At 70.0% G+C, this 52,697-nt stretch carries 49 protein-coding genes, 1 tRNA gene and 2 pseudogenes (1 of these 52 running past the window's edge); 37 read left to right on the top strand and 15 right to left on the bottom strand.

All coding sequences use genetic code 11. The features are described 5' to 3' along the window. Positions 1–334: 334 nt before the first annotated feature. From AB0I73_RS15960 to AB0I73_RS15930, 7 genes are all read left to right on the top strand, one after another. Positions 335–856, top strand: coding sequence for a hydrogenase maturation protease (locus tag AB0I73_RS15960; RefSeq protein WP_363037679.1), 522 nt, complete (start codon positions 335–337; stop codon positions 854–856). Between the two features lie 203 nt (positions 857–1,059). Beyond that, positions 1,060–2,229, top strand: coding sequence for a 4Fe-4S dicluster domain-containing protein (locus tag AB0I73_RS15955; RefSeq protein WP_363037677.1), 1,170 nt, complete (start codon positions 1,060–1,062; stop codon positions 2,227–2,229). Continuing rightward, a complete protein-coding gene (locus AB0I73_RS15950; RefSeq protein WP_363037675.1) occupies positions 2,226–2,702 on the top strand; it encodes a cyclic nucleotide-binding domain-containing protein in 477 nt (158 codons plus the stop codon). The genes AB0I73_RS15955 and AB0I73_RS15950 overlap by 4 nt, the downstream gene beginning before the upstream one ends. Further along, on the top strand, positions 2,699–3,505 hold the full coding sequence (locus AB0I73_RS15945; RefSeq protein WP_363037673.1) for an FAD/NAD(P)-binding protein: 807 nt from the start codon (positions 2,699–2,701) through the stop codon (positions 3,503–3,505). The genes AB0I73_RS15950 and AB0I73_RS15945 overlap by 4 nt, the downstream gene beginning before the upstream one ends. A gap of 1 nt (position 3,506) precedes the next feature. After that, a complete protein-coding gene (locus AB0I73_RS15940; protein ID WP_363037671.1) occupies positions 3,507–4,298 on the top strand; it encodes an oxidoreductase in 792 nt (263 codons plus the stop codon). Beyond that, a complete protein-coding gene (locus AB0I73_RS15935; protein ID WP_363037669.1) occupies positions 4,295–5,677 on the top strand; it encodes a nickel-dependent hydrogenase large subunit in 1,383 nt (460 codons plus the stop codon). The genes AB0I73_RS15940 and AB0I73_RS15935 overlap by 4 nt, the downstream gene beginning before the upstream one ends. Before the next feature lie 114 nt (positions 5,678–5,791). Beyond that, complete coding sequence (locus tag AB0I73_RS15930; RefSeq protein WP_363037667.1) at positions 5,792–6,079, top strand: hypothetical protein; 288 nt, start codon at positions 5,792–5,794, stop codon at positions 6,077–6,079. Here the strand turns inward: AB0I73_RS15930 and AB0I73_RS15925 are convergent. The 6 genes and pseudogenes from AB0I73_RS15925 to AB0I73_RS15900 form a co-directional block, all read right to left on the bottom strand. Continuing rightward, on the bottom strand, positions 6,076–6,432 hold the full coding sequence (locus tag AB0I73_RS15925; RefSeq protein ID WP_363037665.1) for a carboxymuconolactone decarboxylase: 357 nt from the start codon (positions 6,430–6,432) through the stop codon (positions 6,076–6,078). The two genes, AB0I73_RS15930 and AB0I73_RS15925, sit on opposite strands and share 4 nt — an antisense overlap. Before the next feature lie 202 nt (positions 6,433–6,634). Beyond that, positions 6,635–7,162, bottom strand: coding sequence for a hypothetical protein (locus tag AB0I73_RS15920; protein ID WP_363037663.1), 528 nt, complete (start codon positions 7,160–7,162; stop codon positions 6,635–6,637). A 114-nt stretch (positions 7,163–7,276) separates the two neighbouring features. Then, positions 7,277–7,471, bottom strand: coding sequence for a DUF5958 family protein (locus tag AB0I73_RS15915; RefSeq protein ID WP_363037661.1), 195 nt, complete (start codon positions 7,469–7,471; stop codon positions 7,277–7,279). A gap of 53 nt (positions 7,472–7,524) precedes the next feature. Further along, positions 7,525–7,680, bottom strand: a pseudogene (locus AB0I73_RS15910) (DUF5958 family protein); the annotation flags it as partial. Between the two features lie 1,446 nt (positions 7,681–9,126). Continuing rightward, positions 9,127–10,020 carry a serine hydrolase gene (locus AB0I73_RS15905; protein WP_363037660.1) on the bottom strand — a complete coding sequence of 298 codons (894 nt, stop codon included), beginning with the start codon at positions 10,018–10,020 and terminating at the stop codon, positions 9,127–9,129. 1,152 nt (positions 10,021–11,172) lie between these two features. Then, positions 11,173–11,715 carry a hypothetical protein gene (locus tag AB0I73_RS15900; RefSeq protein ID WP_363037658.1) on the bottom strand — a complete coding sequence of 181 codons (543 nt, stop codon included), beginning with the start codon at positions 11,713–11,715 and terminating at the stop codon, positions 11,173–11,175. 222 nt (positions 11,716–11,937) lie between these two features. Here AB0I73_RS15900 and AB0I73_RS15895 point away from each other — a divergent pair, with 222 nt between their 5' ends. Continuing rightward, positions 11,938–12,513, top strand: coding sequence for a hypothetical protein (locus AB0I73_RS15895; RefSeq protein ID WP_363037656.1), 576 nt, complete (start codon positions 11,938–11,940; stop codon positions 12,511–12,513). Between the two features lie 119 nt (positions 12,514–12,632). Beyond that, positions 12,633–16,415, top strand: coding sequence for an AAA family ATPase (locus AB0I73_RS15890; RefSeq protein WP_363037654.1), 3,783 nt, complete (start codon positions 12,633–12,635; stop codon positions 16,413–16,415). Positions 16,416–16,506: 91 nt separating this feature from the next. Here the strand turns inward: AB0I73_RS15890 and AB0I73_RS15885 are convergent, their stop codons facing one another. Beyond that, positions 16,507–16,920, bottom strand: coding sequence for a PIN domain-containing protein (locus AB0I73_RS15885; protein ID WP_363037652.1), 414 nt, complete (start codon positions 16,918–16,920; stop codon positions 16,507–16,509). Next, the gene (locus AB0I73_RS15880) at positions 16,917–17,180 is read right to left on the bottom strand and encodes a CopG family transcriptional regulator (protein WP_363037650.1); all 264 of its coding nucleotides are present in this window, start codon (positions 17,178–17,180) and stop codon (positions 16,917–16,919) included. The genes AB0I73_RS15885 and AB0I73_RS15880 overlap by 4 nt, the downstream gene beginning before the upstream one ends. A 34-nt stretch (positions 17,181–17,214) precedes the next feature. Here AB0I73_RS15880 and AB0I73_RS15875 point away from each other — a divergent pair. After that, positions 17,215–17,355 (top strand): annotated as a pseudogene (locus AB0I73_RS15875) (site-specific integrase); the annotation flags it as partial. 64 nt (positions 17,356–17,419) lie between these two features. Here the strand turns inward: AB0I73_RS15875 and AB0I73_RS15870 are convergent. Together AB0I73_RS15870 and AB0I73_RS15865 are read right to left on the bottom strand one after the other, a co-directional pair. Further along, positions 17,420–18,046, bottom strand: coding sequence for a hypothetical protein (locus AB0I73_RS15870; protein WP_363037648.1), 627 nt, complete (start codon positions 18,044–18,046; stop codon positions 17,420–17,422). A 315-nt stretch (positions 18,047–18,361) separates the two neighbouring features. Continuing rightward, a tRNA-Arg gene (locus AB0I73_RS15865) sits at positions 18,362–18,433 on the bottom strand. A gap of 115 nt (positions 18,434–18,548) precedes the next feature. On the opposite strand from AB0I73_RS15865, the gene AB0I73_RS15860 reads away from it, so the two are divergent. The 26 genes from AB0I73_RS15860 (at position 18,549) to AB0I73_RS15735 (ending at position 47,055) form a co-directional block, all read left to right on the top strand. Continuing rightward, positions 18,549–19,058 (top strand): response regulator, encoded by a 510-nt coding sequence (locus AB0I73_RS15860; RefSeq protein ID WP_363037693.1) that lies wholly within the window; start codon positions 18,549–18,551, stop codon positions 19,056–19,058. A gap of 94 nt (positions 19,059–19,152) precedes the next feature. Next, the gene (gene nrtL / locus AB0I73_RS15855) at positions 19,153–20,238 is read left to right on the top strand and encodes an ArgS-related anticodon-binding protein NrtL (protein WP_363037646.1); all 1,086 of its coding nucleotides are present in this window, start codon (positions 19,153–19,155) and stop codon (positions 20,236–20,238) included. A 15-nt stretch (positions 20,239–20,253) separates the two neighbouring features. After that, complete coding sequence (lysA, locus tag AB0I73_RS15850; protein ID WP_363037644.1) at positions 20,254–21,645, top strand: diaminopimelate decarboxylase; 1,392 nt, start codon at positions 20,254–20,256, stop codon at positions 21,643–21,645. 168 nt (positions 21,646–21,813) lie between these two features. Next, entirely contained in the window at positions 21,814–23,106 is a 1,293-nt protein-coding gene (locus AB0I73_RS15845) for a homoserine dehydrogenase (RefSeq protein ID WP_363037642.1), read from the top strand. 6 nt (positions 23,107–23,112) lie between these two features. Continuing rightward, entirely contained in the window at positions 23,113–24,171 is a 1,059-nt protein-coding gene (thrC, locus tag AB0I73_RS15840; protein WP_109378034.1) for a threonine synthase, read from the top strand. Between the two features lie 419 nt (positions 24,172–24,590). Beyond that, positions 24,591–25,508 (top strand): homoserine kinase, encoded by a 918-nt coding sequence (gene thrB / locus AB0I73_RS15835; RefSeq protein WP_363037639.1) that lies wholly within the window; start codon positions 24,591–24,593, stop codon positions 25,506–25,508. 401 nt (positions 25,509–25,909) lie between these two features. Then, positions 25,910–27,943, top strand: a complete 2,034-nt coding sequence (gene rho / locus AB0I73_RS15830; RefSeq protein WP_363037637.1) for a transcription termination factor Rho — start codon at positions 25,910–25,912, stop codon at positions 27,941–27,943. Positions 27,944–28,111: 168 nt separating this feature from the next. Further along, entirely contained in the window at positions 28,112–29,926 is a 1,815-nt protein-coding gene (locus tag AB0I73_RS15825) for a trypsin-like serine protease (protein WP_363037691.1), read from the top strand. Positions 29,927–30,159: 233 nt separating this feature from the next. Continuing rightward, a complete protein-coding gene (locus tag AB0I73_RS15820) occupies positions 30,160–31,266 on the top strand; it encodes an LCP family protein (protein ID WP_363037635.1) in 1,107 nt (368 codons plus the stop codon). A 182-nt stretch (positions 31,267–31,448) separates the two neighbouring features. Continuing rightward, on the top strand, positions 31,449–31,670 hold the full coding sequence (rpmE, locus tag AB0I73_RS15815) for a 50S ribosomal protein L31 (RefSeq protein WP_363037633.1): 222 nt from the start codon (positions 31,449–31,451) through the stop codon (positions 31,668–31,670). Between the two features lie 110 nt (positions 31,671–31,780). Beyond that, positions 31,781–32,857, top strand: a complete 1,077-nt coding sequence (prfA, locus tag AB0I73_RS15810; protein WP_363037631.1) for a peptide chain release factor 1 — start codon at positions 31,781–31,783, stop codon at positions 32,855–32,857. Between the two features lie 69 nt (positions 32,858–32,926). After that, a complete protein-coding gene (gene prmC, locus AB0I73_RS15805; protein ID WP_109378027.1) occupies positions 32,927–33,766 on the top strand; it encodes a peptide chain release factor N(5)-glutamine methyltransferase in 840 nt (279 codons plus the stop codon). A 55-nt stretch (positions 33,767–33,821) separates the two neighbouring features. Next, the gene (locus tag AB0I73_RS15800) at positions 33,822–34,469 is read left to right on the top strand and encodes an L-threonylcarbamoyladenylate synthase (protein ID WP_202277425.1); all 648 of its coding nucleotides are present in this window, start codon (positions 33,822–33,824) and stop codon (positions 34,467–34,469) included. Then, positions 34,466–35,143, top strand: coding sequence for a protein-tyrosine-phosphatase (locus AB0I73_RS15795; protein ID WP_202277424.1), 678 nt, complete (start codon positions 34,466–34,468; stop codon positions 35,141–35,143). Before AB0I73_RS15800 ends, AB0I73_RS15795 begins: the two co-directional genes overlap by 4 nt. Positions 35,144–35,425: 282 nt before the next feature. Beyond that, complete coding sequence (gene glyA, locus AB0I73_RS15790; RefSeq protein WP_363037628.1) at positions 35,426–36,670, top strand: serine hydroxymethyltransferase; 1,245 nt, start codon at positions 35,426–35,428, stop codon at positions 36,668–36,670. Between the two features lie 193 nt (positions 36,671–36,863). Then, positions 36,864–38,240, top strand: coding sequence for an MraY family glycosyltransferase (locus AB0I73_RS15785; protein WP_363037626.1), 1,377 nt, complete (start codon positions 36,864–36,866; stop codon positions 38,238–38,240). 370 nt (positions 38,241–38,610) lie between these two features. Next, a complete protein-coding gene (locus AB0I73_RS15780; protein ID WP_363037624.1) occupies positions 38,611–39,060 on the top strand; it encodes a hypothetical protein in 450 nt (149 codons plus the stop codon). 225 nt (positions 39,061–39,285) lie between these two features. Further along, entirely contained in the window at positions 39,286–40,107 is an 822-nt protein-coding gene (gene atpB, locus AB0I73_RS15775) for a F0F1 ATP synthase subunit A (protein ID WP_363037622.1), read from the top strand. A gap of 70 nt (positions 40,108–40,177) precedes the next feature. Then, on the top strand, positions 40,178–40,408 hold the full coding sequence (atpE, locus tag AB0I73_RS15770) for an ATP synthase F0 subunit C (protein ID WP_363037620.1): 231 nt from the start codon (positions 40,178–40,180) through the stop codon (positions 40,406–40,408). Positions 40,409–40,452: 44 nt separating this feature from the next. After that, complete coding sequence (locus AB0I73_RS15765; RefSeq protein WP_363037618.1) at positions 40,453–40,998, top strand: F0F1 ATP synthase subunit B; 546 nt, start codon at positions 40,453–40,455, stop codon at positions 40,996–40,998. Then, complete coding sequence (locus AB0I73_RS15760; RefSeq protein ID WP_363037616.1) at positions 40,995–41,810, top strand: F0F1 ATP synthase subunit delta; 816 nt, start codon at positions 40,995–40,997, stop codon at positions 41,808–41,810. Before AB0I73_RS15765 ends, AB0I73_RS15760 begins: the two co-directional genes overlap by 4 nt. A gap of 182 nt (positions 41,811–41,992) precedes the next feature. Then, positions 41,993–43,585 (top strand): F0F1 ATP synthase subunit alpha, encoded by a 1,593-nt coding sequence (gene atpA, locus AB0I73_RS15755; protein ID WP_109378019.1) that lies wholly within the window; start codon positions 41,993–41,995, stop codon positions 43,583–43,585. Between the two features lie 23 nt (positions 43,586–43,608). After that, a complete protein-coding gene (locus AB0I73_RS15750; protein ID WP_363037614.1) occupies positions 43,609–44,526 on the top strand; it encodes a F0F1 ATP synthase subunit gamma in 918 nt (305 codons plus the stop codon). Further along, positions 44,526–45,962, top strand: coding sequence for a F0F1 ATP synthase subunit beta (gene atpD / locus AB0I73_RS15745; protein ID WP_363037612.1), 1,437 nt, complete (start codon positions 44,526–44,528; stop codon positions 45,960–45,962). The genes AB0I73_RS15750 and atpD overlap by 1 nt, the downstream gene beginning before the upstream one ends. 109 nt (positions 45,963–46,071) lie before the next feature. Beyond that, on the top strand, positions 46,072–46,446 hold the full coding sequence (locus AB0I73_RS15740; protein WP_363037610.1) for a F0F1 ATP synthase subunit epsilon: 375 nt from the start codon (positions 46,072–46,074) through the stop codon (positions 46,444–46,446). A 162-nt stretch (positions 46,447–46,608) separates the two neighbouring features. After that, the gene (locus AB0I73_RS15735) at positions 46,609–47,055 is read left to right on the top strand and encodes a DUF2550 domain-containing protein (protein WP_109378015.1); all 447 of its coding nucleotides are present in this window, start codon (positions 46,609–46,611) and stop codon (positions 47,053–47,055) included. Positions 47,056–47,194: 139 nt separating this feature from the next. Here the strand turns inward: AB0I73_RS15735 and AB0I73_RS15730 are convergent, their stop codons facing one another. The 3 genes from AB0I73_RS15730 to AB0I73_RS15720 all read right to left on the bottom strand — a co-directional run bounded on the left by AB0I73_RS15730 (position 47,195) and on the right by AB0I73_RS15720 (position 50,992). Then, positions 47,195–49,018 (bottom strand): glycoside hydrolase family 18 chitinase, encoded by a 1,824-nt coding sequence (locus AB0I73_RS15730; RefSeq protein WP_363037608.1) that lies wholly within the window; start codon positions 49,016–49,018, stop codon positions 47,195–47,197. Between the two features lie 127 nt (positions 49,019–49,145). Beyond that, positions 49,146–49,787, bottom strand: a complete 642-nt coding sequence (locus AB0I73_RS15725) for a response regulator transcription factor (protein ID WP_109378013.1) — start codon at positions 49,785–49,787, stop codon at positions 49,146–49,148. Beyond that, entirely contained in the window at positions 49,784–50,992 is a 1,209-nt protein-coding gene (locus tag AB0I73_RS15720; RefSeq protein ID WP_363037606.1) for a histidine kinase, read from the bottom strand. The genes AB0I73_RS15725 and AB0I73_RS15720 overlap by 4 nt, the downstream gene beginning before the upstream one ends. A 152-nt stretch (positions 50,993–51,144) precedes the next feature. On the opposite strand from AB0I73_RS15720, the gene AB0I73_RS15715 reads away from it, so the two are divergent. Then, the gene (locus tag AB0I73_RS15715; RefSeq protein WP_363037604.1) at positions 51,145–51,738 is read left to right on the top strand and encodes a hypothetical protein; all 594 of its coding nucleotides are present in this window, start codon (positions 51,145–51,147) and stop codon (positions 51,736–51,738) included. A 52-nt stretch (positions 51,739–51,790) separates the two neighbouring features. Here the strand turns inward: AB0I73_RS15715 and AB0I73_RS15710 are convergent, their stop codons facing one another. Together AB0I73_RS15710 and AB0I73_RS15705 are read right to left on the bottom strand one after the other, a co-directional pair. Further along, positions 51,791–52,363, bottom strand: a complete 573-nt coding sequence (locus tag AB0I73_RS15710) for a cob(I)yrinic acid a,c-diamide adenosyltransferase (RefSeq protein ID WP_363037602.1) — start codon at positions 52,361–52,363, stop codon at positions 51,791–51,793. 139 nt (positions 52,364–52,502) lie between these two features. After that, on the bottom strand, positions 52,503–52,697 hold the 3' portion of the coding sequence (locus AB0I73_RS15705; RefSeq protein ID WP_363037600.1) for a D-Ala-D-Ala carboxypeptidase family metallohydrolase. The gene runs 540 nt beyond the window's last position; 195 of the gene's 735 nt are visible here — the last part of the coding sequence; its start codon lies off the right edge, out of view — the gene reads right to left on this strand; it ends in the stop codon at positions 52,503–52,505.

Genomic DNA, 52,697 nt, shown 5'->3' with positions numbered 1-52,697 from the left:
CACCCTCAGTACAACCTCGAATGCCGGACGCCGCGACACGCGCGGACACGCACTCGAGGGGTGCCGCGTTCCGCCGTCGGCTCAGGCCGGCTTCGATCTCGCCCCGGCCCAGCGCGTGGAAGGGCCGTTCCAGGAGCTGGCCGGTGCGGTGGTGTACGGGCAGAGTCATCGCGGTTCACCTCGCGAAACGACGGTGACCGGGCCAATCTCCATGCTGGGTGCCCGCACCTCTTCCCACGGCTCGACCACCGATCCGCTGCGGCCGCAGCCCTCCGTCACCACTCCACCGCGAAGGCGACAGGTACGCCGACGCGTCGAACGAAGGAGCAGTCGAATGAAGCCGCTCGTCAGCACGGTGGTCATCGGGATCGGCAACGAGTTCCGCCGGGACGACGGGGTCGGGTGGGCCGTTGTCGCGCTGTTGAGGGATCGGGCCGCGCTGTGGCCGCTGCCCTCGGGCACCGTGCTCGCGCAGTGTGACGCGGACCCTGGCCGACTGATCGGACTCTGGGAGAACACCGGCCTCGCAGTCGTTGTCGACGCGTGTTTCCCGCCTTCGGCACACCCGGGGCGAACGCACCGGTGGTGTACGGCCTCGGACGGCGTCCTGCGTCGCACCGCACCGGCAAGGCACAGCACGCACGGGTTCGGTCTCACCGAGGCGCAGCGTCTCGCCGACAGCCTCGGGCGCAGCCCTGACCGCCTCGTCGTCTACGCGGTCGAAGGAGCGGACCGTTCGCTGGGGACGGGGCTCACTCCGGCGGTGGCCTGCGCGGTGCCGCATGTGGCCCGGTGGATCGCGGTGGATGTCGAGCGGCACCACGAGAGGTCGGTGCGCGGTCTGCGGGCCGAGTGAGCGCCGACGGATGGTTCTCGGGGCAGCCGCGTCCGGACCGGTCCATCTGACGGGACACGCCGACTCGGCTGCCTCCCGGACAGTCGCGCACCTGACACGCTGTTCGTGACCGATTGCACACTGTACGGCCCTGTGATGCGGGGACTGTGGCAAATGCCTCTGCTCCTCCCGGGGGCGAAGGGCGCGAACATCGAGGGCAGCGGATGACCGATCGTGAAGATGCAGAAGCGGCCCCCCACGACGGAGTCGAGGCGGTGTTCGACCGCGACGGCCTGGACGCGCTGGTGCGTGCCCTGCGACGCCGCGGCCGCACGGTGATCGGCCCCACCGTGCGCGACGGCGCGATCGTTCTCGACGAGCTCGACTCCGCGGAGGCGTTGCCGTACGGCTGGGGGGTCGAGCTGGAGGCGGGGCGGTACCGGGTCCGCCCGCGTGCGGACGGAGCCGCTTTCGCGCACAGCGCGGGGCCGCAGTCGTGGAAGTCGTTCCTGCACCCGGAACGTGTCCGCCAGTGGACCGCGGACCGTCACCCCGGTGGCGAACTGACCGTGCGCGAGGAGAGACCGAAGAGCGTCTCGTACGCGTTCCTCGGTGTGCGGCCCTGCGATCTGCGGGCCATCCAGATCCTGGACCGAGTGATGAGCGGCGGCCGGTACCGCGACCCCGCCTACCTCTCCCGGCGGACGGGGGCCTTCCTGATCGCGGTGGAGTGCACCGAGCCGGGTGCCACCTGCTTCTGCGTGTCGATGGGGACGGGACCGGCCGCGGACGCCGGATACGACCTCGCCCTCACCGAGGTCGTGGACGCCGCCGGCCACCGCTTCTGGTGCCGCAGCGGGAGCGCGGAGGGAGCCGCGGTGCTCGCGGAACTGCCGCACCGCGGCGCCGACGAGCCCACCCGAGCAGCCGCGGTCCACGCCGTGCGCGAGGCCGCTGAACGCATGGGCCGGTCCATGCCGCCGGTTGACCTGCGCACGCTGATGCGGGACACCCTGGAGGCAGAACGCTGGGACGACGTCACGGCCCGGTGCCTGAGCTGCGGCAACTGCACCATGGTCTGCCCCACCTGCTTCTGTACGACCACCGAGGACGTGACCGACCTGACCGGCGACCACGCCGAGCGCTGGCGCCGCTGGGACTCCTGCTACGACCTGGACTTCTCACTCCTGCACGGCGGTCCGGTCCGGGCCACCCCGCGCAGCCGCTACCGCCAGTGGCTCACCCACAAGATCGGCACATGGCACGACCAGTTCGACAGCTCCGGCTGCGTCGGCTGCGGCCGGTGCATCGTCTGGTGCCCCACCGGAATCGACCTGACCGAGGAGGCCCACGCCCTGCACCTGGAGGACCGGCGGAAGCGGACCGCACCGTGACCGCGCACCCGGGCGGGCCCGCCGACGCGAGGATGCTCGACGCCGTCCCCGCGGAACACCTCGCGCGGTTGATGCCCCTCGCCCGCGACGCCGCCTACCCCGGCGCCGCACGGATCTTCGAGGAGGGCCAGGACGCCGACCGCTTCTGGGTCATCCGCAGCGGAACGGTCGCCCTCGACGTCCAGGTGCCCGGCCGCGGGCGCGCCGTCGTGGAGACGATCGGCCCGGGCGACCTGCTCGGCTGGTCATGGCTGTGCCCGCCCCGGCAGTGGCACCTCGGCGCCGAGACCCGCGCTCCCGTCCGGGCCTGGGAGTTCGACGCCGCCGCGGTACGCGATCTCTGCGCCGAACACCCCGCGCTGGGCCTGGCGCTGGTCACCGCGGTCGCCGAGACCATCGGAGACCGGCTGAGAGCCACCCGGACCCGGCTGCTCGACCTGTACGGTCCGCGGCAGAGCAGGCCGACGCCATGACCCTCACTCCACTCCCCCACCGAGTGGTGGACCGCCGGGAGGAGACGCGCGACACGGTCACGCTCGTGCTGGAGCCGGCCGGGGAGCCCCTGCACCCCTTCGCACCAGGGCAGTTCGCGATGGTGTACGCGTTCGGCGTCGGCGAGATCCCCGTGTCCGTCTCCCGGATCCCCCACGGCCGGCGCCTGACGCACACGGTGCGCGCCGTCGGGGCCGTCTCGCGTGCCCTGTGCGAGCTGCGCATCGGCGCGTCGGTCGGGGTGCGCGGCCCCTTCGGTACCGGCTGGGACACGGCCGCCGCTCGCGGCCACGACCTGCTCGTCATCGCCGGCGGCATCGGACTCGCCCCGTTGCGCCCCCTGATCGAGGCCGTTCTGGCCGAGTCGGACGCGTACGGGCGGCTGAACGTTCTCGTCGGCGCCCGGACCCCCGACGATCTGCTGTACCAGGACGAGTTCCCCGCTTGGAGACGGCCGTTCGGCGCCGTCACGGCCGACCGGCCCTCCGGCCACTGGACCGGCCGGGTCGGAGTCGTCACCACGCTGCTCGGCGAAGCCCTGTTCACCCCGGCGGCGACCACCGCCTTCGTCTGCGGCCCCGAAGTCATGATCCGCGCGACCGCCCGTGCCCTGACCCACCGGGGGGTGCGCCCCGACCGCATCCAGGTCTCCCTCGAACGCAACATGCGCTGCGCCACCGGCCACTGCGGACACTGCCAGCTCGGGCCCCTGCTGCTCTGCCGCGACGGCCCGGTCGTCGGCTACACCCAGGCCGAGCCCCTGCTCACCGTACGGGAACTGTGAGATGAGCACCTCCACCACACCCCAGCCGCCCTCCCGCCCCCGGCTCGGCGTGTTCAAGTTCGCCTCGTGCGACGGCTGTCAGCTCACCCTCCTCGACTGCGAGGACGAACTGCTCGGCATCGCCGACGAGCTGGAGATCGCCCACTTCCTGGAGGCATCCAGTGAGGTCGCGCCCGGCCCGTACGACCTCGCGCTCGTCGAGGGATCGGTCAGCACCCCCGAGCACCTGGACCGTGTCCGGCGCATCCGTGCCGACTCCCGCCGCCTCGTCACCATCGGCGCCTGCGCCACGGCCGGAGGCGTGCAGGCGCTGCGCAACTACGCCGACGTCGAGGGGTACCTGGCGACGGTCTACGCCCGCCCCGACTACATCGAAACCCTCGCGACCTCCACACCGATCTCCGCCCACGTACCCGTCGACTTCGAGCTGCGCGGCTGCCCCATCGACCGAGGCCAGCTCGTGGAGGTCATCACCGCCTTCCTTTCCGGGCGGAAGCCCGGCATCCCGAACCACGCCGTCTGCTTCGCCTGCAAGCGGCGCGGCAACGTCTGCGTCACCGTCGCCCACGGCACGCCCTGCCTCGGTCCCGTCACCCACGCGGGCTGCGGAGCCCTGTGCCCGACCTACGGGCGCGGCTGCTACGGCTGCTTCGGGCCGGCAGGCACGACGAACCTTCCCGCGCTCGTCCCGCTCCTGCACCGCGACGGGATGAGCGAGGAGGACATCGGCAGGTTCCTGCACACCTTCAACGTGACCGCCTTCACCGCCGTCGAGGAGGAAGGACCCGGATGAGCGAGCCCACGACCCGGTCCCAGGTCCTGCGCATCGCCGCACTCACCCGTGTCGAGGGCGAGACCGCGCTGCATCTGCGGATCCACGACGGTACCGTCACCGAGGTCCGGCTCGGCATCTACGAGCCTCCACGGTTCTTCGAAGCCTTCCTCCGAGGCCGTGCTCACACCGAACCTCCCGACCTCACCTCCCGTATCTGCGGGATCTGCCCGGTCGCCTACCAACTGAGTGCCTGCCGGGCCATCGAGGACGCGTGCGGTGCCGTCGTCGACGGCCAACTCGCCGCCCTGCGCCGCCTGCTGTACTGCGGCGAGTGGATCGAGAGCCAGACGCTGCACATCCACCTGCTGCACGCCCCGGACTTCCTCGATCAGGACGACGTGATCGGCCTCTCCCGTTCCCACCGGCCGCACGTCGAGCGCGGCCTGCGGCTGAAGCAGACCGGCAACGCCGTCATCGAACTGCTCGGGGGGCGCGCGATCCACCCCGTCAACGTTCGTGTCGGGGGCTTCCACCGCACCCCGACCCGCGCCGAACTCCGCCCCCTGGCGGAGCGCCTGCGTACCGCTCTGGACGACGCCTGGGACACCGTGCGGTGGGTCGCCGGCTTCGACTTCCCCGACGCCGAGTGCACCGCCGACCTGCTGGCCCTCGCCGAGCCCGGCACCTACGCCATCGAGTCCGGCGTCCCCACCGTGCTCCCCTACGAAGGGACACGCGCGCCGCGCAGCTTCCCGCTCCGGGACTTCTCCGACCATGTCACCGAGGAGCAGGTTTCCCATTCCACTGCCCTGCACTCCCGACTGGACGGCCGACGGCATCTCGCCGGGTCCCTCGCCCGCTACGCCGTCAACGGCCATCTGCTCTCCCCGACGGCCCTGGAAGCGGCCCGGGAAGCCGGACTGGGCGCTCCCCCGCTGGGCCCGCGGGCAGCGGGCACCGGGCGGGGCGAGGTCCGCACGAACCCCTACCGCAGCATCCTCGTCCGCGCCGTGGAGGTCCTGTACGCAGTGGAGGAGGCCCTGAGGATCATCGCCGACTACGAGCGTCCGGCCCGTCCGCACGTGGACGTGCCTGCCCGGAGCGGCGTCGGGCACGGCGCCACGGAGGCGCCACGTGGCCTGCTCTACCACCGTTACGCACTCGACGACGCAGGCCGCGTCACCGACGCCTGCCTCGTCCCGCCGACCGCCCAGAACCAGGGCGCGATCGAGGAGGACCTGCGCCGCCTGGTCCAGGCCGGGCTCGACCGCGGAGAGGATTCCGAGTCCGAGCTCACCCGGCTGTGCGAGCGGGCCATCCGCAACCACGACCCGTGCATCTCTTGCTCAGCCCACTTCCTGGACCTCGACATCGAGCGGACTTCGCCCCTCGCCTGACACCCGTGGCGGACCGTTTTGGCCGGGTCGGCCGGCGTCCATGGTGTGTCCAGGTGCAGCAGCCGCGCCGGGAGTGCTGTGCATCAGGTGTGGGCCTCCCGGAGGAGTCACCTGATGAGTACGACGACGGATCACCGGATCGAGACCTCCGGCAGCGTGTCGCTCGCCCTGGCCGACGGTGGTGTTCAGGGTGCCGACGTGAAGTCGATGACGGTGTCGCCGAACGGTCTGTCCCGTGAACTGCTGGAGGATCCGACCGTCCCCGGCAAGGCCCGATACGCCGTCACTCGATCGCATGCCCGCCGGAACCCGTCAAAGCGATCAAGGCAGGTGGATCGTTCTAAACAGCAATCGCTCCAGAATGAACGCAGCCCGGTCCTCCACCCGGACGGGACCGTCTAAGAGGTGCTGCGGCTGTCGGCTTCGGCCTGGGCTATGGCTTCGGCTTCGCTGTCGGCCAGGGCGAGTGTGACACCGAACGCCCGGGCGATGTGGCCTGCGGCAGACATGACGCGCGCTGTCCCCACGACGGGGGCGATGGCGACGAGAAGGTCCTGCAACTGTTCGACCGTGAAGTCGGCTTTGATCGCGGGGTTGATGTGGGCCAGGTAGGAGATCGCCGGTGCGTCCATCGCCACGAGCGCGGCGATGCGAGCCTGGATGAGCGTTCGCTCGTCCATGTGGCAGTGCTCGACGGAATCGATCGTCATGGCGGCGATCGTGTCGAGTACGGGGGTCTCGGATGCAGTAGCCATGGCTGGACCGCCTTCTGGTGCTGTGGAGAGCTGAACCGCCACCCGCTCAATGCGGAATCCCCGCCTGCTCGGCGGTTACCCCTCAAGCGTAGGTACTCTCAGGTGGTGGCGCGCGGTGAGCCGGTCGGCCGTGTCCGGCGTGCTGATCCTGCCCCCACCGTGTCAGCGCGCCCCGTGTCCTCCTCCTCGATCGTGAAAGTGTTCATTGATCGCAGGAAATCTCAGCCAACCATTCCGGGGTGTAGCACTCAGCAAACGACCACTTCTGGTCCGAGTAGAGGTCGTCCGTGCTGTCGGTGTACACCTCGAGCCTGCCTTGCGGCGACAAGCGGTAGTACTCGCGAATCGGGTCACCCTCCACAGTGGGGTAAGTCACCTTCAGTTCTGCGCTCTCACCGCTCTTCAGAGCTTGCCGGAGACAGACGATTTCCCGCACCGCCTGCTTCTGTAGCTCCTCACCCTGAGCCAAGCTCACTTCGCCACAACTTGAAAACTCAGTTCTGGACTCCCAGCGGTCCTTGACCGGATCGTCCAGCATGCCGCAACCTGCAGCCAGCAAGGACGTGGCCGCTACCGCGACGAGCCGTGCGCGGACCGAAACAGCCGCCCCACAGCGACGACAGGCCCTGTTCTGACCTGTCGTCCGCGCCAGGTCCGTCGGCCCCACCCGCCGCGACTGGTCCGGCACGTCGTTGTCGACGTGCACGAGCAGACCCGTCTTCGCTCCCAAATCCCCTCCCCGAACCCCATGCTTGATCGCGGCCGCACCGTACCCGCCGGCTCCGAAATGAGATGCACCGATTCCGCTTATCCGGGCCGTCCCTGGGCCGTCCGAGGTCGCTCGTCACCACCCAACGGCGACCGACAAAGACCGTTCTGCGCCGCGTGGCGGATCCGGCAGATTGTGCTGCGCGTGACCACATTCCCCGGCACAGTACAGCGTCCGCCTGCGGGTGTCCGCGATGCTGAAGAGGACGACGAGCAGACGGAAGGAATTGGTGAGTTGGTAGGCCGGAAGCCCTCCATCCCGAAGCGCCACTTCGTGAGCATCACCGCCGGCGTGTGAGGGGGGCGAATGCCGGAACGTGCAATGCCCTCCGGCACGTCCTCCTCGCAGGCGCGGGCTTGCCCGCAGAACAGCACCAGAGGGTGCGAGACCTTGCGTCGGTCATCCTCCGAGAGGCCCTCGAACCACTCGGCGCCCTCGGCCGTCGGTCTGAGCCCCTGGGCGAGTTCGTCCAGGACCACCTCGTGTGCGTACAGCACAGGTTTCCACCCCCGTGGTTCAGACCGGCGGTACGCGCACGACCGCCCGTGAGCAGCACGGTTTCTCGTGACCTGACGGCACGGCCATCTGACGCAGGCGGCAGGCTCCCCGTAAAAGCCGCGCAGCGTCTTCCAGGCAGATCGCGCCGAATGAGTGTCCGACTGCGTGACGACACAGAGGAACAGCGGCGGACAAGCACGGACGCCTGTGCACCGTCGCACCAGGTGAGAGGTACTCCGGCCCGCGGGCGGACGCCCACCCGAGCTGCTTCGGACGAAGAGGCCGCCGGGCCTTCCACGATGGTTGGCCGTCCGGTCGTAGCCGGCAGCTTGAGCGGCACCCACCCAGCTCCCGTGGCCATCCTCTGGCCAAGATGGGCCGGACCGAGTGAGTGAACCGTCCTGGCTGCGATGTCACCGTGGGCTCACATCCCACCGCCTCCGCGCGATGCGCGGTGAGAACAGCCCCTGGCCCGGGTGTTCGGTCGGGGCCGTTCTCGTGTCCGGCTACTGTGACTGCCCGGTGTTCCCCGTGGTTTCCTGCTGGATCGGGCAGTCTGGGGCACGGGCGGCTCTCCTGGCTCTCCGGGGGAGGGAAGGCCAGGGGGCCTCGTCGGGTCTAGGCGGCGGTCACGCGGTTGTCTGCGACCGTCGGGCTGATACTGCACTCACCGCAGAGCCGCAGACCAGGACTGCTGACAGTGCGATCAAGCTGGTCAGAACGTCTTGGATCTGCGCGACGGGGACGTAGACGACCACGATGACGACGAGGACGGCAGTCCAGTCTCGCAGCCGGGGGATTGAAAGTCGGTTCGCCGAGGTCACACTCATAGCAGTACCTCCTGGGTGCCCGCCCGCCGATCGCTGCTCGTGCCGGGAAGCCTGCGCAGCGACCGGCGGGCTTTTGCGTCGGGCCACTGTGATGTAGATCTCCCCTCGGCACGCAGCGAAGTAACGGTGCGTAAGGGTGATCTGACCCCTGGTCACGAGGTGTGGGGGTATGCGCAGTCATGACACCAGCGAAGGGGGCGGTGAGGCCCGCCCGGCGGCCCCATAATCGGATGTTTGCCCGATGATCAGGCGGTGAGGTGCGCCCGACAAGGTCGGCGGAGTCTCCATGGCCGAGTCAAGCCGACGGGGACCGTTCCTCGGTTGGGTGGCGCCCCGCCTGGAACAGGTTCGACCCTCATCCCCAACAGGTCGATGACGAGACGCTGCGGCCTCCGTAACGCGCTCCGGGCCCCTGCCTGCCGGCCGCTGATGTACTGCTGACCTCCCTCACTCACGTGGGCGGCTACGACCGGGCGAGTGGACACCGGTGCTCGTGAGGTCCGGTCCTGGCAGGGGAAGGCGGCAAGACGACCGTCGCCCACCAGGCCCTCCTTCTCCATGGGCAGTAGATGCGGCCTCGGGCCGGCAGGAAAGAGGTCAGTGGATGATCGGGGACACGGGAGGGGCGGTGCTGCGAAGGGCATGTACGGCTGTCCGCGCTGCTCGCTCCACCGTGGAGATGCCGTGAGACATGCTCGGGCTGCCGTGAGAGAGGATGACGACGTAGAACGTGCTCCCGTGTGCTTCGACTCGCCCCATGCTGTTGATCACCCAGCGTTGCGATCGGGAGCGCTGCAGCCAGCCGTTCTTGAGTTGCCAACGGCTGCCTTCCGCGGACACTCCCCAGTCCTGGTCGGCGTCGATCCGGCCCATGAAGGTCTGGATCAGGTGGCGTGAGGCTTTGCTGAGCGGTGAATGTTCGGCGAACACGTCGCTCAACAGGGTGAGTTGGTCTGCCGCGGTGGTGCGGGTGAGGCCCCAGTGGGCACCTGGTCCTGCTTGGGTGGAGGTCAGCCCCAGGGCCTTGTTGGCGTCAGCGAGCCCTGGGCCGCCGCCGATACGTTGCCACAGGGCATCTGCGGAGTCGTTGTCGCTGCTCTGGATCATCGAGGCGGCGGTGGATGTCTCCCACGAGGTGAGCGACCGTCTTTCGCGCTGGGCACGCAGCAGCAGTGCCGCCAGGATGTTCACCTTCGCCACGCTCGCGGTGACGTGTGTTTGTGAGCCGTACACCGTCCGTCGGCCGGTCCTGGGCTCCAGAACGGCGACCGACACCTGAGTGCCGCTCTGTGCCCGAATCGGTTCGAGCAAACGGGCGAGCGCGTGGTTCACATCCGTCGGAGTCGGCACCCGTGTGCCGGGGAGGCCTGGCGGCGCTTGGGCCGGCTTGCTGTTCGCCGGCGGCAAAGGTGCCTGATGCTGTGCCAGGGGGCGTCCGGCCCGGTCACCGGTTGTGGTGTGACCGGCAACGAAGCAGCCCGTGAGCAGCATGCCCGCTGCGGAGCACGCCAGTACCAGATGTATCCGCTCCCGCCGCGCGCAGGCCTTGCCGTGTCCGCTCGGACCCGGCGGGACAGGCCGGTGCCCCGTTCCGTGGAGTGCACAGGCGGCATGATTCGGATTCATCGGGAACCTCAATCGCACAAACGGGAGACAACCGGAGGAAAGATCACGCCCACAGTCTTTTCCGGGGTGAGGCGCGCCGCATCCCAGGGCGGTTTCCCCCTAAAGGCGTAACACGCCCATGGCGGACGCCACCTGACGGGCCCTTGGAAATGTAGCGAAGGCTCTTCTCTCGCGGCCCCGGGCACCTGCCCCGTGCCGCCATGTCGTGTGACGCACCACCCCCGGCCCCGGGTGCGGTGGCCTGTCCACGCCACTCTTCCCGGTGATCACCTTGCAGCGTTTGGAGGAGTTGCGCGGCATGGCCGTGGGTGTCATCGAGGTCGGTCTGGGCGTGGAGTACGCCGGCTGTCCCAGGTGCCGGTGAGGCGTGCTGTGCAGGCGGGGTACCTCGTTGCGCCCTCACCGGCCTCAGCCGCGCTGCCAGGGGCGACGGGGTGGACGGACGCCCTGACGGAGGCCCTGACGGAGGCCCGTCGCATCGGCACGGGCCGGCCGCGCCACACGTAGCGCTGACGCCCGGTGGTCGTCACCCCCGGAACGCTGCTGGTTTCCAGCATTGACCGGTGGCGAACCGCCTCCGTACCGTGGTGTTCGCCGACGCCCTCGTCGATCTCTGGCGTGCCGCTTAGGGTTCCGGCGTGACAAACGCGGGGTGGAGAGTCGCACTCGGCGCGGTGGCGTCCGGTGCATTCTTCTGGGGAGTCGCCGGAGCCGTCGACCTCGGGCTCGAGCGAACCTCCAAGGGCTACACCCTCCCTGACGGCGGCGGGTGGTGCAGCTTAGCCCTCTTTGCCGGATTCATCGTCGCGTACTTCTCCGTGGCCAGTCTCACCGATCGCATCGTCGGCTGGACGGCGGCACTGATCCGGGTCCTTCTCCACGTCCAGGGCCTGCATGCCGCTCCGCGTCCCCCTGCCCCTCATCCTGGATCAGATCCACTCGGCGGCAGTGGAACGGTCCGGAGTCCGCGGGGGTTCCCGGACGGCCGTGCCCCGCCGGTCACACACGGTGCGTCGTTCAGTCTACGGAGGCCGGAGCCAAGATCGACCGGTTCCGGTCAGGTGCCGTCATGCCACGCGGTCCCCCGCGTGTAGTCGGCCAGGACAGCCGCTCGTGGCTTGAGCAGTGGCTGGAGCTCGCGGACCAGGAGTTCCGCGTCCGCCGGAGGAAGGGGAGAGAGGCCCGCCGCATGCGTACGCTCCAGGAGCGAGGGTCCGGAAAGGCCTCCAGCCTCGGCACCAGCTCGGCGAGCACCAGACCCTCACGCATCGGCGCCAGCCCCTCGAAACGCAGCGTGCACCCCGATGTGAACCGCCTCTCACCGAAGACGACGGGTTCCGGCAGCATCTCGACGGACGAGGTGACGACGGCCAGCCCCATGATCCGGCCGCGGTCACGCGTCGGATTCCAGTAGCAGCCACGCGTCGTGTACAGGAGGACCCGGTCGCCCTCGGCGGGCAGCCCGGTCACGGCCCGGCCGGCCGGGAACGCCATCCGCTGCGTCCTCAGCACCCACGCCAGCGGCTCGCGGTCGCTGATGATGATCAGGTGTGTCGCCATGCCCTCTTCCTGCACCGTACCGCCGACTTGGCGTCCCTGCCGCCGACCCCGTACAAGACGACAGGCACACCCTATCCGTGTCACGCCTGCCCAACGGGATCTTCACTTCACGGCCCGACTCCGTGAATCAAGTGCCATATCCGATGTGGGATGAACGAACGCGCTCAGGGAACCCTTTTCGGAGTCTCCGAGAAGCCCTCAGTACTGCACAGGAGCAGGCACTTGATACGATTCGGACCCACCATCACCCTGAAACACGCGCGCAGTTACGTGCCCAAGCAGGGCGCCACGACCTCAGGTGTGCAGACCGCCGGATTCGCCACCGAGTGGCATCTGGAAGCCGCCGGCCGTCCGCGGCTGACCATCCACGATACGCAGTGGGACAACGGCGAGAGGGACGTGGTCCTGCAACAGGTGCCGCTGTTACCGGAGATGCCCGCCGCACTGGCCAACCTGCACGGGCGGCACCGTGCCGGCATCGTCGAAGTCACCCCGGAGCGTCGGCGGATCACGGCCTTTCTCTCCCTGCCGCAGACCGACGGACGGCCGAGGCAGAAGCGCGCTCTCACCACGGCACAGTTGGCGGAGGGCTGTGGGACGCCACTCCTGAGAGAACTGGTGTCCCGCCCGGGTGTGTCACTCGACCCGTCCCTCGACCTGGCGAAGCCGCAGGACACGGAACGCTTCCAGCACGCGTTCGTTTTCCAGGACGAGGACCGTGAGACGCCCGTCATCGCGTACGTACTCACTCGGCTCATGCCGACACTGAGGCACACCGGCTGGGCCACGGACAAGTGACGGGCAGGCTCGAATCACCCGGACATGAGCGGTTTTACTCTCGCCCGGACCGGTCGGCCCGGGCCATCGACGAACTCAGGTGACAGGACATCAGGATGAGCGGCGTGAAGCATCTGTCGATGAGAGTTCCGTGGAGGGACCGGCCGTGGGACCACTTCCTCTGCGACGATCCGTCGGGCAACTCCTCGTGCACGCTGCTCGCGGCGATCGGCAAGGGCCGCGAGGACGACTTCGAGGAGGACAACGCCGGCGCTCCCATCGGGAGTCTGGACGCGAACCGACTGCCCTGCCTGAGCGAGCGGGCCACCTTCATGTCGCCGGTCGGGTACACCGTCGTCAAGCAGCACCCCTACAGGAACAACTCCGCGCTCCGCGACAGCCTGCTCGACACCCCCGTCAGCGTCCCCGGGTACGCGTTCGAGGCCGTCCCCTTCCGCTGGATGAACCGCGCCTCCCTGGACGGCGAGATCGGTCACGCCAGAGTGCCCGCGTTCGACCAGCGCGCCGAGGACCATACCGACCAGGTCCTGAAATCCCAGTCGTCATGGGTGATGGACGGCGGCAACCAGCAGGCGGTCATCGAGGCGTTCTTCGAGCCGGTCGCGCGGAAGGACAGCCTGGTATTCGTCTACCTCAAGCACTCCCCGCTGCAGGAGCAACGCACCGACCGCCTGCTGGTCGGCGCCGCGCACGTCGCGGGCGTGACCCGGCCACCGATGTGGAACCAGAGCGGGGAGCAGCCGTTCGACTCCTCCATGTGGGAGACGATCGTGGAGCACTCCCTGCGCCCCGACATGACGGAGGGCGTCCTGCTTCCCTACCAGCGGCTCCTGCCGCTGGTGGACGAGGGCGCCGACATCGACAAAGCACTGGCCTGGGCACCCGAAGGCCGCGATGTCGAGTTCTCCTATGTCACGGAACACCTCTCCGACGACGCGGCCATCGAATCCCTTGAGTCCCTGAAGTCGGCGGCCGAGGGCATGCGTGAGCTCGGCCTGACCGTCCCTGAGTCCGCGATGACCTGGCTGACGGCACAGACCGAACGGCTCTGGCAACTCCGCGGCCCGGTCCCCGGCCTGCCCGGTGTCCTCGCCCACATCGGAGTGCAGCAGCCGTATGTCGCCGCACGAGCGGTGCTCACGGAAGCAGGGGAGGATACTGACCCCTGGGACCTGCTGCACACCGTCGTCGCCAACCCGGGGCACGCCCCGCACGCGCTGAAGCCTTATCTCGGTCCCATCCAGGCACGTATCTGGAACAAGCTCCCGGCCGAACGTCAAGCGGTCTTGCGTCTCCTGTCCGGACTCGACATCAGCCCGGACCAGGTGCGCAAGCTGCTCGAAGGCGAGACCGAGGTCGAGATGGCCGCCGAGGAGCTCCTCGAGAACCCGTACTACGCCGCGACCTGCACCTACGGTTCGCCTTTCCACGTCCCCTTCGCCGCAGTCGACCGCGCGATGTTCCCGCCGACACATGTCACGTGGCGACCGCCCGTCCCGGACGAGGTGGGCCTCGAAGAACCACTGGACCGCCGACGGATCGAGGCCCTTCTCACCGAGGTACTGGAGCGCCAGTGCCTCCAGGGGGACACCCTGGTCCCGCTGGACGAGGCCCTCGAACAGACCCGTCACATGGCGCTCACCCAGCTCCCGCCCCTGACGCACGACATCCTCAACGGCCTGGACCTTGACCACGACACGGTCGCCGACTGGCCGCACTGGTCACCGCTGACCAGCGTCCGCCTCGCCGACGGGACCCCCGCCTACAAGCTCGACCGGCTGGAGCAGACCGCGGACGTCATCCGCGACTGGGTGGCGGAGCAGCAGGCCCTTCCCCTGCTGGGCGAGATCACCGACGCCCGCACAGTTCTCGACGCCGCGCTGGACCGGGACCAGGTCCAGGACGGCACCGCGGACGGCGCGCACGCCGACGAACTCGAGGAACGAGCCAGGACGGAGAAGGCCGCGGGGCTCTCCGCCCTGCACGACGCGCGCCTCTCCGTACTCATCGGACCGGCCGGAACGGGCAAGACGACCCTGCTGCGCGCCCTCGTCGACTACCCCGGCGCGGCAGCCGGGGAGGTCCTTCTCCTCGCCCCTACGGGCAAGGCGAAGGTGCAGCTGGAGACGAAGGTCGAACGGCCGGCGAAGACCCTGGCCTCCTACCTGACCGCCACCGGTCGCTACGACGCCGAGACCGGCCGGTATCTGGTACTGGGGGATCAAGGCCTCCGGCGGAGCTACGGACTCGTCGTGATCGACGAGGCGTCCATGCTGACCGAGGAGATGCTCGCCGCGACGCTGGACTCGTTCACCGGCGTCAAACGGCTGGTGCTGGTGGGCGACCCGCGCCAACTGCCCCCGATCGGAGCCGGACGGCCGTTCGTCGACCTGGTCAACAAGCTGCGCTCGAAGGACTTTCCGACCGGAGTGCGGGTCGCCCCCGGATACGTGGAGTTGCAGGTGCCCAGGCGCCAGCTGCCGGACGGCAGCCATGGCACTCGCCACGACCTCGAACTCGCCGCCTGGTTCGGCGGCGCCACCCGCGGCGCCGGCGACGAGACGATCTGGGACGAACTGGCGACCAACCCGAACCTCCCCACCCTCCAGTACGCCCCCTGGGGAAAACGCACCGCGGTGCAGGCACTCACGGACGCCCTCGACCAGGTACTCGGTCTGGACACGGCGGACGACCCGGTGCGGGAGTTCGCTCTCACCTACGGCGCCAGCGTCAACGGCAAGTACGTCAACTGGCAGCGAGGTGCCGGCGTCCAGGCCGAGAAATGGCAAATCCTCTCGCCGACCCGCTCCCGTGCCTTCGGAACCGTCGAACTCAACCGGCACATCAAACGCGTGTACCGCGCCAAGGACACCGCCTGGGCCCAGCGCAACACCTGGAGCTGGAACATCCCCTCACCGATCGGGCCCGAGCAGATCGTGCGTGGCGACAAGGTCATGCAGACGGTCAACAAGCGCATGAGCGCGTGGCCGCGGGACAACGCGATGAACTACGTCGCCAACGGCGAGATCGGTGTCGCCATCGCATGGCCCACACCCGCCTCGAAAAGGCGGAAGAACGCATTGAGGCTCGGCGTGGAGTTCTCCTCACAACCCGGCCACGAGTACAGCTACCAGCCGTCGAACAAGGACGATGCTCCGCTGGAACTGGCATGGGCCGTCACGGTGCACAAGTCACAGGGCTCGGAATTCGGCACGACCTTCCTGGTTCTGCCCGCCCGGGCCAACCTGTCCCGGGAACTCATGTACACGGCGTTGACCCGGCAGAAGGACAAAGTCGTCATCCTTCATGAGGGCACCCTGGCAGACCTCCGTGCCTTCGCCCGGCCGAGCAACTCCGAAACCGCCCGCAGACTGACCGACCTCTTCGAAGCCCCGCAGCCGTTCACACTCGACGTGCGGGGCCAGGCCCGCAGATTCGACCGCAAGCTGATGCACGTGTCCGCCGACGGCACGCCTATGGCTTCGAAGAACGAGGTCATCATCGCGGGCCTCCTCGACCGCCTGGCACCAGGGCGGTGGCGGTACGAGGAGCCGCTCACGGGCGCGGACGGGCGCGTTGTCCGTCCCGACTTCACTGTGGCCGCACAGGACGGCCGCACGGTCTTCTGGGAACACGCTGGCATGCTCGACCTCCCCGACTACGCGCGGAAGTGGGAGCGCAAGAAGGAGTGGTACGCGAAGAACGGCATCGGGCCATGGGACAAGGGCGGCGGTCCGAACGGCACCTTGATGTGGACCGACGACCTCGACGGCGCGGACGCCCGAGCTTGGCTCACGCTCGCCTCCCAGGTCCTGGACGCCGAACCGACGGACCCCGGGTCCGCGGCTGTACCTGCGCGGAGGGCGGCGAAGAAGACCGCTGCTCGACGAACAAGATCATGAGCGCGAGTGCGCGTTCGGCGACGAATGACCGGGGTCCAGCCACCTTCACGTGACGCGCCCCGATCTGGTCTCGGGCGCTCGACACATGCCGTCAGACCTTGATCACTGTGATACGTCCACCGCATAGCGCTGCGATGTCATCAGGATCGGAGGTGAGGACTGTGACGGAGCCGGGCGCGGTGAGGGCGGTGGCGCTGAGCATGGCGTCGATGGCGTACTTGTGGCCGTGGAGGCCGGCGTCGGAGAGGAGCGCGGCGGCGTGCCGGGCGATCGGCTCGGTGACAGGTTCGACGACGAGGCGGGAAAGGGCCCACTCCAGCGCCGGACGGTTGATCCGGGGATGGACTACTTCTACGAGGGTGGCTGCCGAAGTGATCACACGCAGGTCATCGGCACGGGCCAGGGCGAGCCAGCTGGTCACTGTGCGGTCGCGCAGGACAGCCTTGGCCAGCCCTTCGCTGTCGAGGACCAGGGTGCCGCCGGGGACGGCGGGGGAACGGGTCACGCTGCGTTCGCTCCGTCCTGCGTCTGCTGCTCGCGTGCCTGGTGAAGCTGGTCCCGTAGGGACTGGATCTCCTCTTCTGTGATGGGTCCGTGCTCGGCCTCGGCCACCTGGATCAGCTCATTGAGGTTGTCCCGTTCAATCTGGCGGGCGACGGCCGCGGCCACATAGGCGGACAGGCCGGAGCGGCCGCTGCGGGCCTTGGCGGCTTCAGCGATGTCGCGCGGCATGGTGATCGAGTACTTGCCGGTGGGCTCGCTCATGCCACTTATCCTACCTCTCATCCTCCCAGTCCTGGCCCGAGTCGATCCCACCGAGGTTGCCGAACGCGCCGGCAACAGCGTGGAGGTCCTGCTGACCCGCTACGCGAAGTGTCTCGACGGACGGCAGGACGTCGCCAACCGACGCATCGAGGACCTGCTTCGCGAGTACGAGTGAATCCGCCTGAACGAGTTCGAGGCCCCTGGCACCGCGTCAGGGGCCTCGTCGCTTGCCCTGTGCGTCAACGTGATCCGGGGGCGTGGGAGCGCTCTGCTGCGAGTAGGCGCTCAAGGTCTTTTCTCGCGCTGTCGAGCGTGGTGAGTATCCGCGTACGAGTCTGCTCGAAGTGGGGGTCGACTTCGACGCCGAGGTCATGTCGCAGGGTGACCCGTAGCAGGTACACACCATCGGACAGGGGGCCGCTGAACCACGCCTTCGCGCGCTCATACGCCTCGTTGAGGTTGGGGCTGCTCGGCAACTGCTTGACGACTGAGTACCCGACTCCGAGTGCCCTGTTGAGCTTTGAGGCTACTTGCAGGACGTCCTTCGTCAGTGCCATCTGCGCCTGAGAGTACTGGTCGGCCCAGGCTTCCTTGGCGGCGTCGAGAACCGCCGGGTCGATACTTTCGCCGCGCTCGGCTGTTCGGACGGCGTCTCGGGCAGCGACACGGTAGGCGCGAGCCGTTGTGTTCAAATCGGCGTAGAGATCGCGCTTGGCTTGCAGTACCTGCTCATGGCGCTCCTGCTCCCGTTCACGATCAGCACGCTCATTCTGCTCTCGGCTGGCGCGCTGGCTGAGCACTGCCCCACCCAGAGTTCCGCCGAGCGTTCCTCCGACGCTGATGAGCGCGACGGCAAGTGTGGTCACATCCACGAGATCCCCCAACTCGTCCACTTGTCTGCCCGCAGTCGGCGACTGAAGACAGCATGACAACCTCCTCAGTCACGCGATGATCCTCACCCTCGGCGTATGGTCCAAGACCGGGACAGCGAGAAAGAGGAACAGCTCTGCCTGGCTCCAGGAAGCCTTTCTCACCTGCGGTGACGCTTCAAGATCCCGTCCACGCCTCGTCCACGGACCCCGACATACGGTCGCTTCGGACGGCATACGGCTGCACATACGCGAAGACCCCGGCCTCAGCGTTTCCGCTGGTGACGGGGTCTTTGGGCACCTCATGCAGGGTGCCCCCGGCAGGATTCGAACCTGCGCACACGGCTCCGGAGGCCGTTGCTCTATCCCCTGAGCTACGGGGGCGTGTCGGTTGCGGTGATCGCTTCGACGGGTAGAACAGTACCAGTTCTGGAGGGGTGGGGAGGAACCCGTTTCCCGGAGGGCGTCACCCTGGGTGCTTGCGGGGGCGTCCTTGAGGGTGGAAGTCGGGAAAACGCGGACGCGGTGGCCGGTCTCGACCTACTCTCGAGTTGTGCCAGGGGCGTCGCGCCGGGTTCTTGTTGTGGACGACAACAAGGTCATCCGGCAGTTGATCAGGGTCAATCTCGAGCTTGAGGGCATCGAGGTCGTGACCGCGGCCGATGGTGCCGAGTGTCTGGAAGTCGTCCATCAGGTGCGGCCCGACCTCGTCACCCTCGATGTCGCCATGCCGCGGCTGGACGGGCTCAGGACCGCGGCCCGGTTGCGTTCCGATCCCCGTACCTGTGAGCTTCCGCTCGCCATCATCAGTGCCTGTACCCGGTACGAGGTCGAGAGCGGGCTTGAGGTCGGGATCGACGCCTTCCTCGCCAAGCCCTTCGAGCCCGGTGAACTCGTGCGGGTGGTCCGGCGGTTGGTCGAGCGGCGGCGGTGCGGAAGCGGTGGGGACAGGGACGGTGGCCGTGGTGTCGGCGGTGCCGAGCGGGCTGCCGGGCACGCCGGGGGGTAGCGGGACGGGCGGTCTGTCCGGCGGGGCGTCCACATGGCGGACTCCCGGTAAACCGGCTCGCCCTCTCACCCCCCTCCTCCCCTACGCTTGTCCCGTGACCCCCGTCGAGCTCTCCCGCACCGTGCTGCACGCGGTGCGTCGTGCCGTCGACGAAGGGGAGCTGCGGGTGACCGTTCCCGAGCGGGTCGCCGTCGCGCCGCCGGGGCCCGGGGGGTGCGGGGAGTACGCCACCAACGTCGCGCTCCAGCTGGCCGGCCCGGCCGGGCACACGCCCCGGCATGTCGCCGAGGTGCTGCGGGCCCGGCTCCTTCAGGCCGGCGGCATCAGCGACGTCGTCGTCACCGGGCCCGGGTTCATCAACATCAGTCTGCGGGGGACCGCTCCCGTCGCCCTCGTGGAGGAGATCCTGGGGGCAAGCGGCTCCGGTGGCGCTCCTTACGGGCATCTGGACGGGGGGAGGAGCGGGAGCCGGGAGCGGGTGCTGCTGCACGGGGCCGCCGAGGTGCGTGCCCTCGTCCAGGTCGACGCCCTCGCTCGCATCCTGCGGTCCCAGGGTGTGGTGGTGCGGACCAGCTGGGATCCACCGGCCTCCGCGCCCGAGTGGGACGCCGCTTCGGCCCGTCTCGGGGTCGTCCTCGACAGCAGCGAGAACGGCGGCCAGTACGACGCCCTGCGCGTCGACGTCCGGCCCGTGCCCGCCCCCGGCGACCCGCTGCCCCTCGGCCGGGACGCCGCGCGGTGGGCGTTGCTCCGGCCCGCGTCGCACGACCGGCCCCGGATCACCGGCGAGCACCTGGTCCAGCGGGAGAGCAACCCCCTCTTCCGGGTGCGCTACGCCCACGCCCGCACCCGTGCCCTCCTGCGCAACGCCGTCGACCTCGGGTTCGGGCCCGAGCCCGGCCCCGTCGGCGTGAGTGGAACCCAGCCCCTGCTCGCCGCCCTCGCCGACCACCCCCGCGTCCTGGCCGCTGCCGCCCGGCACCGTGCCCCCGACCGGCTCGCCCGGCACCTCGTCACCGTCGCCGATGCCACGCAGCCCCTGCTCCCCGCCGTGCTGCCCCTCGGTGAGGAGAAACCCTCGGCCGCCCACCGCGCCCGGCTCGCGCTCGCCGAAGCCGCCGGGACGGTGCTGGCCGGCGGCCTGACCCTGCTCGGCATCGACGCACCCGACCATCTGTGAGAGAGCACGCGAAGAATGAGCCGTTCCGCACACCCCGCCGGACCCCGTCACGCCGACGTCCTCCCCGAGGGGCACTATTCCGCACCGCCCGCCGATCTCAACGCCCTCGACCCGAAGGTGTGGGCGCAGACCGTCAGCCGTGACGAGGACGGTGTGGTCACCGTCGGCGGGATTCCCGTCACACGGCTCGTCGAGGAGTTCGGCACCCCCGCCTACATCCTCGACGAGACCGACTTCCGCGCCCGCGCGCGGGCCTGGCGCAGCGCCTTCGGGAGCGACGCCGACGTGTTCTACGCCGGCAAGGCGTTCCTCTCCCGGGCCGTCGTGCGGTGGCTCGACGAGGAGGGGCTGAACCTCGACGTCTGCTCCGGCGGGGAACTGGCCACCGCCCTGTCCGCCGGCATGCCCGCCGACCGGATCGCCTTCCACGGCAACAACAAGTCCGTGGCGGAGATCCGCCGGGCCGTCGAGGCCGGTGTCGGACGGATCGTGCTCGACTCCTTCCAGGAGATCGTCCGGGTCGCGCACATCGCGCAGTCGCTCGGCATCCGGCAGCGGGTGCAGATCCGGATCACCGTCGGCGTCGAGGCGCACACGCACGAGTTCATCGCCACCGCCCACGAGGACCAGAAGTTCGGGATCCCGCTCGCCGGCGGGCAGGCCGCCGAGGCCGTGCGGCGGGCGCTCCGGCTGGACGGGCTGGAGGTCATCGGCATCCACAGTCACATCGGGTCGCAGATCTTCGACATGTCGGGGTTCGAGGTCGCCGCGCACCGGGTGGTCGGGCTGCTCAAGGACATCCGCGACGAGCACGGCGTCGAACTGCCCGAGATCGACCTCGGGGGCGGTCTCGGCATCGCCTACACCAGCGACGACGACCCCCGCGAGCCGCACGAGATCGCCAAGGCGCTGACCGAGATCGTCACCCGGGAGTGCGAGGCCGCCCGCCTCAGCGTCCCGCGCATCTCCGTGGAGCCGGGACGTGCCATCGTCGGGCCGACCGCCTTCACGGTGTACGAGGTCGGCACCGTCAAGCCGCTGGAGGGCCTGCGCACCTACGTCTCCGTCGACGGCGGGATGTCGGACAACATCCGCACCGCGCTGTACGACGCCGAGTACAGCGTCGCCCTCGTCTCCCGCCGCTCCGACGCCGAGCCGATGCTCAGCCGGGTCGTCGGCAAGCACTGCGAGAGCGGGGACATCGTGGTGCGCGACGCCTTCCTGCCGGGGGACCTGGCGCCGGGCGACCTGATCGCCGTACCGGCCACCGGGGCGTACTGCCGGTCGATGGCCAGCAACTACAACCACGTCCTCCGCCCGCCCGTCGTCGCCGTCGCGGACGGCGAGGCGCGGGTGATCGTCCGGCGCGAGACCGAGGAGGACCTCCTCCGTCTCGACGTCGGGTGAGGTAAGAACAGAAGGCGCGAGGGGACGCGGGAGAGGGAGGCGGAAGATCTTCGGTTCTCGCGGGCTTCGCAACGAAATTGATGTCTCACGATCCGGACAAAGGGCAGAAACTTCCGTCCGGTGAGTGAGACTGGTGCAATCGAGACGGTAATCGGGAAACGAGGTCGGATGATGCGTACGCGTCCGCTGAAGGTGGCGCTGCTGGGCTGTGGAGTGGTCGGCTCAGAGGTGGCGCGCATCATGACGACGCAGGCCGACGACCTCGCGGCCCGCATCGGCGCCCCGGTGGAGCTCGCCGGGGTCGCCGTGCGGCGCCCCGACCGGGTGCGTGAGGGCATCCCGGCCGAGCTGGTCACCACCGACGCCACCGCCCTCGTCAAACGGGGCGACCTCGATGTCGTCGTCGAGGTCATCGGCGGGATCGAGCCCGCGCGGACGCTGATCACCACCGCCTTCGCGCACGGCGCGTCCGTGGTCTCCGCGAACAAGGCGCTGCTCGCCCAGGACGGCGCCGCGCTGCACGCCGCCGCCGAGGAGCACGGCAAGGACCTCTACTACGAGGCCGCCGTCGCCGGTGCCATCCCGCTGATCCGGCCGCTGCGCGAGTCGCTCGCCGGTGACAAGGTCAACCGGGTGCTCGGCATCGTCAACGGGACGACGAACTTCATCCTCGACGCCATGGACACCACCGGCGCCGGCTATCAGGAGGCACTCGACGAGGCCACCGCCCTCGGGTACGCGGAAGCCGACCCCACCGCCGACGTCGAGGGCTTCGACGCCGCCGCCAAGGCCGCCATCCTGGCCGGAATCGCCTTCCACACGCGTGTGCGGCTCGACGACGTCCACCGCGAGGGCATGACCGAGGTCACCGCCGCCGACATCGCCTCGGCGAAGGAGATGGGCTGCACCATCAAACTGCTCGCCATCTGCGAGCGGGCCGGTGACGGCGCCTCCGTCACCGCGCGCGTGCATCCGGCGATGATCCCGCTCACCCACCCGCTGGCCTCGGTGCGCGGCGCCTACAACGCCGTGTTCGTGGAGTCGGAGGCCGCCGGGCAGCTGATGTTCTACGGGCCCGGCGCCGGTGGGGCGCCCACCGCCTCCGCCGTGCTCGGCGACCTCGTCGCCGTCTGCCGCAACCGGCTGGGCGGGGCCACCGGACCGGGCGAGTCCGCCTACGCGGCGCTGCCGGTCTCGCCGATGGGCGATGTCGTCACGCGCTACCACATCAGCCTCGACGTGGCCGACAAGCCGGGCGTTCTCGCCCAGGTCGCGACCGTGTTCGCGGAGCACGGCGTCTCGATCGACACGGTTCGCCAGCAGGGCAAGGACGGGGAGGCCTCCCTCGTCGTCGTCACCCACCGTGCGTCCGACGCGGCCCTCGGCGGCACCGTCGAGGCGTTGCGCAAGCTCGACACCGTGCGCGGTGTCGCCAGCATCATGCGGGTTGAAGGAGAGTAACCAGCAATGACCCACCAGTGGCGCGGAATCATCGAGGAGTACCGGGACCGGCTGCCGGTCGCCGACACCACGCCGGTCGTGACGCTCCGTGAGGGCGGTACGCCGCTCGTGCCCGCGCAGGTGCTCTCCGAGCGCACGGGTTGCGAGGTCCACCTCAAGGTGGAGGGCGCCAACCCGACCGGGTCCTTCAAGGACCGGGGGATGACCATGGCCATCTCCAAGGCCAAGGAGGAGGGTGCGCAGGCCGTCATCTGCGCCTCCACCGGCAACACCTCCGCCTCCGCCGCCGCCTACGGCGTGCGCGCCGGGATGGTCTCCGCGGTGCTCGTGCCGCAGGGCAAGATCGCGCTCGGCAAGATGGGCCAGGCCCTGGTGCACGGGGCGAAGATCCTCCAGGTCGACGGCAACTTCGACGACTGTCTCACCCTCGCCCGCGCGCTCAGCGACAACTACCCCGTGGCGCTGGTCAATTCGGTCAACCCGGTGCGTATCGAGGGTCAGAAGACGGCCGCCTTCGAGATCGTGGACATGCTCGGTGACGCCCCCGACATCCACGTCCTCCCGGTGGGCAACGCGGGTAACATCACCGCCTATTGGAAGGGCTACCGGGAGTACGCCGCCGACGGCGTGGCCACCCGGACCCCGCGCATGTGGGGCTTCCAGGCCTCCGGCAGCGCCCCGATCGTGCGCGGCGAGGTCGTCAAGGACCCGGCGACCATCGCCACCGCCATCCGGATCGGCAACCCGGCCTCGTGGCAGTACGCGCTCGCCGCGCGGGACGAGTCCGGCGGCCTCATCGACGAGGTGACGGACCGTGAGATCCTGCGCGCCTACCGGCTGTTGGCCTCGCAGGAGGGCGTCTTCGTCGAGCCCGCGTCCGCCGCGTCGGTCGCCGGTCTGCTGAAGGCCGCCGAGCAGGGCAAGGTCGACCCGGGGCAGAAGATCGTGTGCACCGTCACCGGCAACGGGCTGAAGGACCCGGACTGGGCCGTCGCCGGCGCCCCGCAACCGGTCACCGTCCCGGTGGACGCCGCCGCGGCCGCCGAACGGCTCGGGCTGGTCTGACAGGGCCGAGGGGGCTGAGGGGCCCGCGCGCCCCCGGCCCCTTCGGCGCCCTCCGCGCCCCGCGGCCGCCGCGTCGGACGGCAGGAAGGGCGTAAGAGGGCGCTTGCCCGGGGAGGTTTCCCACGGGGGGTGCACAGGGGGCTTGCGACACGCATCGTGCGCCTCCCGTGCGCCCTATGTCGACACGGAACCGTCCTTCGATAGGCTGTACTCAACCCACCCGCCGCATATGCCGCGGTACCGCGTCGTCCCCGTGGTCCGGAAGCGACCCCCGAAAGGCGCGGAAGGCGGCCGGCCACCCCGGTCGGCGGCGATCCCCGGGTTTCGTACGCCGTCGAATGTGATTCGACGGTCACCAGCTCAATCGACAGTCGCCCAGTTCCCACGACAGTCACCAGCTCAAGGAGAGTCAACGAGCGATGGCCGGTCCCGCGTTCCGCGCCGCCGCCGTCCGGGTGCGCGTCCCCGCCACCAGCGCCAACCTCGGTCCGGGCTTCGACGCCCTGGGCCTCGCGCTGGGCCTGTACGACGACGTGGTCGTCCGGGTGGCCGACGCCGGGCTGCACATCGACATCGCCGGTGAGGGCGGCGAGACCCTCCCGCGCGACGAGAGGCACCTGCTCGTACGCTCCCTGCGCACCGCCTTCGACCTGCTGGGCGGACAGCCGCGCGGCCTGGAGATCGTCTGCGCCAACCGCATTCCGCACGGCCGGGGCCTGGGCTCCTCCTCGGCCGCCATCTGCGCCGGCATAGTCGCCGCCCGCGCCGTGACCATAGGCGCCGAGGCCAAGCTCGACGACACCGCGCTGCTCGAGCTCGCCACCGAGATCGAGGGCCACCCCGACAACGTCGCCGCCTGCCTGCTGGGCGGCTTCAGCCTCTCCTGGATGGAGGGCGGTGCGGCCCGCGCGATCAGGCTGGAGCCCGCCGAATCCATCGTCCCGGTGGTCTTCGTGCCGGCCAGACCCGTCCTCACCGAGACCGCCCGCGGCCTGCTGCCGCGTACCGTGCCGCACGTCGACGCCGCCACCAACGCGGGCCGTGCCGCCCTGCTCGTCGAGGCTCTGACCAGGCGTCCCGAACTGCTGCTGCCCGCCACCGAGGACCGCCTGCACCAGGACTACCGGGCCCCCGCCATGCCCGAGAGCGCGGCCCTGGTGGAGCGGTTGCGCGCGGACGGCGTCCCCGCGGTGATCTCCGGTGCCGGGCCCACCGTCATGGCGCTGGCCGACGCCGACACCGCCGACAAGGTCGAAGCACTGGCCGGCGCCGACTGGGCCGCCAACCGGCTCCGTCTCGATCTGCAGGGAGCGAGCGTGCTTCCGCTTGCCGCCTGACACACGGTTGCCGGATGAGGAGAGGGGGAATGTTTGTTGGATCCGGTAGTGTTAACCTCAAGTCTGCACCCGACCCCACCACGGCGAGGTGCCTCGTGTCCCCGTTCGGGACAGACATTCTTCCGGGAGCTCCCCAAGCCACACCGTGTTCTCTGCGCCGTACGCGGACAGTGCGTCGCACGCGAACACTGAACGGCCCGCCGAGCACGCTCCGGAACCGGTGCGACCGCGCCACGTGACACTGGATGTCACGGCTCGGCAAGCGCCATCACCAGAAATTTCTCCCGCCGTTCCGGCGGACAACCGCCCCGGCACGGTTCGCACAGTAAGGACCGAAGCCGGACAGCACAACCGGTCGCCGAGCCAGACAGGCCGACGTCCGCTCCAGGGAAGGACCCTTCGTGAGCGACACCACCGATCTGATGGGCGCACGTGTCGAGGAGACCGCTGCCGCGCCCGCCACGGACGCTTCCGCGCCTGCCAGCGGTGCCGGCTCCCGGCGGCGCCGCGGTACCGGCCTCGAAGGCATGGTGCTGGCCGAGCTTCAGCAGGTCGCATCGGGCCTCGGTATCAGGGGCACCGCGCGTATGCGCAAGAGTCAGCTGATCGAGGTCATCAAGGAGGCGCAGGCGGGAGCAGGCGCCGCCGCGCCGAAGAGCGAGGCCCCGGCCGAGGCGGCGGAGGCCAAGCCCAAGCGCCGCGCCACCTCCCGGACCCGTACGGGTGAGACCGCCGAGAAGAAGCAGGCCGCCGCCGAAGACACCGCGGCCCAGCAGCAGATCGACATCCCCGGCCAGACGGCGCCGAAGGCCTCCGCGCCGGCCGAGCAGGCCCCCGCCGCCGAGGCCGCTCCCGTCGAGCGCCGCCGTCGCGTCACCGCCGAGGCGGGCGCTCCGGCCACCGTGTCGGAGAAGACCGCCGTCGAGGCGAAGACCGAGCCGCAGGACGAGACGAAGACCGAGGCCCAGTCGCAGCAGTCGCAGGGCGACGCCAAGTCCGACCACGACGGCCACGACGGCCACGACGGGCGCCGCCGCGACCGCCGTGACCGCGGCCGCAATGACCGGGGCGACCGGGCAGACCGCGGTGACCGTCGCCACAGGGGCGACGACCAGCAGCAGACCCAGGGTGGCCAGAGCGGTCAGGGGCGTCAGCAGAGCCAGCAGCAGGGCGGCCGTCAGGACGACGGTTACGACGACGACGGCGGAGGCCGTCGCGGTCGGCGCGGCCGCTACCGCGACCGTCGCGGCCGGCGCGGGCGCGACGAGGTGCAGGAGCCGCAGATCGCCGAGGACGACGTCCTGATCCCGGTCGCGGGCATCCTCGACATCCTCGACAACTACGCGTTCATCCGGACCTCCGGCTACCTGCCCGGCCCGAACGACGTGTACGTCTCCCTCGCCCAGGTCCGCAAGAACGGCCTGCGCAAGGGCGACCACCTCACCGGCGCGGTGCGTCAGCCCAAGGAGGGCGAGCGCCGCGAGAAGTTCAACGCGCTGGTCCGCCTGGACTCCGTCAACGGCATGGCGCCCGAACACGGCCGCGGCCGCCCGGAGTTCAACAAGCTCACCCCGCTGTACCCGCAGGACCGCCTCCGTCTGGAGACCGACCCCGGTGTCCTCACCACGCGGATCATCGACCTCGTGTCGCCGATCGGCAAGGGCCAGCGCGGTCTGATCGTGGCCCCGCCGAAGACCGGCAAGACCATGATCATGCAGGCGGTCGCCAACGCGATCACGCACAACAACCCCGAGTGCCACCTGATGGTCGTCCTCGTCGACGAGCGTCCGGAAGAGGTCACCGACATGCAGCGGTCGGTGAAGGGCGAGGTCATCTCCTCGACCTTCGACCGTCCGGCCGAGGACCACACCACGGTCGCCGAACTCGCCATCGAGCGCGCCAAGCGCCTGGTGGAGCTGGGTCACGACGTCGTCGTGCTGCTCGACTCGATCACCCGTCTGGGCCGTGCGTACAACCTCGCCGCCCCGGCCTCCGGCCGCATCCTCTCCGGTGGTGTCGACTCGACGGCGCTCTACCCGCCGAAGCGCTTCTTCGGCGCGGCCCGCAACATCGAGGACGGCGGCTCGCTGACCATCCTCGCCACCGCGCTGGTGGACACCGGGTCCCGCATGGACGAGGTGATCTTCGAGGAGTTCAAGGGCACCGGCAACATGGAGCTCAAGCTCGACCGGAAGCTCGCCGACAAGCGCATCTTCCCCGCGGTGGACGTCGACGCGTCCGGTACCCGCAAGGAGGAGATCCTGCTCGGCAGTGACGAGCTGGCCATCGTCTGGAAGCTGCGCCGGGTGCTGCACGCGCTCGACTCGCAGCAGGCGATCGAACTGCTCCTCGACAAGATGAAGCAGACGAAGTCGAACGCCGAGTTCCTGCTGCAGATCCAGAAGACGACGCCGACACCGGGCAACGGCGACTGACGTCGGTCCACCCCACCTCGGCTCCGCCCGGCACAAGGGCCGCTCCCCTCCGAGGGGAGCGGCCCTTTGTATGTACTCGGACAGGTGTACGATCACGCTGTTCCGGGCCGATCTTCACATCGCGACCCGAACTTCCGATCCCGAGGGGGGACTTGCGTGGGTACTTCCATGTCCGGGGGCGGTCGGCACAGACGCCGGGTCAGAATCGCGCTGCCCGTCGCCGCCGCCGGCGTCGCCGCGGCCGTCACCGCCGCACTGCTGACCTCGTCCGCCGGCGCCGCCACCGCACTGCCGCAGCCGCAGCCGACCGCCGCCCCGGCGTTCAGCCCGCCGTCACCGGCCGAGCTGAAGAAGCGCGTCGCCGGCGCGCTCGCCGGTGACGACACCGCCGGCCGGGCGAACCGGTCGTCGCTGAGCAAGAGCACCACCACCGGCACCGGCAGCAGCGGCTCCGTCATCGACGCGAAGATCATCGGTGGCAGCACGACCGCCATCACCTCTGCGCCCTGGATGGCGCAGCTCCACTACTACGACGACCGGGGCACCAGCCGCACGAGCGACGACATCGGCTTCTTCTGCGGTGGTGCCGTCGTGGCCCCGACGAAGATCCTCACCGCCGCGCACTGCGTCAAGGGATACAACTGGAACGCCAACGGCGCCGTCGTCACGGGGACCGCGCAGCTCCCCTCCGCCGACGGAAACCTGCGCGGCGGCACCGTCTCCGGCGTCTGGCGTCAGTGGAACCACCCGTCGTACAACGCGACGACCATCGACAACGACATCGCGGTGCTCACCCTGCCCGGTCCCGTCAAGGCCACCCCGATCCGCATGACCACCTCCGGCGACACCGCCTCCTACGCCGCCGGAAAGAGCGCCAAGGTCTACGGCTGGGGCCGCACCAGCTCCACCAGCCAGGCCGTCTCCGAGACGCTGAAGGCGGCCACGCTGCCCATCCAGTCCGACGCCACGTGCGCCCGCACCTACGGCGCCGACTTCGTCAAGGGCCACATGGTCTGCGCGGGCAAGCCCGCCTCCGGCACCGACAGCGGCACCACCTCCGCCTGCAACGGCGACTCCGGCGGCCCGCTGGTCGTGAACAACCGGATCGTCGGCGTCGTCTCCTGGGGCGTGAGGGACTGCGTCGAGAAGGGCGCCTACAGCGTCTTCGCCAAGGTGAGCAGCTACGTCGGGGCCGCCTACGCGCGCGTCGACGACACCAACATCAGCGGCGACCACCGCGCCGACCTGTGGGTGCGCAAGTCCTCGACGGGGACCGGCTACTCCATGGACTCCAAGGGCTCCTCCTTCGCCGCCCGCGAGTCCTGGGGCAACTGGAAGGGCGTCAACGTCGTCCTGCAGACCGACCTCAACCGGGACGGGTACCAGGACCTGGTGTACCGGCGCAGCAGCGACGGCGCCGTCTACTGGACCCGGTACGTGATCTCCAGCGGCACCTGGTCCACCAAGCGCATCTTCGACAACTGGAAGTCCCGTACCCGCATCGTCGCCCCCGGTGACGTCACCGGCGACTACCTGCCCGACCTGCTGTCCGTGGACTCCGCCGGTGTGCTGTGGATCTACCCGGGCAAGGGCAACGGCACCTTCTCCGCCCGCGTGAAGGTCGGCTCCGGCTGGAACCAGTACAACTCCGTGCGCGGCCACGGCGACTTCAACGGCGACGGGAAGACCGACCTGATCGCCCGCCACAAGAGCACCGGCGCGGTGTACCTGTACCGGGGCACCGGCAAGGCCGGCACCGGTGCCTTCTCCGGCCGGGTCAAGGTCCGCACCTGGAGCAGCAAGACGTACAACGCCTTCGCCACCGTGGGCGACGTCAGCGGCGACGGCAAGGCCGACTTCCTGGCCCGCACCCCCGGCGGCACCCTGTACCTGTACAAGGGCACCGGGAAGGCCACGAGCGGGATCTTCGCCGCCAGGATCTCCGTCGGTACCGGTTTCCAGCAGTACGGCATCTTCGGCTGACGGCGCGGGACACCGCAGGTGAGCGCCGTGCTCACCGCTCCTGAACGGAACACCCGGGCCCGGCCGTGCAACGGCCGGGCCCGGGTGCCGTGCGGCCCCGGGCCGGTCTCTCCCTCCGGCCGGGCGGCGGAACGACGGGTACGGCGGGACGATGGTTGCTGTACGGGGTCGTCATCCGGCCGGGTCCGGCACCGGAGGCAGAGGTGACCGACCGGGCAGGAGCTGAGGAGCGCATGTCCGCGGAGAGCACACCAGGGGCCGACCCACCGGCCCGGAGAAGGCGCCGCACGCCGCACGGCAGGCGGCACAGCGGTCTCAAGGCCATGGCCTGGACCGCCGCGGCCGTCCTCGTCCTGGGCGGCGCCGGCGCCGGATACGTGTACGTCAGACTCAACGGCAACCTCACGAGCATCGACATCGACCGCCTCCTCGGCACCGACCGGCCAGAGAAGGCCGGCAACGGCTCCGAGAACGTCCTCGTCCTCGGTTCCGACAGCCGCTCCGGGGGCAACCGGAAGCTCGGCGGCGGTGCCGACGACGGCGGCGCCCGCTCCGACGCCGCGATGATCGTGCACGTCCACGAGGGGCACCGGAAGGCGTCCGTGGTGTCCGTCCCGCGGGACACCGTCGTCGACCGGCCCGAGTGCACCGACACCGAGGGCGGCACCCACCCCGCCGCGAACGGTGTGATGTTCAATTCCGCGTACGCCACCGGCGGGGCCGCCTGCGTCGTGAAGACCGTCGAGTCGATGACCGACCTGCGCATGGACCACTACCTGGAGGTCGACTTCACCGGTTTCCGGAAAATCGTGGACGAACTGGGCGGCGTCGAGGTCACCACCACCGAGGACATCGACGACCCCGACAGCCACCTCGAGCTGGCGGCAGGCACCCACCGGCTCGACGGCGCACAGGCCCTCGGCCTGGTGCGCACCCGGCACGGCGTCGGCGACGGCTCCGACCTGGGCCGCATCCAGATCCAGCAGGCCTTCCTCAGGGCCCTGGTCCGGCAGGTGAAGGACGTCGGCCTCCTCACCGATCCCAGGAAGCTCTACGACATCGCCGACACGGTCACCAGGACCGTCACCACCGACTCCGGCCTGGGCTCGGTGAACTCCCTGGTCTCCTTCGTCGGCGGCCTGAAGGGCATCGGCCCCGGGGACATGGACATGGTGACCATGCCGGTGCGTTACGACCCCGCCGCCCCCAACCGCGTCCTGCCGTGGAAGGAGAAGGCGCGGCTGGTCTGGGAGGCCCTGAGGAACGACGGGCCGATCCCGCGCTCGGCGACGGCGGACACGGCCACGGGTGGGGCCGAGGGCGTCGTCAGCGCCTCTTGAGCACGCCTCGAGCGATCCTCGGGCTCCGGCGTCGCGAGCCGGACCCGCTCCCGGGAACAAACGACGGCCGCCCCCGGTTTTGGGGGATGGCCCCAGTCCTGGCAGACTGGTACGTCGGCTCCGGTTCACGCTCCCGCATCCCGTGGTGGCGACCCGGCGCCCTCCCCGATCTAGGAGACACCTTGAAGCGCGACATCCACCCCGCGTACGTCGAGACGCAGGTCAGCTGCACCTGCGGCGCGTCGTTCACGACCCGCAGCACCATCGAGTCCGGCGCCGTCCGGGCCGAGGTCTGCTCCGAGTGCCACCCGTTCTACACGGGCAAGCAGAAGATCCTCGACACCGGTGGCCGTGTGGCCCGCTTCGAGGCCCGCTTCGGCAAGGCCTCCGGCTCCAAGAAGTAGCGAGCCACCCATCGCCGGTCCACGGCAGCGCCTCCTTTCGGGGGCGCCCGCCGGGACCGGCGTTTTTGGTCGCCCGCCTTCCCCTTCCCACGCAGTAGCAGGAGCCCAAGATGTTCGAGGCCGTCGAGGAACTCGTCACCGAACACGCCGACCTGGAGACGAAGCTCGCCGACCCGTCGGTCCACGCCGACCAGGCCAACGCGCGCAGGCTGAACAAGCGGTACGCCGAGCTCACCCCGATCGTCGCCACGTACCGCTCCTGGAAGCAGACGGGCGACGACATCGAAGCCGCGCGTGAACTGGCCGCCGACGACCCGGATTTCGCCGCCGAGGTCAAGGACCTGGAACAGCAGCAGGGGGAGCTGACCGAGAAGCTGCGGCTCCTGCTGGTCCCGCGCGACCCCAGCGACGACAAGGACGTCATCCTCGAGGTCAAGGCGGGCGCGGGCGGCGACGAGTCCGCCCTGTTCGCGGGAGACCTGCTGCGCATGTACCTGCGCTACGCCGAGCGCGTCGGCTGGAAGACCGAGATCATCGACGCCACCGAGTCGGAGCTGGGCGGCTACAAGGACGTCCAGGTCGCCGTGAAGACCAAGGGCGGCCAGGGCGCCACCGAGCCCGGACAGGGCGTGTGGGCCCGGCTGAAGTACGAGGGCGGCGTGCACCGCGTGCAGCGGGTGCCGGCCACCGAGTCGCAGGGCCGTATCCACACCTCCGCGGCGGGCGTCCTGGTGACGCCCGAGGCGGAGGAGATCGACGTCGAGATCAACCCGAACGATCTGCGGATCGACGTCTACCGGTCCTCGGGCCCCGGTGGGCAGTCCGTCAACACCACCGACTCCGCCGTGCGCATCACGCACATCCCGACCGGGGTCGTCGCCTCCTGCCAGAACGAGAAGAGCCAGCTGCAGAACAAGGAGCAGGCACTGCGTATCCTGCGCTCCAGGCTGCTCGCGATGGCGCAGGAGGAGGCGGAACGGGAGGCCTCCGACGCCCGTCGCAGCCAGGTCCGCACCGTCGACCGTTCCGAGAAGATCCGTACCTACAACTTCCCGGAGAACCGCATCTCGGACCACCGCGTCGGGTTCAAGGCGTACAACCTGGACCAGGTCCTGGACGGCGACCTGGACGCGGTGATCCAGGCCTGTGTCGACGCGGACTCGGCTGCCAAGCTCGCCGCAGCGTAACTCTCGTAGACAGTCCGGAGGACCAGCGTGCAGCAACCATTTGGGGGGCGCCCCCCGAACCCCCGCAGCGTGCTGCTCACGGAGGTGGCCCAGGCCACCCAGCGGCTCGCCGACGCCGGCGTGCCCTCGCCGCGCACCGACGCGGAGGAGCTCGCCGCGTTCGTGCACGGAGTCAAGCGCGGCGAGCTGCACCAGGTGAAGGACTCCGACTTCGACGCCCGGTACTGGGAGGTCGTCGCCCGCCGCGAGGCGCGCGAACCGCTCCAGCACATCACCGGGCACGCCTACTTCCGCTACCTCGAACTCCAGGTGGGGCCAGGGGTGTTCGTGCCGCGCCCGGAGACCGAGTCGGTCGTCGGATGGGCCATAGACGCGGTACGGGCCATGGACGTCGTCGAGCCGTGCGTCGTCGACCTGTGCACCGGCTCGGGCGCGATCGCGCTCGCACTGGCCCAGGAGGTCCCGCGGTCCCGGGTGTACGCCGTGGAGATGTCCGAGGACGCCCTGGTGTGGACCCGCAAGAACATGGAGGGGTCAAGGGTCGAACTGCGCCAGGGGAACGCCCTGACGGCCTTCCCGGACCTCGACGGCCAGGTCGACCTGGTGATCTCCAACCCGCCGTACATCCCGCTCACCGAATGGGAGTACGTCGCCCCCGAGGCGCGCGACCACGACCCCGAGATGGCGCTGTTCTCCGGCGAGGACGGCCTCGACCTCATCCGCGGCCTGGAACGCACCGCGCACCGGCTGCTGCGACCCGGCGGGGTGGTCGTCGTCGAGCACGCCGACACCCAGGGCGGCCAGGTGCCGTGGATCTTCGCCGAGGACCGCGGCTGGACCGACGCCGCCGACCACCCCGACCTGAACAACCGGCCCCGGTTCGCCACCGCCCGCAAGGCGGTCCCGTGAGCCCCCCGCAGACTTCATCCACCCCCAGCCGCACGTGTACGAGGAGGCCCGCCAGATGGCTCGGCGATACGACACCAACGACGCGACCGATCGCGCGACCGGTCTGCGTGAAGCCGCGTCCGCCGTCCGCCGTGGCGAGCTCGTGGTGCTGCCGACGGACACGGTCTACGGCATCGGCGCGGACGCGTTCACCGGGGAGGCCGTCGCCGACCTCCTGGAGGCCAAGGGACGCGGCCGCAACATGCCCACACCGGTGCTCATCGGCTCGCCGAACACCCTGCACGGCCTGGTCACCGACTTCTCCGAGCAGGCCTGGGAACTGGTCGACGCCTTCTGGCCGGGCGCGCTGACCCTGGTCGCCCGGCACCAGCCGTCCCTCCAGTGGGACCTCGGGGACACCCGGGGCACGGTCGCCGTACGGATGCCGCTGCACCCGGTCGCCATCGAACTGCTCACCGAGGTCGGCCCGATGGCCGTCTCCTCGGCCAACCTGACCGGGCACCCCGCGCCGGAGAACTGCGACGCGGCGCAGGACATGCTCGGCGACTCCGTCTCCGTCTACCTCGACGGCGGGCCCACCCCGGGCATCGTCCCCTCGTCGATCGTCGACGTCACGCGCCCCGTGCCCGTACTGCTGCGCGAAGGCGCCGTCTCCCCGGAGGAGCTGCGCAAAGTGGTACCCGACCTCGAGGTGGCGAATTGACGGCGCCCGAGTCGGGGCGTGGCATAGGCAACGGGGAGAGCGGCGCGGAGGAGACGACCACCTTCGGGTTTCCGCGCGACAGCTTCCGCATCCTCCACGTCAGCACCGGAAACGTCTGCCGTTCGCCCATCACCGAGCGGCTGACCCGGCATTTCGTGAACCAGCGGCTGGGCATCCTGGGCTGCGGCCTGATCGTGGAGAGCGCGGGCACCTGGGGTCACGAGGGCGCGCCGATGGAGACGCACGCGGAGACCGTGCTGGCCGAGTTCGGCGCGGACGCCTCCGGCTTCGTCGGCCGTGAGCTGCTGGACGAGCACGTCATCCGCGCCGACCTGGTCCTGACCGCGACCCGGGACCACCGCGCCCAGGTCATCTCCATGGGCCACTCGGCGGGCCTGCGCACCTTCACCCTGAAGGAGTTCACCCGCCTGGTGAACGCGATCGACCCGGCGACGCTGCCCCCGCTGGACGACGGCCTGGTCATGCGCGCCCGCGCCCTGGTCCGCGCCGCCGCCGCGCTGCGCGGCTGGCTGCTGGCCCCGACCGCCGAGGCGGACGAGGTCTTCGACCCGTACGGGGCACCCCTGCCCCTCTTCCGCTCCATCGGCGACGAGATACACCAGGCCCTGGACCCGGTCGTCACCGCCCTCACCGGCGTCCCGACCCGGGCCTGACCGCTCCGCCCGGATCGCGCGTCCGACCGTGTCCTGCCCGGGGTGCGGGGCCCCTGCCCCGGGCGCCACGGTCCCGGGCCGCTCACACCGCCACCGTGTGGCGGGCCGTCCGGTCGTCCGGGCGGGCTCCGTACGGGCTGTCGGGGCGGGGGTGGCTGCGAGGCGGCCGCCCGCCGCTCTCCGGGTGGCGTCCGGCACCCCGGGAGAGCGCGGCGGCCGGGCGGCCCGGGGGTGGCGGGCCTACATTGGTCGTACGCCGGCGTCGACGTCCGGGAGCCCACCATGACGGTCACCCATGCCCTCGAGGGCGAGTTCGGGGTTCTGCGCCGACAGGACCCCGAGATCGCCGAGATCCTGCTCGGCGAGCGTGAGCGGCAGGCGACCACGCTCCAGCTGATCGCCGCCGAGAACTTCACCTCGCCGGCCGTGCTGGCCGCCCTCGGCTCCCCGCTGGCCAACAAGTACGCCGAGGGGTACCCGGGCGCCCGCCACCACGGCGGCTGCGAGATCGTCGACGTCGCCGAACGCCTCGCCGTGGAGCGTGCCGAGGCGCTGTTCGGCGCCGACCACGCCAACGTCCAGGCGCACTCCGGCTCGTCCGCCGTGCTGGCCGCCTACGCCGCCCTGCTGCGCCCCGGAGACACCGTCCTCGCCCTCGGCCTGCCCCACGGCGGCCACCTCACCCACGGCTCGCCCGCGAACTTCTCCGGCCGCTGGTTCGACTTCATCGGCTACGGCGTGGACGCGGAGAGCGGGCTCATCGACCGCGACCAGGTCCGCACCCTGGCCCGTACGCACCGGCCCAAGGCGATCGTGTGCGGCTCCATCGCCTATCCGCGCCACATCGACCACGCCTTCTTCCGCGAGGTGGCCGACGAGGTCGGCGCCTACCTCATCGCGGACGCCGCGCACCCCATCGGCCTGGTCGCCGGGGGAGCGGCCCCGAACCCGGTCCCGTACGCGGACGTCGTCTGCGCCACCACGCACAAGGTGCTGCGCGGGCCGCGCGGCGGCATGATCCTGTGCGGCGCGGAACTGGCCGAGCGTATCGACCGTGCCGTCTTCCCCTTCACCCAGGGCGGGGCGCAGATGCACACGATCGCCGCCAAGGCGGTCGCGTTCGGGGAGGCGGCCACACCGGCGTTCACCGTGTACGCCCACCGGGTGGTGGCCAACGCGCGGGCACTCGCCGCCGCACTGGCCGACGAGGGACTGATCGTCACCACCGGCGGCACCGACACCCATCTGATCACCGCCGACCCCGCCCCGCTCGGCGTCGCCGGACGCGAGGCCCGCGGCCTGCTGGCGGGGGCCGGGATCGTCCTGGACTGCTGCGCGCTGCCGCACGCCGACGACCGCGGGCTGCGCCTGGGCACCGCGGCGGTGACCACGCAGGGCATGGGGGAGCCGGAGATGGCACTGATCGCGGGCCTGCTGGCGAGCGTCCTCCGGGGCGGCACCGAGCCCGCCCGGGCCCGCGCGGACGTACGGGAACTGACCGCGGCCTTTCCGCCGTATCCCGGCTGAGACGTGTCACCCGGCTCACCCGGCCGGGTTCTCGCGCCCGTATCGGCGCGCATGCGGGGTAGGCGCGCCCGCATGCCGGGCCGACCGCACAGTCACTCGTGCAACCATCGTCGCTACCCGGAAGTCCTCACCCGTATGCGTGCCTCGCTAGGGTGTGGGGCTGTGATGGCCAGCGAGATCTGTGGGGAAGCCCGTGCGTGAATACCTGCTGACGCTCTGCATCACGGCCGCGGTGACGTATCTGCTGACAGGGCCGGTACGGAAGTTCGCGATCGTGGCGGGGGCGATGCCGGAGATCCGGGCACGTGACGTGCACCGGGAACCCACTCCGCGGCTCGGCGGTATCGCCATGTTCTTCGGCCTGTGCGCGGGCCTGCTGGTGGCCAGCCACCTGACGAACCTGAACGAGCTCTTCGAGAGGTCCAACGAACCGCGCGCCCTGCTGTCAGGGGCCGCCTTGATCTGGCTGATCGGTGTGCTGGACGACAAGTTCGAGATCGACGCCCTGATCAAGCTGGGCGGCCAGATGATCGCCGCCGGCGTGATGGTCATGCAGGGTCTGACGATCCTGTGGATCCCGCTGCCGGGTGTCGGCACGGTGGCGCTCACCCAGTGGCAGAGCACGCTCTTCACGGTCGCCCTGGTGGTCATCACCATCAACGCGGTGAACTTCGTCGACGGTCTGGACGGGCTGGCGGCGGGCATGGTGTGCATCGCCGCGTGCGCGTTCTTCCTGTACGCCTACCGCATCTGGTTCGGCTACAACATCGAGGCGGCGGCCCCCGCCACGCTCTTCGCGGCCATCCTCATGGGCATGTGCCTGGGCTTCCTGCCGCACAACATGCATCCCGCGCGGATCTTCATGGGCGACTCCGGCTCCATGCTCATCGGCCTGGTCCTCGCCGCCGGTGCGATCTCCATCACAGGCCAGGTCGACCCGGACGCGCTGAACCTGTACGCGGGTTCGGAGAGGGAGGCCGTGCACCAGACGGTGCCGGTCTACATCCCGCTGCTGCTGCCGCTGACGATCATCGCGGTACCGGCCGCCGACCTGGTCCTGGCCATCGTGCGGCGCACCTGGCGGGGCCAGTCGCCGTTCGCGGCGGACCGGGGCCATCTGCACCACCGTCTGCTGGAGATCGGCCACTCGCACAGCAGGGCGGTGCTGATCATGTACTTCTGGTCGGCGCTGATCGCCTTCGGCGCGCTCGCCTACTCGGTCAACTCGGCGTCCATGTGGATCGTGCTGAGCGTCGTCATCCTGAGCGCCATCGGTCTGCTGCTGCTCCTGCTGCCCCGGTTCACCCCGCGCGCGCCGCGCTGGGCGGAGGCGTTCGTCCCGCCGCGCTACCGCCGCCGCAGGGCCCTGGTGACGCCGGAAGCGCCGGAAGCCTCCGGCGACCCCGCCACGGCGCCGTCACGGGCCGCCGATGCCCCCGACGGCCCCGAGGAGGCCGCTGACGGCCACCGCGCCCCGGTCACCGCCGGCGTCTCGGGCGTCAACGGCGCGACGGCCCTCGGCCACCGCGCACGTCTGGGCGACCGGGGGAAGGCCGGCAGCTCCCGCTGACGGGGCGTCACGACGGGCGTCGGGGCGGGCGGCACGGTCAAGGTAAGAATCCGACTAGAGCATTGCCAAGTCGTGGGGCTGTGATGGGGCGTTCTTGGGGGTGCGAAGTGCCCCAATATCAGACAAGTCACCCTCGTGCGCGCCCAGGCGTGCCGCTTCACTCTCGTGCGTGACGTTCTGCACGCTCATTAGGTAAAGAGTCCATCAAATAGTTTGTGATACCGTTCACGAGTCTCACCGGAGAGAGCCGGCGGACCGTGGTGCGACGGTTCGACGGTGGGGAGGAAAACTCACTCCATCCGGGGGACTACGCTCGTCCCCGACGACATCCCATGTGCCTCATGCCCCCTGCTCAAAGCGGAGTTCCGTCATGCCGTCCAACGACGTCCGGATTCTGATCCAGGCTGCCGTCCCCACCGCTGCCGTCGGTGCGGTCGCGGTCGCGGTCGGTGGTGCCGTCGAAGGCGGCCAGGGGGTGATCGGAGCGGTCATCGGAGCGCTGCTCGTGATCCTGCTCATGGGGACGGGTCTGTACGTCCTGCAGTGGATCGCCAGGTCGATACCGCATCTGTTCCAGGCGATGGGGCTGATGATGTACATGACGCAGATCCTGCTGATCTTCGTCTTCATCGCGCTCTTCAAGGACACGACGCTCTTCCACCCGAAGGTCTTCGCCCTCTCGCTGCTCGTCTCCACCCTCACCTGGGTCGCCGCGCAGGCGCGGGCCACGATGAAGGCCAAGACCTTCTACGTGGACCCCGAGCCCACGACGGCCGGGAACGCGGCGGAGAAGAAGGAATCCACGGAGCGGCCGTCGTGAGGCGTAGGGCCGGGATAAAGGCGCACGACGGACCCTGCTATCGTCCGGTGCCAACTGCGGCATCGCGGGCGCGGGCATCCGAGCTGACGCCTGTCACATCGCGAGGCGAGATGCCCCACTGCCGCCCCCACATCCGTAACACCAGTCCCGTGCCGAACCGCGGCCCCGTGCCGCGCCGACACCACGAGGTTGCCGAATCCATGCGCCACGCTGAAGGAGCCCGCGGTGAGTGCTGACCCGACACAGGTGCTCGCCTTCGAGACCGACTGCCACATCTTCGACGGCTGTGGCTTCCCGTCTCCCGGGCTGCACTCGTTCCTGTTCGAGCCCCTGTGGGGCGACGCCGACAGCAGCGTGTACTTCAACAAGACGATGCTGCTGGCGCTGCTCGGCTCGATCGTCATCATCGGCTTCTTCTGGGCGGCGTTCCGCCGGCCCCAGGTCGTCCCCGGCAAGCTCCAGATGGTCGCCGAGGCCGGCTACGACTTCGTCCGCCGGGGTGTCGTCTACGAGACGATGGGCAAGCGCGAGGGCGAGAAGTACGTCCCGTTCGTCGTCGCGCTGTTCTTCTTCGTCTGGATGATGAACCTCTGGTCGATCATTCCGTTCGCCCAGATGCCGGTGACGTCGATCTTCGCCTACCCGCTGGGCCTCGCGCTGCTCGTCTACATCGTCTGGGTCTCGCTGACCTTCAAGCGGCACGGCTTCACCGGCGCCCTGAAGAACTTCACCGGCTACGACAAGTCGCTCGGCGCCGCGCTGCCGGTCGTCATGCTGATCGAGGCCTTCTCGAACCTGCTCGTGCGGCCCTTCACCCACGCCGTGCGACTCTTCGCGAACATGTTCGCGGGCCACATCCTGCTGGTGCTGTTCACCATCGCCAGCTGGTACCTGCTGAACGGCATCGGGATCGCCTACGCCGGCGTCTCGTTCGTGATGGTCCTGGTGATGACCGTCTTCGAGCTCTTCATCCAGGCCCTGCAGGCGTACGTCTTCGTCCTGCTGACCGTTACCTACATCCAGGGCGCGCTCGCCGAGCAGCACTGAGCGTCCCGCACCGCCCCTATTCGACCGGTGGCCCACCCCCACCGGCCCGTGAAGAAAAGGAAGAACCGGAATGTCCCAGACCCTGGCTGCTGTCACCGGCTCCATCGCGTCCATCGGCTACGGCATCGCCGCGTTCGGCCCCGGCATCGGCGTCGGCATCATCTTCGGCAAGGGCACCGAGGCCCTCGCCCGTCAGCCCGAGGCCGCCGGTCTGATCCGCGCCAACCAGATCCTCGGCTTCGCCTTCTGTGAGGCGCTGGCCCTCATCGGTCTGGTCATGCCGTTCGTCTACGGCAAGTGATCATCTGATCCGCGACCGGTCCACCAGACGAAAGGCACTCTGATATGAGCGCACTGCTTCATATCGCGGCCGAGGAGGCTCAGAACCCCCTCGTCCCGCCGATTCCCGAGCTCGTCATCGGCCTGCTCGCCTTCGTCATCGTCTTCGGTTTCCTCGCCAAGAAGCTCCTCCCGAACATCAACAAGGTTCTGGAGCAGCGTCGCGAGGCCATCGAGGGCGGTATCGAGAAGGCCGAGGCCGCTCAGACCGAGGCCCAGAGCGTTCTCGAGCAGTACAAGGCTCAGCTCGCCGAGGCCCGGCACGAGGCCGCGCGCCTGCGCCAGGAAGCGCAGGAGCAGGGCGCCACGCTCATCGCCGAGATGCGCGCGGAAGGCCAGCGGCAGCGTGAGGAGATCATCGCCGCCGGTCACGCGCAGATCGAGGCGGACCGCAAGGCGGCCGCGTCGGTGCTGCGCCAGGACGTCGGCAAGCTCGCCACCGACCTGGCCGGCAAGCTCGTCGGCGAGTCCCTCGAGGACCACGCCCGGCAGAGCCGCGTGATCGACCGGTTCCTCGACGACCTCGACCAGAAGGCCGAGGCCGCACGATGAACGGAGCGAGCCGCGAGGCCCTGGCAGCCGCACGTGAGCGTCTCGACGCGCTGACGGACTCCACGTCCGTCGACGCCGGCTCGCTCGCCGAAGAGCTGGCCGCCGTCACCGCGCTGCTCCACCGCGAGGTGTCGTTGCGCCGGGTCCTCACCGACCCGGCGCAGGCCGGCGAGGCCAAGGCGGAACTGGCCCAGCGCCTGCTCGGAAGCCAGCTCAGCGGCCCCGCCGCCGACCTGGTGTCCGGCATGGTGCGCTCCCGCTGGTCGCAGTCCCGCGACCTGGTGGACGCACTGGAGGAGCTGGCCGACCTCGCCGACCTCACCGCCGCGCAGCAGGCGGGCGCGCTCGACGGGGTCGAGGACGAGCTGTTCCGGTTCGGCCGGATCGTCTCCTCGAGCAACGAGCTGCGCGCCGCGCTGACCGACCGCAAGGCCACCACCTCCGCCAAGAGCGAGCTGCTGCGCAGCCTGCTCGGGGGCAGGGCGCACGCGACCACCGAACGTCTGGTGACGCGTCTGGTGACCGCGCCGCGGGGACGTAGCCTGGAGTCGGGACTCGAGTCCCTGTCCAAGCTCGCCGCCGAGCGGCGTGACCGCATGGTGGCCGTCGTCACCTCCGCGGTGCCGCTGAGCGACGCACAGAAGCAGCGCCTCGGCGCCGGCCTCGCGAAGCTCTATGGACGCCGCATGCACCTCAACCTCGCCGTGGACCCCGAGGTCATCGGCGGGATGCGGGTGCAGGTCGGCGACGAGATCATCAACGGCTCCATCGCGGACCGGCTGGAGGACGCGAGCCGCCGACTGGCGAGCTAGCGCCGACGCGGCAGTCGTGCACGGTGCGACAGACGTGACCGACGCAGCAACTGAACACCAAGAACGTACTTGCGGCCCTGGTTGGGCCGTGCAGAGGATTCACCTCTTCTGGGGGGAGTCCCGACTCGTGGAATACCCCCAAAGTGAAACTTCGGGCCCAACAAGGAGAGCAGGGAACTCAGATGGCGGAGCTCACGATCCGGCCGGAGGAGATCCGGGACGCACTGGAGAACTTCGTCCAGTCGTACAAGCCGGACGCGGCCTCGCGCGAGGAAGTCGGCACGGTCACCCTCGCCGGCGACGGCATCGCCAAGGTCGAGGGTCTGCCCTCGGCCATGGCCAACGAGCTGCTGAAGTTCGAGGACGGCACCCTCGGCCTCGCCCTCAACCTCGAGGAGCGCGAGATCGGTGCCATCGTCCTCGGTGAGTTCAGCGGCATCGAGGAGGGCCAGCCGGTCGCCCGCACCGGCGAGGTCCTGTCCGTCGCCGTGGGCGAGGGCTACCTCGGCCGCGTGGTCGACCCGCTCGGCAACCCGATCGACGGCCTCGGCGAGATCGAGACCGAGGGCCGCCGCGCCCTCGAACTGCAGGCCCCCACGGTCATGCAGCGCAAGTCGGTGCACGAGCCGATGGAGACGGGCTACAAGGCCGTCGACGCCATGACCCCGATCGGCCGCGGTCAGCGTCAGCTGATCATCGGCGACCGCGGCACCGGCAAGACCGCGCTGGCCGTCGACACGATCATCAACCAGCGTGACAACTGGCGCTCCGGCGACGTGAACAAGCAGGTCCGCTGCATCTACGTCGCCGTCGGCCAGAAGGGCTCCACCATCGCGTCGGTCCGCCGCGCGCTGGAGGAGAACGGCGCCCTGGAGTACACGACCATCGTCGCCGCCCCGGCGTCCGACCCGGCCGGCTTCAAGTACCTGGCGCCCTACACCGGCTCGGCCATCGGCCAGCAGTGGATGTACCAGGGCAAGCACGTCCTGATCATCTTCGACGACCTGTCGAAGCAGGCCGACGCCTACCGCGCCGTCTCCCTGCTGCTGCGCCGCCCGCCGGGGCGCGAGGCCTACCCGGGCGACGTCTTCTACCTGCACTCCCGCCTCCTGGAGCGCTGCGCCAAGCTCTCCGACGAGATGGGCAAGGGCTCGATGACCGGTCTGCCGATCGTCGAGACCAAGGCGAACGACGTGTCGGCGTTCATCCCGACCAACGTCATCTCCATCACCGACGGCCAGTGCTTCCTGGAGTCCGACCTGTTCAACGCCGGTCAGCGCCCGGCCCTGAACGTCGGTATCTCGGTCTCCCGCGTCGGTGGCTCGGCCCAGCACAAGGCGATGAAGCAGGTCTCCGGCCGACTGCGCGTGGACCTCGCCCAGTTCCGTGAGCTGGAGGCGTTCGCCGCCTTCGGTTCCGACCTGGACGCCGCGTCGAAGTCGCAGCTGGAGCGCGGTCAGCGCATGGTCGAGCTGCTGAAGCAGGACCAGTACCAGCCGATGGCCACCGAGGACCAGGTCGTCTCCGTCTGGGCCGGCACCACCGGCAAGATGGACGAGGTGCCGGTCGCCGACATCCGCCGCTTCGAGAAGGAGCTGCTGGAGTACCTGCACCGCAGCGAGCAGGGCCTCATGACCTCCATCCGCGAGGGCGGCAAGATGTCGGACGACACCCTCCAGGCCGTGGGCGACGCGATCGCGGCCTTCAAGAAGCAGTTCGAGACGAGCGAAGGCAAGCTGCTCGGCGAGGACGCTCCGGCTGCTGCCGCCAAGTGACGTTCAAGGAAGGGACCTGACTCATGGGAGCCCAGCTCCGGGTCTACAAGCGTCGCATCCGATCCGTCACCGCGACCAAGAAGATCACCAAGGCGATGGAGATGATCGCCGCCTCGCGCGTCGTCAAGGCGCAGCGCAAGGTGCGGTCCTCCACGCCGTACGCCCAGGAACTGACCCGTGCGGTCACGGCCGTCGGTACCGGTTCGGACGCCAAGCACCCGCTGACGACGGAGGCGGAGAACCCGACCCGTGCCGCGGTCCTGCTCCTCACGAGCGACCGCGGCCTGGCCGGCGCCTTCAACGCCAACGCGATCAAGGCGGCGGAGCAGTTGACCGAGCGCCTGGAGGGCGAGGGCCTGGAGGTCGACACGTACATCGTCGGCCGCCGTGGGCTCGCGCACTACAACTTCCGTGAGCGCAAGGTCGCGGAGTCGTTCGCGGGCTTCACCGACGAGCCCACGTACGCGGACGCCAAGACCGTCGCGGCGCCGCTGATCGAGGCCATCGAGAAGGACACGGCGGACGGCGGAGTGGACGAACTCCACATCGTCTACACCGAGTTCGTCTCGATGATGACGCAGACCGCGGTCGACTCCCGACTGCTTCCGCTGCGCCTCGAAGAGGTCGCGGAGGAGACGTCCACCAAGGACGAGATCCTTCCGCTGTACGACTTCGAGCCCTCGGCGGAGGACGTTCTCGACGCCCTGCTGCCGCGCTACGTGGAGAGCCGCATCTACAACGCGCTGCTCCAGTCGGCCGCTTCGAAGCACGCCGCCACACGGCGCGCGATGAAGTCGGCCACCGACAACGCGGGTGAGCTGATCAACACGCTCTCCCGTCTTGCCAACGCGGCCCGCCAGGCCGAAATCACCCAGGAAATCAGCGAGATCGTCGGTGGCGCAGGCGCTCTGGCCGACGCAAACGCGGGGAGTGACAATTAATGACCACCACTGTTGAGACCGCGACGGCCACGGGCCGTGTCGCCCGGGTCATCGGCCCGGTCGTCGACGTGGAGTTCCCCGTCGACGCGATGCCGGAGATCTACAACGCCCTGCACGTCGAGGTCGCAGACCCGGCGAACGAGGGCGAGCTGAAGACGCTGACCCTGGAGGTCGCCCAGCACCTGGGTGAGGGCCTGGTCCGCACCATCTCCATGCAGCCCACCGACGGTCTGGTCCGCCAGGCCGTGGTGACCGACACGGGCTCGGCGATCTCCGTCCCCGTCGGCGACTTCACCAAGGGCAAGGTGTTCAACACCCTCGGTGCGGTGCTGAACAGCGACGAGACCTACGAGGGCGAGCGCTGGCCGATCCACCGCAAGGCGCCGAACTTCGACGAGCTCGAGTCGAAGACCGAGATGTTCGAGACCGGCGTCAAGGTCATCGACCTGCTGACCCCGTACGTCAAGGGCGGCAAGATCGGTCTGTTCGGCGGTGCCGGCGTCGGCAAGACGGTGCTCATCCAGGAGATGATCTACCGCGTCGCCAACAACCACGACGGTGTGTCGGTGTTCGCCGGTGTCGGTGAGCGCACCCGTGAGGGCAACGACCTCATCGACGAGATGAGCGAGTCGGGCGTCATCGACAAGACCGCCCTGGTCTTCGGCCAGATGGACGAGCCCCCGGGCACCCGTCTGCGCGTCGCGCTGGCCGGCCTCACCATGGCCGAGTACTTCCGTGACGTCCAGAAGCAGGACGTGCTGTTCTTCATCGACAACATCTTCCGCTTCACGCAGGCCGGTTCCGAGGTGTCGACCCTGCTCGGCCGCATGCCCTCCGCGGTGGGCTACCAGCCGAACCTGGCCGACGAGATGGGTCTCCTCCAGGAGCGCATCACCTCGACCCGCGGTCACTCGATCACCTCGATGCAGGCGATCTACGTCCCCGCGGACGACCTGACCGACCCGGCCCCGGCCACCACCTTCGCCCACCTCGACGCGACGACGGTGCTCTCCCGTCCGATCTCCGAGAAGGGCATCTACCCGGCCGTGGACCCGCTGGACTCCACGTCCCGCATCCTGGACCCGCGCTACATCGCGCAGGACCACTACGACGCGGCCATGCGGGTGAAGAACATCCTGCAGAAGTACAAGGACCTGCAGGACATCATCGCGATCCTCGGTATCGACGAGCTCGGCGAGGAGGACAAGCTCGCCGTCCACCGCGCCCGTCGCGTGGAGCGCTTCCTGTCCCAGAACACCCACGTCGCCAAGCAGTTCACCGGCGTGGACGGTTCGGACGTGCCGCTGGACGAGTCGATCGCCGCGTTCAACGCGATCTGCGACGGTGAGTACGACCACTTCCCGGAGCAGGCGTTCTTCATGTGCGGTGGCATCGAGGACCTGAAGAAGAACGCGAAGGAGCTGGGCGTCTCCTGAGCCTCGCGCTCGAGTCGGGGGGCGGGAACCGTCCCGCCCCCCGACCCCGCCCATTAGACTTGTAACCAACACCCGGCGGACCCGCCGGGTGGTGACCCGAGGAGCCATCTTGGCTGCTGAGCTGCACGTCGCGCTGGTCGCGGCCGACCGAGAGGTCTGGTCGGGCGAGGCCACCCTGGTCGTCGCGCGCACCACGTCCGGCGACATCGGCGTCATGCCCGGTCACCAGCCGCTGCTCGGTGTGCTGGAGTCGGGACCGGTGACCATCCGTACGAGCGACGGCGGGACGGTCGTCGCCGCGGTGCACGGCGGTTTCATCTCGTTCGCGGACGACAAGCTGTCGCTGCTGGCCGAGATCGCCGAACTGTCGGACGAGATCGACGTCAAGCGCGCGGAGCAGGCGCGGGAGCGTGCGAAGTCGGAGGCGGACGCCTCGGCGGAGCGGCGCGCGGACGTACGACTGCGCGCGGCGGCGGGACACTGAACGACCCGAGGAACCTTCCAGGCCGTCTAGGCTCTGGGGGAGCCGTGCAATGACGTGACTCAGCCGCGGCTGGGACCGGAGCGATCCGGACCCGGTCGCGGCTGAGGCAGATCTGGATGATTTTTCCGTTCCGTTACCTAGGAGACGAGGAGGTCGGTGTCGATGGTCCTCGCTCTGACTGTGTGCGGAAGTGTCGTGGCGCTCGTGGTGGTGGGCCTCTTCGTGTTCGGCCTGCGCCGCCGCTTCATCCAGCGTTCCGGCGGGACCTTCGACTGCAGCCTGCGCTGGGACGTCCCGGAAGCGGGCGACACCGGCGGCAAGGGCTGGGCGTACGGGGTGGCCCGCTACAACGGCGACCGGGTGGAGTGGTTCCGCGTCTTCTCCTACGCGCTGCGTCCGCGCCGCGTCCTGGAGCGCTCGGCGATCGAGGTGGCCGGCCGCCGGGTGCCCGAGGGCGAGGAGGAGCTGGCGCTGCTGTCGGACGCGGTGATCCTGGCCTGTCTGCACCGGGGCAGGCGGCTGGAGCTGGCGATGAGCGACGACGCGCTGACCGGTTTCCTCGCGTGGCTGGAGGCGGCACCGCCCGGCCAGCGGGTGAACGTCGCGTAGCGCGACGTTCAGGGCCCCTCCCCTGGCAGCGGAGCTGTTGGGGAGGGGGGAATGTGGCGTAGACACGTGTGAACAGGACTGCTCCCCTGGACGGGGTCCGGGGGAGCAGTCCTGTCGTTCGCGGTCGGGTGCCGGTGGCCTACTTCAGGCCTTTGTGGATGGCGCCGACCAGTTCACCGCCCGCGGTGTCACCGCTGAACTCCCAGAAGAACGCCCCGCCCAGGCCCTGGTTCTTGGCCCAGGCCATCTTGCTGTTGATGGTGGCGGGGGTGTCGTAGGACCACCAGTTGTTGCCGCAGTGGGCGTACGCCGTGCCGCCGACGGTGCCGGTGGCCGGACAGCTGTTCTTGAGGATCTTGTAGTCCTCGATGCCGGCCTCGTAGGTGCCGGCCGCCGGGCCGGTGGCGGTGCCGCCGGGGGCGGCCTGGGTGACGCCGGTCCAACCGCGGCCGTAGAAGCCGATGCCGAGCAGCAGCTTGCTCGCCGGGACGCCCTTGGCCTTCAGCTTGGCGATGGCGGCGGCGGAGTTGAAGCCGTCCTGCGGGATGCCGTTGTACGCGGTCAGCGGCGAGTGCGGGGCGGTGGGGCCGGCCTTGTCCCAGGCGCCGAAGTAGTCGTACGTCATCACGTTGTACCAGTCGAGGTACTGGGCGGCGCCGCCGTAGTCGGCCGCGTCGATCTTGCCGCCGTTCGAGCCGTCCGCGGTGATGGCGGCGGTGACCAGGTAGTCCTTGCCGAACTCGGCGCGCAGGGCCTGGGAGAGGTTCCTGAAGGCCGCCGGACCACTGGTGTCGCAGGTGAGGCCGCAGGCGTTCGGGTACTCCCAGTCGATGTCGATGCCGTCGAAGACGTCGGCCCAGCGCGGGTCCTCCACGACCTGCTTGCAGGACTTGGCGAACGCGGCCGGGTTCTGCGCGGCCTGGCCGAAGCCGCCGGAGTAGGTCCAGCCGCCGAACGAGTACAGCACCTTGATGTGCGGGTACTTGGCCTTCAGCTGGCGCAGCTGGTTGAAGTTGCCGCGCAGCGGCTGGTCCCAGGTGTCGGCGGTGCCGCTGACGGACTGGTCCGCGGTGTAGGCCTTGTCGGTGGCGGCGTAGGCGTCGTCGAGCTTGCACTGGCCGCCCACGACGTTGCCGAACGCGTAGTTGATGTGCGTGATCTTGGCGGCGGAGCCGGACGTCACCAGGTTCTTGACGTGGTAGTTGCGGCCGTAGACGCCCCACTCGGTGAAGTAGCCGAGGTTGACCTTGGCGCCGGTGGGCGGCGGTTCCTCGGTGTTGCCGGTGGTGCGGACCCGCACCGCGCCGCTGACCGGACCGGTCTGGTCGGCGGTGTCACGGGCCTGGACGGTGTACGAGTAGTCGGTGCCCTTGGCCAGCCCGGTGTCCGTGTACGAGGTGCCGGTCACGGTGGCGACCCTGGCGCCGTCGCGCAGGACGTCGTAGTTCTTGACGCCCTTGTCGTCGGTGGCCGCGGACCAGGACAGCCGCACGGAGGTGTCGGTGATGTTCGAGGCGGTGGGGGTGCCGGGGGCGGAGGGGGCCGCGTCGCCGGGGACGGAGGTGCCGTCGCAGCTGCCGCCGTTGAGCTTGCAGCCGGACGGGGAGCCGGAGCCGCTTCCGTTGAAGCCGAAGGAGATCGACGCCCCGGGAGCGAGGGTGCCGTTCCAGCCGACGTTCTTGGCGGTCCAGTGGTCACCGGAGTTGGTGACCGTGGCGTCCCAGGCGGAGGTGACCTTGGTACCGGAGGGGAAGTCCCACTCCACGGTCCAGGAGTTGATCGTCGTGGTGCCGGTGTTCTTCACCGTCCACTTGCCTTCGAAGCCGGAGCCCCAGTCCTGGGTCTTGGCGTAGGTGGCGGTCGCCGAGGTCGCGGCCTGGGCGGGGCTCGCGAGGGCGACGAGAGCGGAGAGGGGGAGGAGCAGGGTCGAGAACCCTGCCACGGCTCTGTGTCTGAAGCGCATGGCGCGCCTCCTTCGTGGGGTGGGAGATATCGCCGTGGACATGACTGAGCCTTCACACCCACGGTGCCGCGAGGATAGAAAGGTCTGGACCACAGGTCAATAGGTCTGGACCACCCACCCGGTTCGGTCAGATCCCCAACTCCTGTGCCAGTACCGCCGCTTGCACGCGGCTGCGCAGCCCCAGCTTCCCCAGCAGGCGGCTGACGTGGGTCTTCACCGTGGCCTCCGCCATGTCGAGACGCTCCGCGACGGCGGCGTTGGACAGGCCCTCGCCGAGACAGGACAGCACCTCCCGCTCGCGCCGGGTGAGGGAGTCCAGCACCGCCGGATCGACCGTGGACCCGCGGGCGGGTTTCGCGGCGAACTCCGAGATCAGCCGCCGGGTCACGGCCGGGGCGACGATCCCCTCCCCGCGCGCCACCGTGCGCACGGCCTCGATGAGGTCCTTCGCCTCCGTGTTCTTCAACAGGAACCCCGAGGCCCCGGCCCGCAGCGCCCCGAAGACGTACTCGTCGAGGTCGAAGGTGGTCAGCACCAGGACGTCTGCGAGCCCCTCCGCGACGACCTGCCGGGTGGCCGACACTCCGTCCAGGCGCGGCATCTGCACATCCATCAGCACCACGTCCGGGCGCAGTTCACGGGCGAGCGCCACCGCCTGCTCACCGTCCGCCGCCTCACCCGCCACCTCGATGTCGGGCGCGCTGCGCAGGATGAGCACCAGCCCGGCGCGGACGGCGGACTGGTCCTCGGCGACCAGGACGCGGATCATTCGGTTCCTCCTCGGGGAACGTCGGTGACGGGAAGGGTGGCGCGGACGACCCAGAGCTTGCCGCCGGTGCCGTCCGCGGCGTTCTCCGGGCCGGCCTCGAAGGTGCCGTGCAGCAGCGCGGCACGCTCCCGCATCCCGACGAGCCCGGCCCCGGAGCCCGGCGCGCGCGGGGCGTCCCGGCCGCCGTGGGGGCTGGTCACCCGCAGCTCGAGGGCGCCGTTCCGCCCGCGCAGCCACACCGTCACCGCGCCCTGGGCGGCGTGCTTGAGCGCGTTGGTCAGCGACTCCTGCACGATGCGGTACGCGGCCAGCTCGACCGGGGCCGGTACGGAACCGTGCACGGCGTCGAGGGTGACGTCCAGACCGTTGGCGCGGGCGCCCTCCACCAGGACGCCGAGACCGTCGAGGGTCGGGGTGACGGCCGGCGCCTTGTCGTCGGCAGGGGTGCCGTCCCGCAGGATGCCGATCAGGCGGCGCATCTCGGACAGTCCCTGGACGCTGTTCTCCCGGATCACGGTGAGCGCCTCGCGGGAGGTCTTCTCGTCCTCAAGGGAGAGGGCGGCCGTGGAATGGATGGCGATCGCGGACAGGTGGTTGGCGACCATGTCGTGCAACTCCCGTGCCATCCGGGTCCGTTCGGCAGCCACCGCCTGGGTGCGGTCCATCTCGGCGAGCAGCGCGGTCTGTTCGGCCCGCAGCCGGGCGGAGTCGGCGGCCTCGCGGTGGTTGCGCACGATCAGACCGGTCGACGCGGGCGCGAACGCGACGAGACCGATGAACACACCGACCAGCAGCGCCTCCGGCACCCGCCACACCGCGTAGGGCACCAGGGTCGCCACGATGGTGAGCAGCCCGGTGACCCGCGGGATGTGACGGGCGGAGGAGGGCGTGCCGTAGAGGACGGCGGTGTACACGAGGTCGGTGTACATCAGGAGCGTGATCAGGCTGCCCTGGGTGAGGACGTCCCCGATCATCGCGACCGTGCCGATCAGCAGGGCGGTGCGCGGGGCGGCCCGGCGCAGCAGCTCGCCCCCGGCCATCAGGAAGAGCGGCAGCACGATCGGCCAGGGGCCGTCGAAGAGCACGGTCGGGTCGTGGGCCGGCCGCATGCCCAGGCCGATGCCGCACAGCAGGAGCCCGCCGAGCAGCCCGGCGAGCGCGACCCATGCGTCGAAACGGTGGGGGCGGGGGAGTCGTGCGGCCATGGAACCATCCAACACGGTGCGCGCACCCGGTGCCTTGTGCCCGCGAAGGGTCCTGGACTGCATCTTTCGATGTACCGGAGGTTCGTCACCGGCGACGACGATCCCGGCCGCCCCGCACGGGAGCCTGAAAGGGGGACCGAGAGGAGCGAACCGTGATCGTCGCCTTGATCGCAGCATGCGAGATCGGCTTCTGGGTGCTGCTGGCCGCCGGACTGGCCTTCCGCTACCCGCTGAAGATGCCGCGCACCGGCCTGGTGCTGCTGCTGTGCGAGCCACTGCTGGAGGTCGTCCTGCTGGTCGCCACCGCGCTGGACCTGAAGAACGGTGCCGCGCCCGGCTGGGCGCACGGTCTGGCCGCGCTCTACATCGGCTACACCGTCGGGCACGGCCACCGGACCGTGAAGTGGCTCGACGGCCACGCCGCCCACCGGTTCGGCGGAGCCCCGAAGCCGGCCGGCCCGCCCCGCTACGGCATGGCCCGCGCCCGGTACGAGGCCGGGGTGTGGCTGGGCACGCTGGCGGGGGCCGCCGTGGCCACCGTGCTGCTCCAGCTCGCCATCTGGTACGTCGGCGACGCGAGCCGGGTGGGCTCCCTGGAGAGCTGGCGCACCACCGCCTGGAAGGTCGCCGGCGTCCACGGCCTGATCGCCCTGACGTACTGGCTCTGGCCGAAGAAGGCCCCGGCGGGCGAGGGGCGGGCGCGCCGGGACGATCGCGCCGGGTCGAAGGAGAGCGTCCGCCGCTGAGCCGGGCCGGGCCGTCGGGACGGACGCCCGGACGACCCGCTGCCCTCGCCCCTCAGCGCTCGCCGCCCGGCACCCACAGGATGTCGCCGGTCTCCTTGTTGGCGGTGCGGGCCAGGATGAAGAGGAGGTCGGAGAGGCGGTTGAGGTAGGTGGCGGTGAGGGGGTTCATGGTGTCGCCGTGCGCCTCCAGGGCGGCCCAGGTGGAGCGCTCCGCGCGGCGGACCACGGTGCAGGCCTGGTGGAGGAGGGCGGCGCCCGCCGTGCCTCCCGGGAGGATGAAGGAGCGCAGCTTCTCCAGCCGTTCGTTGAAGTGGTCGCAGTCCGTCTCCAGCCGGTCGACGTAGAACTGCTCGACCCGCAGCGGGGGGAACTCCGGGTTCTCCACGACCGGCGTCGACAGGTCGGCGCCCACGTCGAACAGGTCGTTCTGCACGCGGGTGAGGACCTGGACGACCTCCTCGTCCAGGGCACCCAGCGCGATCGCGGTGCCGATCACCGCGTTCGCCTCGTTGGCGTCGGCGTAGGCGGCGATGCGCAGGTCGGTCTTGGCGACCCGGCTCATGTCACCGAGGTTCGTGGTGCCCTTGTCGCCGGTCTTCGTGTAGATGCGTGTCAGGTTGACCATGCGGCCAGCCTAGTGACGCCCCGGCCGTCCGGACACCGGTGTGCCGACCGTCACGGCCGGCCGTCGCGGCGGGCGGGGCCGGTGTGTGTGGGGGGTGGCCCGCCGTTACGGCCGGTCTCGGGTGGGGCGAAGTGCCCTGTCAGATCCCGCAGCTGGGTGCGGACCAGTACGGTGACGGGTCGAAGGCCACGTGGGTGTGGTCGTTGTGGCCGGGGTAGCCGGGGCCGAGGATCTCGGAGAAGCCGTGGACCCTGGACTGGCGGGCGAGGGTGCACAGGCTCGGCGAGCCGACGAGATCGGCCGCGTCGCCGTAGAGGTGACGGCTGGTCGACGA

The sequence above is a fragment of the Streptomyces sp. NPDC050388 genome (assembly GCF_040655635.1).
Classification (GTDB): Bacteria; Actinomycetota; Actinomycetes; order Streptomycetales; family Streptomycetaceae; genus Streptomyces.
Note: the sequence above shows the minus strand (reverse complement) of the source record. Positions and strands in the feature narration are given on the sequence as shown.

Bases quoted from the DNA above. Each gene is read 5' to 3' on its own strand.
- AB0I73_RS15960 (WP_363037679.1), top strand. From the start codon at position 335: ATGAAGCCGCTCGTCAGCACGGTGGTCATCGGGATCGGCAACGAGTTC.
- AB0I73_RS15955 (WP_363037677.1), top strand. From the start codon at position 1,060: ATGACCGATCGTGAAGATGCAGAAGCGGCCCCCCACGACGGAGTCGAG.
- AB0I73_RS15945 (WP_363037673.1), top strand. From the start codon at position 2,699: ATGACCCTCACTCCACTCCCCCACCGAGTGGTGGACCGCCGGGAGGAG.
- AB0I73_RS15940 (WP_363037671.1), top strand. From the start codon at position 3,507: ATGAGCACCTCCACCACACCCCAGCCGCCCTCCCGCCCCCGGCTCGGC.
- AB0I73_RS15935 (WP_363037669.1), top strand. From the start codon at position 4,295: ATGAGCGAGCCCACGACCCGGTCCCAGGTCCTGCGCATCGCCGCACTC.
- AB0I73_RS15930 (WP_363037667.1), top strand. From the start codon at position 5,792: ATGAGTACGACGACGGATCACCGGATCGAGACCTCCGGCAGCGTGTCG.
- AB0I73_RS15925 (WP_363037665.1), bottom strand. From the start codon at position 6,432: ATGGCTACTGCATCCGAGACCCCCGTACTCGACACGATCGCCGCCATG.
- AB0I73_RS15905 (WP_363037660.1), bottom strand. From the start codon at position 10,020: ATGCTGCTCACGGGCTGCTTCGTTGCCGGTCACACCACAACCGGTGAC.
- AB0I73_RS15900 (WP_363037658.1), bottom strand. From the start codon at position 11,715: ATGGCGACACACCTGATCATCATCAGCGACCGCGAGCCGCTGGCGTGG.
- AB0I73_RS15890 (WP_363037654.1), top strand. From the start codon at position 12,633: ATGAGAGTTCCGTGGAGGGACCGGCCGTGGGACCACTTCCTCTGCGAC.
- AB0I73_RS15880 (WP_363037650.1), bottom strand. From the start codon at position 17,180: ATGAGCGAGCCCACCGGCAAGTACTCGATCACCATGCCGCGCGACATC.
- lysA (WP_363037644.1), top strand. From the start codon at position 20,254: ATGAGCCGTTCCGCACACCCCGCCGGACCCCGTCACGCCGACGTCCTC.
- AB0I73_RS15845 (WP_363037642.1), top strand. From the start codon at position 21,814: ATGATGCGTACGCGTCCGCTGAAGGTGGCGCTGCTGGGCTGTGGAGTG.
- thrC (WP_109378034.1), top strand. From the start codon at position 23,113: ATGACCCACCAGTGGCGCGGAATCATCGAGGAGTACCGGGACCGGCTG.
- thrB (WP_363037639.1), top strand. From the start codon at position 24,591: ATGGCCGGTCCCGCGTTCCGCGCCGCCGCCGTCCGGGTGCGCGTCCCC.
- AB0I73_RS15825 (WP_363037691.1), top strand. From the start codon at position 28,112: ATGTCCGGGGGCGGTCGGCACAGACGCCGGGTCAGAATCGCGCTGCCC.
- AB0I73_RS15820 (WP_363037635.1), top strand. From the start codon at position 30,160: ATGTCCGCGGAGAGCACACCAGGGGCCGACCCACCGGCCCGGAGAAGG.
- prfA (WP_363037631.1), top strand. From the start codon at position 31,781: ATGTTCGAGGCCGTCGAGGAACTCGTCACCGAACACGCCGACCTGGAG.
- AB0I73_RS15800 (WP_202277425.1), top strand. From the start codon at position 33,822: ATGGCTCGGCGATACGACACCAACGACGCGACCGATCGCGCGACCGGT.
- glyA (WP_363037628.1), top strand. From the start codon at position 35,426: ATGACGGTCACCCATGCCCTCGAGGGCGAGTTCGGGGTTCTGCGCCGA.
- AB0I73_RS15780 (WP_363037624.1), top strand. From the start codon at position 38,611: ATGCCGTCCAACGACGTCCGGATTCTGATCCAGGCTGCCGTCCCCACC.
- atpE (WP_363037620.1), top strand. From the start codon at position 40,178: ATGTCCCAGACCCTGGCTGCTGTCACCGGCTCCATCGCGTCCATCGGC.
- AB0I73_RS15765 (WP_363037618.1), top strand. From the start codon at position 40,453: ATGAGCGCACTGCTTCATATCGCGGCCGAGGAGGCTCAGAACCCCCTC.
- AB0I73_RS15760 (WP_363037616.1), top strand. From the start codon at position 40,995: ATGAACGGAGCGAGCCGCGAGGCCCTGGCAGCCGCACGTGAGCGTCTC.
- atpA (WP_109378019.1), top strand. From the start codon at position 41,993: ATGGCGGAGCTCACGATCCGGCCGGAGGAGATCCGGGACGCACTGGAG.
- AB0I73_RS15750 (WP_363037614.1), top strand. From the start codon at position 43,609: ATGGGAGCCCAGCTCCGGGTCTACAAGCGTCGCATCCGATCCGTCACC.
- atpD (WP_363037612.1), top strand. From the start codon at position 44,526: ATGACCACCACTGTTGAGACCGCGACGGCCACGGGCCGTGTCGCCCGG.
- AB0I73_RS15735 (WP_109378015.1), top strand. From the start codon at position 46,609: ATGGTCCTCGCTCTGACTGTGTGCGGAAGTGTCGTGGCGCTCGTGGTG.
- AB0I73_RS15730 (WP_363037608.1), bottom strand. From the start codon at position 49,018: ATGCGCTTCAGACACAGAGCCGTGGCAGGGTTCTCGACCCTGCTCCTC.
- AB0I73_RS15725 (WP_109378013.1), bottom strand. From the start codon at position 49,787: ATGATCCGCGTCCTGGTCGCCGAGGACCAGTCCGCCGTCCGCGCCGGG.
- AB0I73_RS15720 (WP_363037606.1), bottom strand. From the start codon at position 50,992: ATGGCCGCACGACTCCCCCGCCCCCACCGTTTCGACGCATGGGTCGCG.
- AB0I73_RS15710 (WP_363037602.1), bottom strand. From the start codon at position 52,363: ATGGTCAACCTGACACGCATCTACACGAAGACCGGCGACAAGGGCACC.